Consider the following 57,671-nt stretch of genomic DNA (forward strand, 5'->3'; position numbering starts at 1 on the left):
CGTTCTCAAGACCGGCCGACTTGCCGGAAGAGCCGAGCATACCCGCGAGGGCACCCAGCTCTCCGCCACCGGACAGCTTGTCCAGCCCCGGTACGCTCTTGGCCAGTTGCGAATAGTCGGTCGTGCTCAACTGATTTTTCGCCAGCCCCAACATCGCAGCGGTACCACCGACGGCTTGCTCCGGTTTGACGTTCAATTGCGAAGTCAGCGCGCCCAACAGGTTCGCCGTTTCCTGCGTCGGCGCGGCGGCGGTGGCCGCGTTGCCGCCCTGCATGCTCGACGCCGCTTTGGTCACGTCATCCAGGCTGAAGCCTGCGAAGACCGGGCTGGCGGCCAGTGACATCAGCGAAGCCAGTACAAAACCGCGTGAAATCTTCATCCAGACATCCTCTTATGCCATGAAAACCGCCCATCAATGGGCGGCGAAAAACTGTCCGTTGGACTGGAATCCCTGGGGATTGTTCCCAGCCCCTGTGGGAGCGAGCTTGCTCGCGATAGCGGCATGTCAGTCAACATCGATTTTGAATGTAACGCCCTCATCGCGAGCAAACTCGCTCCCACACAGGTCACGTGTGCCACACATATTTATTGGGTGCTGCATCCAGTCTACTCCGTGCCGCGTATATCAAGTACGGACAGACATTCCTGGCCGATTCTCCCCACAAGGACATCACCATGAAACGCACTTCGATCAAAACACCGTTGATTGCCAGCCTGCTGACCCTGGCCCTTGGCGGCGTATTTGCCTTGAACACCGTACAAGCAGCCGACATGAGCCACGACACCGTCATGGTCGGCGGGCAAAGCATGTTGCCCAGCAAAAACATCGTCGAGAACGCGGTGAACTCCGCCGACCACACCACGCTTGTCGCAGCAGTAAAAGCCGCCGGCCTGGTCGATACCCTGAAAGGTAAAGGGCCGTTTACCGTATTCGCCCCGGTCAACTCGGCCTTCACCGCCCTGCCTGCCGGTACGGTCGATACGCTGCTCAAACCTGAAAACAAAGCAGCATTGAGCAAACTCCTGACCTACCACGTGGTTGCCGGCACGCTCGACATGAAGACCCTGGCCGAGAAGATCAAGGCCGGTGGTGGCAAGACCGAGCTCACCACCGTTGCCGGCGGCAAGCTTTGGGCGACGATGAATGGCCCGCACAACATCACCATCAAGGATGAAAAAGGTGATGTCGCGGACATCACCACCTACGACGTGTACCAGTCCAACGGCGTGATTCAGGTCATCGACAAAGTGCTGATGCCGAAAAGCTGAGCCGTACCGCCGGCCCCGCGCATCGGGGTCGGCGGGCTTTTTCGAGGTGTCCGGCCGTGAATGGAACAACCGCGCGCAGTGAACTAACCTCTGGCTGCAACCGGTACCGCACACCGCCCACCGCTGCTCCCTCGATTGTCTGGAGAACCGCTATTTCCACCGCCGACATCGATCAGCTCAGGCAGCTGTTGGCCCAATGTTCACTGGGCGACCGCCGCGCTTTCGAGACGCTTTACCGCAGCGTCAGCCCACGCTTGCACGGTGTGGCCCTGCGCTTCATGGGTCGTCCTGATCTGGCGGAAGAAGTGCTGCAGGAAAGTTTTGTGCGCATCTGGAACAACGCCTCGCGGTATGAGGCGCACCTGTCGGCACCGCTGACGTGGATGATCAACATCACGCGAAACCAGGCCATCGACCAGTTGCGCAAACACCGCGACCGGCCACTGACCGATCTCGAAGAACAGTCGCTGGTGGATGAAAGCCCCTCGGCCCACGAACAATTGACCAGCGCCCGCGAGGCCAACGCCCTGAACCGTTGCCTGGAAACGCTCGAAGGCATGCAACGCCGGTCGATCACCGTGGCTTACTTTCAAGGCCTGTCCTGCTCGGAACTGGCCGAGCATCTGGCCGCGCCACTGGGCTCGGTGAAATCCTGGATCCGCAGGGGCATGGAACGCCTGCGCAGGTGCCTTGAATCATGAACTATCAAACCCCGTCCCTGCGTCGTGCGCTGGCGGCCGATTACACCATCGGCCTGATGTCCGCTGGCGCGCGTCGGCGTTTTGAGCAATTGCTGCTGGAGGACGCGGCGTTGCGTGCAGAACTGGCGCAGTGGCAGGAAAGCCTGGCCAGCCTGACTGAAGCAGTGCCCGAGCAACCGGTGCCTGAACGGGTGTGGCACGGGATTACCGCGAGAATAGAGCCGCAAGTGCTGCATGTGCCTGAGAAGCGTCCGTTCTGGAATTGGCTGCGGATTACGGCGGCGGCGTGTTCGCTGGTGATCGCCGTGACCTTGGGCGTGATCTACACCCGCGACACGGCGCGATACAGCGCTACGTTGCTGACGGCCAACGCACAACCGGCGCTGAAGGTTGAAGCGCATGAGGATTACCTGAACGTTGAACCGCTGACATTGGCGGCGGTGGATCCGGGTCGTAGCCTCGAACTGTGGGCGATTCCAGCGGATGGCAAACCGATTTCACTCGGTGTGATACCGGCGGGCGGCAAAGGCAAGGTTGAGTTGAGCGCCGCGCAAAAAACCTTGATCGGCAAGCCGATTGCACTGGCGGTGAGTCTTGAGCCAAAAGGTGGCTCGCCGACCGGGCAGCCGACCGGGCCGGTCCTGTATCAAGGCGCGTTGGCAGCCCTGTGATTCGCTTTTGTGGCGAGGGGGCTTGCCCCCGTCCGATGGCGCAGCCGTCGTAATCCAACCAATGCGTATCACCTGATACTCCACGCAGAATGGCTTAGGGGCTGCTTCGCAACCCAACGGGGGTAAGCCCCCTCGCCACAGCAAGCCCCCTCGCCACAGGGTTGTGTGTGAGGCCCAAAAAAAACGGCGACCCGAAGGTCGCCGTTTTGCGTTGCTTTAAGGCTTACGCCGCGCTGAACAGTTTGTGCGGATCGATCACAAACTTCTTCGGCACGCCCGCATCGAACTCGCCGTAACCACGTGGCGCGTCATCCAGGCTGATGACTTCCACGCCTACGATGTCGGCAATGTGAATGCGGTCCCACATGATCGCCTGCATCAGCTGGCGGTTGTACTTCATCACTGGCGTCTGGCCGGTGTGGAAGCTGTGGGATTTGGCCCAGCCCAGACCAAAGCGAATGCTCAGGCTGCCCATTTTCGCGGCGGCGTCCACAGCACCCGGGTCTTCAGTCACGTAGAGGCCCGGGATACCGATTTTACCGGCCACACGAACCACGCCCATCAGCGAGTTGAGCACGGTGGCCGGAGCCTCGTGTTTCACTCCGTCATGACCGTGGCCGCGTGCTTCGAAGCCTACGGCGTCGACGGCGCAATCCACTTCCGGTTCGCCCAGCAGTGCGGCGATTTGTTCGTGCAGCGGGGTGTCCAGGGACAGGTCGGCGATTTCGAAACCCTGGGCCTTGGCGTGCGCCAGGCGAACAGTGTTGACGTCACCGATGATCACCACCGCTGCGCCCAACAGGCGAGCAGACGCGGCAGCCGCCAGGCCAACCGGGCCAGCGCCGGCGATGTACACGGTGCTGCCTGGGCCAACGCCGGCCGTCACTGCGCCGTGGTAACCGGTTGGCAGGATGTCGGAGAGGCAGGTCAAGTCGCGGATTTTTTCCATCGCGCGATCGCGGTCCGGCAGTTTCAGCAGGTTGAAGTCAGCGTACGGCACCATCGCGTATTCAGCCTGGCCGCCAGTCCAGTCGCCCATGTCGACGTAACCGTAGGCACCGCCGGGACGGGCCGGGTTAACACTGAGGCAGACACCGGTGTGCATCTCTTTGCAGGAACGGCAGCGCCCGCAAGCGACGTTGAACGGTACGGACACCAGATCGCCGATTTGCAGGTTTTCGACGTCGCTGCCCTTTTCGATGACTTCGCCGGTGATCTCGTGGCCGAGCACCAGACCAGTCTGAGCGGTGGTACGGCCGCGCACCATGTGCTGGTCGGAACCACAGATGTTGGTGGAAACCACACGCAGGATGACAGCGTGGTTAATCTTCCTGCCGCGCGGGTCCTGCATTTTCGGATAGTCGATTTTCTGTATTTCGACTTTGCCATTGCCGAGATACACCACACCACGATTGCCAGACATGCTTTCACCTCGCTGTTGTTTTTATGTAGCGGTCGCGTCGCCATGGAACGGCGGTGCGTTGATTGCTCGGGTTATTGCCTGTGTGTCTTGTGTTGTCTGATTGGGCCTCATCGCGAGCAGGCTCGCTCCCACATTGGATCCGGGGCGTACACAAGGTCTGTGACCAACACAAAACCTGTGGGAGCGAGCCTGCTCGCGAAAGCGATCTAAAGAACGACGGTCCTGTTCGCGTTGAGGAAAACCCTGCGTTCAATGTGATACCCAACCGCCCGCGCCAACGTCAGCCCTTCGATATCCCGCCCCTTGGCGATCAGATCTTCCGGGTAATGACTGTGGTCCACCGCCTCGACGCCCTGGGCAATGATCGGCCCCTCGTCCAGGTCGTTGTTGATGTAATGCGCCGTCGCGCCGACCAGTTTCACGCCCTTGTTATAGGCCTGGTGATACGGTTTGGCGCCCTTGAAACCGGGCAGCAGGGAGTGATGGATGTTGATCGCCTTGCCGTCGAGTTTGCGGCACAGCTCTGGCGACAGGACTTGCATGTAGCGGGCAAGGATCACCAGTTCGGCGCCGGACTCTTCGATCACCTGCCAGACCTGACGCTCCTGGGACGGTTTGTCGTTCGGGTCCAGCGGGAAGTGGTAGTACGGAATCTGGTGCCAGTCGGCCAGCGGCTTGAGGTCCGGGTGGTTGGAGACCACGGCGGCCACGTCCATCGACAATTGGCCGATACGCTGGCGGTAGAGCAAGTCGTTGAGGCAGTGATCGGCCTTGGAGACCATGATCACCACTTTTGGCCGGTAGTTCGGCGCAGTCAGTTCGAAGACCATGCCGAAGTTGGCACCGCGCTCTTCGAGACCGGCGCGGAAGACCTGCTCGTCGAAGCCGTCGGGTTGACGGAACTCCACACGAATGAAGAAGCGGCCGGAGAGCCGGTCATCGAAAGAATGGTGCTCGGTGACGTAGCAGCCCTGCTCGAACAGAAAGCGGGTCACCGCGTCCACGGTGCCGAGGACGCTGGGGCAGTCGGCGGTCAGAATCCATGTGTCTGGGGCGCGGCTCATAGTGCGGTGACTCCTGTTGTTATGGGCAACCGCTGCGCGGTTGATCGCCAGCAAGCCGGCTCCTACAGTTTTCTGTCGTTCACAAATGCTGTGTAAGACACGGACCTGTAGGAGCCGGCTTGCTGGCGATAAAATCTCAGGCCTGGACGCTAAGGCCGTATTCAGCCGCCGCATCCTGCAACCACAACCACCAGTAATCCGAGAAGCTGCGGCGAATCAGCAGTTCCCAGGTGTCTTCAGCGGTATGGCGGATCACCAGTTGCGACTTGGCGAACACCGTGCCCACGGCCTTGCCCACCGGGAAGCTGTTGGGGTGCACGTCGTAGCTGGTGGATTTCATCAGCACCTGGCGCACGTTCGGGCCGCTCAGTTCGAGGATCTGCTGGCCACCGCTGACGTTGGTGATCGCGATGTGCAAGTCGCCCAGCGCTTCACGCAGTTTTTGCTCGGCGGCCAATTCTTCACCGGTCGGCACAATCAGCAGCCACTCATCCGGCCCCATCCATTGCAGGCTGGTTTCACCTTTGATGACGACGGTCAGCGCACCCGGCAATTCGATCCCGAGGGCCTTGTGTACGCCGGCGGCAAACGCAGCATCGTGGCCATCGCCACGAATGGTCAGGTGGCCGAGGAGTTTTTTCTCACGCACGATCACGCCGGCGTTTTTGCGGCCCTTGCCCGCCAGGCTGGCGAGGTCGGCATGGTGCAGCGACGACTCGGCCTTGGCCCCGGTGGTTGGGCGTTGTTGGTAAACATTGGCTGCGGTCATAAAGCACCTTTCCTGAATTCTGTTTGTTCTGGCCCTTGTGGTGGCTGTGCTGCCGCCTTCGCGAGCAAGCCCGCTCCCACATTCGACCGCGTTCCCCTGTGGGAGCGGGCTTGCTCGCGAATAGCCGCCCGCCCACAGGACCCGAGGTCATTAAATGTTCTGGCGATCACCCTTAGGATCGAAGAACACCGAAGAAACAATTTCCGCCTCGATCACGCTGCCATCCGCCAGCGGTGCGAACACACGCTCGCCGATGCGCTTCAACCCGCCTTTCACCACGCCCATCGCAAACGAATAACCCAGGGAGTTGTGCAGGTAGCTGGAGGTCACGTGGCCGACCATGGTCATCGGGATCGCTTGCTTGGTGTTGAACACCAGTTGCGCACCTTCCGGCAGCCATTTGGTCGGATCGATCGGCTTGAGGCCCACCAGTTGCTTGCGTTGATCACGCACGCAGTCTTCGCGGTTCATGCCACGCTGGCCGATCCACGAGAACGGTTTGGTGCGACCGACACACCAGCCCATGTTCAAGTCATCCGGAGTCATCGACCCGTCAGTGTCCTGCCCAACGATGATGAAACCCTTCTCGGCCCGCAGGATGTGCATCGTTTCTGTGCCATATGGAGTCAGGTTGTACTTCTTGCCGGCCTCGGCGATTTTCTCGAGCACGCCCATGGCGTAGTCGGCCTGCACGTTGACTTCGTACGACAGCTCACCGGTAAACGAAATCCGGAAAATCCGCGCTGGCACACCGCCGACCAGAGCTTCTTTCCAGGTCATGAACGGGAAGGCTTCGTTGCTCAGATCGGTGTCGGTCACTTCGCTGAGCAGCTTGCGGCTGTTCGGCCCGGACAGGGTCATGGTGGCCCAGTGATCCGTCACGGAGGTGAAGTACACCTTCAGCTCCGGCCATTCGGTCTGGTGGTAGATTTCCAGCCATTGCAGCACGCGTGCAGCGCCGCCGGTGGTGGTGGTCATCACGAAATGGTTGTCGGCGAGGCAAGCGGTGACACCGTCGTCGAAGACCATGCCGTCTTCTTTGCACATCAGGCCGTAGCGCGCCTTGCCCACGTCGAGCTTGGTCCAGGCGTTGGTGTAGATGCGGTTGAGGAACTCGCGGCAATCCGGGCCCTGGATATCAATCTTGCCCAGGGTCGACGCGTCCAGCAGGCCGACGCTGTCGCGCACGGCTTTGCATTCGCGTTTCACCGCGGCATGAATGTCTTCACCGCTTTTCGGGAAGTACCACGGACGTTTCCACTGACCGACATCCTCAAACTCGGCGCCGTTTTTCACGTGCCAGTGATGCAGTGCGGTGTGACGGACCGGCTCGAAAATGTGCCCACAGTGACGACCGGCCACGGCGCCGAACGTCACCGGCGTGTAGTTCGGGCGGAACATGGTGGTGCCCATCTGCGGGATGGTCACGTTCAGCGAACGGGCGGCAATGGCCAAGCCGTTGACGTTGCCGAGCTTGCCCTGGTCGGTACCGAAACCCAGTGCGGTGTAGCGTTTGACGTGCTCGACCGACTCGAAGCCTTCGCGGGTCGCCAGTTCGATGGCGGCGGCGGTGACGTCGTTTTGCAGGTCGACGAATTGCTTCGGTGCCCGTGCGGTAGCTTTTTCGTGGGGTACCTGGAACAGCGCGAGGGTTGGCTCCTCCAGACGGCTCAGGGCTTTTGGCAGTACGCCTTCGACCGTTTGGAACCCGGCTTCGGCAGCGGCGCGAGCGCCCCCTTCAAAACCATCGGCCAGGGAATCGCCGAGGCCATAGACGCCGTTGATGCCACCGACGCACACGCGTTTTTGCGGTGCTTCGCCCGGTACAAAACCGAGGATGTCTTCACGCCAGATCGGCTTGCCACCCAAGTGCGAAGCCAAGTGAACCACCGGGCTGTAACCGCCGGAACTGGCCACCAGATCGCAGTCGAGCCACTCGCCAGGGCTGGTCACGGCGTGTGCTTTGACATCAATCGCCGCCACACGAGCAGCAGTCACGTGCTTGCTGCCACGGGCCTCGATCACGGCGCTGCCGGTGAGGATGCGGATGCCTTTGGCGCGAGCTTCTTCAACCAAAGCGCCACGCGGATTGCTGCGGGCGTCGGCGATAGCCACCACTTGCAGGCTGGCGTCGAGCCAATCCAGAGCAACGCGGTAGGCGTGATCGTTGTTGGTCGACAGCACCAGTTTTTTGCCCGGTGCCACGCCGTAACGACGAACGTAAGTCGAGACTGCACCAGCCAGCATGTTGCCCGGCACGTCGTTGTTGCCGTAGACCAGCGGACGCTCGTGAGCACCGGTCGCCAGCACGACACGCTTGGCGCGAACCCGGTGGATGCGCTGACGCACCTGGCCAATCGGAGCACGGTCGCCGAGGTGATCGGTCAGGCGCTCGTGAATGGTCAGGAAGTTGTGGTCGTGGTAACCGTTGACCGTGGCGCGCGGCAACAGCAGCACGTCCGGGGTGTCTTTCAGTTCGGCGATGACGCTGGCGATCCATTCGGCAGCAGGCTTGCCGTCGAGGCTTTCGCGGGAGTCGAGCAGGCTGCCGCCGAACTCTTCCTGTTCATCGGCGAGGATCACACGGGCACCGCTGCGTGCAGCAGCCAGTGCAGCGGCCAGGCCAGCAGGGCCACCGCCGACGATCAGCACGTCGCAGTGCTGGTTCATGTAGTCGTAGGTGTCCGGATCATTCTCGGTCGGCGAACGGCCAAGACCGGCGGCCTTGCGAATGTACTTCTCGTAGGTCATCCAGAACGATTGCGGGTACATGAAGGTTTTGTAGTAGAAGCCCGGCGGCATCAGCTTGCCGCCGACCTTGCCGAGAATTCCCATCATGTCGTTGTTCACGCTTGGCCAGCCGTTGGTGCTGGTGGCGACCAGGCCTTGGTACAGCGCTTGTTGCGTGGCGCGTACGTTCGGAATCTGCGTGGCTTCGGTCGCACCGATCTGCAGCACGGCGTTCGGCTCTTCAGCGCCCGCAGCGAAGATGCCGCGCGGACGGGAATACTTGAAGCTGCGACCGATGATGTCGACGCCGTTGGCCAGCAGTGCAGCGGCCAGCGAGTCGCCTTCAAAGCCTTTGTAGCTCTGGCCGTTGAAAGTGAAGTTCAGCACTTTGTTGCGGTCGATCCGTCCACCGTTGGACAGGCGATTGATCTGGCTCATACCTTAGCTCCCAGAGCCTGCGCGGCCGCTTTCGGACTTTCAGTCTTGTCGGTGAACTGCGGCTTGGTGCCGATCTTGTAGGTCTCGAGAATCTCGTAGGTCACGGTGTCGCGGGTGACGTTGAAGTACTGACGGCAACCGGCAACGTGGTCCCACAACTCGTGGTGCAGGCCGCGAGGGTTATCGCGGAAGAACATGTAGTCGCCCCACTCCTCGTCGGTGCAGGTGGTCGGGTCCAGTGGGCGCGGGATATGCGCCTGGCCGGATGCGTGGAATTCCTCTTCGGAGCGCAGTTCGCCGCAGTGAGGACAGAAGATATGCAACATGGGGATTTCTCCTGTTAGTGGGCAACTGCAGCAGCGCCGTGTTCATCGATCAACGCACCGTTGTGGAAACGGTCGATGGAGAAAGGTGCAGCCAATGGGTGCATTTCACCCTTGGCCAGACTCGCGGCAAACACGTTGCCCGAGCCAGGTGTCGCCTTGAAGCCGCCGGTGCCCCAACCGCAGTTGAAGAACATGTTCGGCACGGGAGTCTTGGAGATGATCGGGCACGCATCCGGGGTGGTGTCGACGATGCCGCCCCACTGCCGGTTCATGCGTACGCGGGACAGTACCGGGAACATCTCGACGATGGCCTGGATGGTGTGCTCGATCACCGGGTACGAACCACGCTGGCCGTAGCCGTTGTAGCCGTCGATACCGGCGCCGATCACCAGGTCGCCCTTGTCGGACTGGCTGATGTAACCGTGTACGGCGTTGGACATGATCACGCTGTCGATAATCGGCTTGATCGGCTCGGACACCAGCGCTTGCAGCGGGTGCGATTCGATCGGCAGCCGGAAACCGGCGAGCTTGGCCATGTGCCCGGAGTTACCGGCAGTGACTACGCCGACGCGCTTGGCGCCGATGAAGCCCTTGTTGGTTTCAACACCGATGCACACACCGTTTTCCTTGCGGAAACCGATCACTTCGGTCTGTTGAATCAGGTCCACGCCCAGTGCGTCGGCGGCACGGGCAAAACCCCAGGCCACGGCATCGTGACGGGCCACGCCGCCACGGCGCTGGACGGTTGCGCCCATTACCGGGTAGCGAGTGTTTTTCGAGCAGTCGAGGTACGGAATCTCGTCAGCCACTTGTTTGGCATCGAGCAGTTCGCCATCGACGCCGTTGAGGCGGTTGGCGCTGACCCGACGCTCGGAATCACGAATGTCCTGCAGGGTGTGGCACAGGTTGTAAACGCCACGCTGGGAGAACATCACGTTGTAGTTCAGGTCCTGGGACAGGCCTTCCCACAGTTTCATCGCGTGTTCGTACAGGTGCGCCGACTCGTCCCACAGGTAGTTGGAGCGAACGATGGTGGTGTTGCGCGCGGTGTTACCGCCGCCCAGCCAGCCCTTTTCGACCACGGCCACGTTGGTGATGCCGTGTTCTTTGGCGAGGTAGTAGGCGGTCGCCAGACCATGCCCGCCGCCGCCGACGATGACCACGTCATAGACCTTTTTAGGGGTCGGCGTGCGCCACATTTTCTGCCAGTTTTCGTGATGGCTGAGGGAGTGTTTGAAGAGGCCGAAGCCCGAGTAGCGTTGCATAGTCATTTACTCCAAAACCGCGCTCAGCGATAAACCGGGAAGTCCGCGCACAGGGCCGAAACCTGCTCGGCGACATTGGCCTCGACATCGGCATCGCCGAGGTTGTCGAGGATGTCGCAGATCCAGCCGGCCAGCGTGACGCACTGGGTCACCTTGAAGCCGCGCGTGGTCACCGCCGGGGTGCCGATGCGCAGGCCGGAGGTTACGAACGGCGACTGTGGATCGTTCGGGACAGCGTTCTTGTTCACAGTGATGTGGGCGCGACCGAGTGCTGCGTCCGCGTCTTTGCCGGTGAGGCCCTGACGGATCAGGCTGACCAGGAACAGGTGGTTATCGGTGCCGCCGGACACTACATCGTAGCCGCGTTTGATAAACACGCCGGCCATGGCCTGGGCGTTGTCGATCACTTGTTGTTGGTAAACCTTGAAGCCAGGCTCCAGCGCTTCCTTGAAGCACACCGCTTTACCAGCGATCACGTGCATCAGCGGGCCGCCCTGGGCACCCGGGAAAACGGCGGCGTTGAGCTTCTTCTCGATTTCTTCGTTGGACTTGGCCAGGATCAGGCCGCCACGTGGACCGCGCAGGGTCTTGTGCGTGGTGGTGGTCACCACATCAGCGTACGGCAGCGGGTTCGGGTACAGGCCGGCAGCGACCAGACCGGCGACGTGCGCCATGTCGACGAACAGCAGGGCACCGACCTTGTCGGCGATCTGGCGGAAGCGTGGGAAGTCGAGGGTCTTGGAGTAAGCGGAGAAGCCGGCAACGATCATCTTCGGCTTGCACTCGACGGCCAGGCGCTCGACTTCGTCGTAGTCGATCAGCCCGGTCTTGGTGTCGATGCCGTACTGCACGGCGTTGTACAGCTTGCCCGAGGACGACACTTTGGCGCCGTGGGTCAGGTGACCACCGTGGGCCAGGCTCATGCCGAGGATGGTGTCGCCCGGCTGGATCAGGGCCAGGTAAACGGCGCTGTTGGCCGAAGAGCCGGAGTGTGGCTGGACGTTGGCGTAATCGGCACCGAACAATTGCTTGGCGCGTTCGATGGCCAGGGCTTCGACCTTGTCGACGTGCTCGCAGCCACCGTAGTAGCGCTTGCCCGGATAGCCTTCGGCGTATTTGTTGGTCAGGCCACTGCCTTGCGCTTCCATGACGCGTTTGCTGGTGTAGTTCTCTGACGCGATCAGCTCGATGTGATCTTCCTGGCGTTGCTCTTCGGCATTCATCGCCGCCAGCAGTGCATCGTCGTAACCCTGGATCTGGTCTTGCTTGCTGAACATCGCGTCTCTCCCAGCGGCATCTATGCGCCATTCGTCTCGGTAAGGCACTGGTGTTTCGACAGTGCCCTTTGATGCCGATGGTATGACCGGCGCAGACAGGCCAAATGCCTACGGACGCCACGCAAAGGTGCGTTTACGACATGAGCCGAAATGCCTGACCGGACACGGTCCCCGAACCACCAAGGATCCCTGTGGGAGCGAGCCTGCTCGCGAAGGCGGTGTGTCGGTAAACATCCATGCTGCTGACACACCGCCTTCGCGAGCAGGCTCGCTCCCACAAGGGTCAGGTGGCGATTTGGCGGACGAGTAACAGCAGGAAAAAATGCAGGGGATACAGGGCATACGCCCAACGCCGCATCGGCGGTGGATGAATGCCTTTGGCATGTCGCAAAAGCGCCATTCCCAACAATGGCGCAATCAGACAAGCGGCAATACCCGGAATCGCAGCACTGTTGCCCAGCTTCGCAGCATCAATCAGCACCCGCCACTCATTGGCCGCCAGACACACCAGCCCCGGTAGCAGCGCGAAATACCAGGGACGCCGGATCACCAGCAACATCGCCAGCGGCAACAACACCCCGAAGAAACCAAACATCAGTCGCTCCGGGAACACTGCTGCCAGCGTCAAAGCGGCAACCGCCAGCAGTCGCGATTGCAACGTCGGGTGCTGCCAGCCCCGCGCGACCAACAGCCCAAGCGCCAGCGTAGGCAACACGTTCAACGTCTCGGGATCAGGAATGTACAGCCTGTAAGGGATCTCGCTGATGGCACTGAACAGCAGTAACCAGCCCAGATACCGCCACTGATGTGTAACTTCCCGTGCACGGGAAACATTCACCGCCATCGCCAGACAGAACCACGGAAATGCCAGCCGCCCCGGCACATACAGCAGATCGACGGAATAACCGACATATCGCAGGTGATCGAGCACCATGCTCAACAGCGCCAGCCACTTGAGCAGATCCAGTGCCCCATCCCGTTGAGTCATGTGCATAATTGCCCGTCGTCTTTGTATTTTTCTGTCAGACGCATCGCGTGTGCTCCCCGGATGATCTTCGGTAAAGTGCGCACCATCATTGACCACGAGTCGCTTCACCATAAGCGTCTCGACCACGGAAAGCAGGGCCATGACCGATAAGAGCCAACAATTCGCCAGCGACAACTATTCCGGTATCTGCCCTGAAGCCTGGGCCGCCATGGAACAGGCCAACCACGGCCACCAGCGCGCATACGGCGACGATGAATGGACCGCTCGCGCGTCCGACGACTTCCGCAAACTGTTTGAAACCGACTGCGAAGTGTTCTTCGCCTTCAACGGCACCGCCGCCAACTCGCTGGCCCTGTCGTCGCTGTGCCAGAGTTACCACAGCGTGATCTGCTCGGAAACTGCCCACGTCGAAACCGACGAATGCGGCGCACCGGAATTCTTCTCCAACGGTTCAAAACTGCTGATCGCCCGCACTGAAAACGGCAAGCTGACCCCGGAATCGATCCGCGAAGTCGCTCTCAAGCGCCAGGATATTCACTACCCGAAACCGCGCGTCGTGACCCTGACCCAGGCCACCGAAGTCGGCAGCGTCTACACCCCGGAAGAAATCCGCGCCATCAGCGCCACCTGCAAAGAGCTGGGCCTGAACCTGCACATGGACGGCGCGCGGTTCTCCAATGCGTGTGCGTTCCTCGGTTGCTCCCCGGCAGACCTGACCTGGAAGGCCGGCGTAGACGTGTTGTGCTTCGGCGGCACGAAAAACGGCATGGCGGTGGGTGAGGCGATTCTGTTCTTCAACCACAAGCTGGCGGAAGACTTCGACTACCGCTGCAAACAGGCCGGGCAACTGGCCTCGAAAATGCGCTTCCTCTCGGCGCCCTGGGTCGGGATTCTGGAAAACGACGCCTGGCTCAAATATGCCCGCCACGCCAACCGCTGCGCGCAGTTGCTGGCCGAACTGGTGAGCGACATCCCGGGCGTGGAACTGATGTTCCCGGTACAGGCCAACGGCGTGTTCCTGCAACTCTCGGAACCGGCCATCGCCGCATTGACCGCCAAGGGCTGGCGCTTCTACACCTTCATCGGCAACGGCGGCGCACGCTTCATGTGCTCGTGGGACACCGAAGAAGAACGCGTACGCGAGCTGGCCGCCGACATCCGCGAAGTCATGGCCCGCTAAGCAGCAATCCAATCCCCTGTGGTGAGGGGGCTTGCCCCCGTTCGGCGGCGGAGCCGTCGTAAACCAGCCAATGCGGTCTGCCTGATAGACCGCATTCTCAGTATTTAGGGCCGCTACGCAGCCCAACGGGGGCAAGCCCCCTCGCCACAGTAAGCGCGCCTGACTGAAGACATCGTCTACATTGTCTGCGAGCGGTTTCAATCCGCTCTCATAACAATAATCAGGAGCGCACGCATGTCCTTGAAAGGCAAAACCCTGTTCATCACTGGCGCCAGCCGCGGGATCGGTCGGGAGATCGCGCTGCGCGCGGCGCGTGACGGGGCCAACATTGTGATTGCGGCCAAAAGCGCCGAGCCGCACCCGAAGTTGCCGGGCACGATTTTCAGCGTGGCGCAGGAAGTTGAGGCGGCGGGCGGCAAGGCACTGGCCTTGCAGGTGGATGTGCGTGACGAAGACGCGGTACGAAACGCGCTCGCCCAGGCTAACGAACATTTCGGCGGCATCGATGCGCTGATCAACAACGCCGGCGCAATCAAGCTGACCGGAGTTCAACACATCGAACTCAAGCGCTTCGACCTGATGCACCAGATCAACACCCGCGCCGTTTTGCTATGCAGCCAGGCTGCCCTGCCCTATCTGAAAAAAACCGGCGGGCACATTCTCAACCTGTCGCCGCCGCTCAATCTGGCCACCCAATGGTTCGCCCAGTACAGCCCCTACACCGTGACCAAATACGGCATGAGCATGCTGACGATTGGCATGAGCGAAGAATTCAAGAATTACGGCATCAGCGCCAATTCGCTATGGCCACAGACCATGATCGCCACCGCCGCCATTGAGTTTCAGCTTGGATCTCGGGAATCGTTCAAGCATGCGCGAACGCCCGAGATCATGGCCGATGCCGCCCACGTCATTCTGGACAGCAGCGGTCGCACCATCACCGGGCGATTGCTGATTGATGAGGAGATTCTGCGGGAGCATGGCGTGACCGAATTCGATCACTACCGCTTTGAGCCCGGCACCCATGACAAGCTGATGCCGGATCTGTTTGTGGACTGAAACACCAGCCCTTGTGGGAGCGAGCCTGCTCGCGAATACGGTGTGTCAGCAACATGGATGTTGACTGGCACGCCCTCTTCGCGAGCAGGCTCGCTCCCACAGGGGGTCGATGTCAAAACTCGATACGTACGTCGCCCTTCGGCACGCTGCAGCACGACAGGATGAACCCTTCGGCTTCGTCTTCCTCGGTGATCCCACCGTTGTGGTCCATCTCGACCTCGCCACCCAGCTTCATCACCTTGCACGTACCGCAAATCCCCATCCCGCACGCTTTCGGAATCAACAACCCAAGCTTGGCCGCAGCCGCGTGCACCGTTTCACCCGGCGCCACACGAATGCTTTTGCCGGACGCGGTGAATTCCACCTGATGCAGGTCCGCCACATCGACTTCCGGTGCATCCGCCGCTTGCTCGGCTTGCTCCACGGCGTCGGCGCGCGCTTCCGGTGGCGTCGCACCGAACGATTCCTCGTGGTAACGCGACATGTCGAAACCGGCGGTCTCGAGCATGCGTTTCACCGCGTTCATGTACGGCGTCGGGCCGCAGCAGAAGACTTCGCGTTCAAGGAAGTCGGGCGCCATCAATTCGAGCATCTTGTGGTTCAGGTAGCCGCGATAACCGGCCCACGGCTCACCCAGACCGTGCTTCTCGCAGATCAGGTGCAGGCTGAAGTTATCGATCCGCGACGCCATGTGTTCCAGTTCGCGGTGGTAAATGATGTCTTTGGGCGAGCGGGCGCTGTGGATAAACACCATGTCGACGTTGCCGTTGGTGTCGTAGAACCAGCGCGTCATGGACATGACCGGCGTGATGCCGACGCCGCCGCTGAGGTACAGCACCTTCGGCGCGGTGAAGTCCATGGCGTTGAACAGCCCGACCGGGCCGTGCACCGCCAGTTCCTGACCTTCATGCAGGGTGTCGTGCAGCCAGTTCGAGACCTTGCCGCCGGGCACGCGCTTGATCGTCACCGAGAAGCTGTAAGGCACCGAGGGCGAGCTGGAAATGGTGTAGGAGCGCATGATCGGCACGCCGTCGATTTCCAGCTCCAGGGTGACGAACTGCCCCGGCTTGAAAAAGAACAGGATCGGCTGGTCAGCCATAAAGCAGAAGGTGCGCACATCCCAGGTTTCCTGGATGACTTTGACGCAACGGACGATGTGTCGACCATTGGCCCAGGTCTGGGTCGTTACCGGATTCAGGAAGCTGTTGGACATGCTGTTCTCCACCGCCGATGCTCGGCCTTATGTTGGCGATTCTGCGTAACGTGCGAACCACCCATTTACCTATCTGCGACATTCACATACTTATCGCGACCAAGCCCCAACTACCGGGGGTTGCGCGTCGGGAACAGAGTGGGCCATGTCGCTCGTAGATAAGGTTCTGGCCAGCGCCGGCCCCACACTCGCTCCACACAACGACAGTTTCTTTACACCTTGCGTAGCAAACCTGATTAGCCACTTTCGCCGGCCACACAGAATGGCCTTGAGGATTAAATGATGGACGTCACCACTACCCTGAGCCTGGGCGATCCACTGGAACCCGCACGCAAGGCCACCGCACAGATGCTGCAAGAGCGCGAGCGTACGTTCTCGCTGCCGCAGCCGTTTTACTCTGACGAGCGGCTGTTTGATATCGACATGCAGGAAATCTTCCAGAAAGAGTGGTTGATCGCCGGCATGACCTGCGAGATCCCGACCAAGGGCAACTACCTGACCCTGCAAGTCGGCAAGAACCCGATCATCGTGATTCGCGGCGCTGACGGCGTGGTGCATGCTTTCCACAACGTCTGCCGCCACCGCGGTTCGCGTCTGTGCACCAGTGAAAAAGGCAAAGTCGCCAAGCTGGTCTGCCACTACCACCAGTGGACGTATGAGCTGGACGGCCGCCTACTGTTCGCCGGCACCGAAATGGGCGCCGACTTCGACATGAAGCAGTACGGCCTCAAACCGGTGAACGTGAAGACCGCCGGTGGTTACATCTTCATCAGCCTGTCGGAGAATCCGCCGGCCATTGATGACTTCCTGTCGACGTTGAGCCATTACATGGAACCGTACGACATGGAAAACACCAAGGTGGCGATCCAGACCAACCTGTACGAAAAAGCCAACTGGAAACTGGTGCTGGAAAACAACCGCGAGTGCTACCACTGCAACGCGTCGCACCCGGAGCTGTTGAAGTCCCTGCTGGAATGGGACGACGTCACCGACCCGCGCGCCGACCAGGCCTTCAAGGACCACGTCGCCGCCTCCGCCGCTGCCTGGGAAGCCGAGAAGATCCCTTACGCCCACGCCAGCTTCGGCCTGCGTAACCGCATCGTGCGCATGCCGCTGCTCAAAGGCACCGTGTCGATGACCATGGACGGCAAACAGGGCTGCGCCAAGCTCATGGGCCGCATCAAGAACCCGGACCTGGGCTCGATGCGCATCCTGCACTTGCCGCACTCGTGGAACCACTGCATGGGCGACCACATCATCGTCTTCACCGTGTGGCCGATCAGCGCTCAGGAAACCATGGTCACCACTAAGTGGATCGTGCACAAGGATGCGGTCGAAGGCGTGGATTACGACGTAGAACGCATGCGCAAAGTGTGGGATGAAACCAACAACCAGGACCGTCGACTGGCGGAAGAAAACCAGCGCGGCATCAACTCCACGGCGTACCAGCCTGGCCCGTACTCCAAGACGTATGAGTTTGGTGTGGTGAACTTTGTGGACTGGTACAGCGAGCGTCTGCTGAACAACCTCGGAGCCGAGCCTGCGCCTTACCTTAAAGGTGTTCCTGTTCAAGGCTAAGTCAGAAGCTTCGCGAGCAGGCTCGCTCCCACAGGGGATTTGTGAACGACACAAATCAAATGTGGGAGCCTGCTCGCGAAAGCGCCCTCTCTATCAGCACATCCATCCGTGATTCCCCTCTCCCGCTCATAACTGTACGAAATATGATCTATTCCGTTCAGAGCTATGCCCCGCGCACCTCCCAGCCTTCCACAAACAAGTTATCCACACCTCCACCCACAGCTATTGGGGACAAGTGTGGTTTTACGCAAAACTTTCTCCACAGAAACCGAAGAAAATCCGTGACTTATCCAGAAGCCCGGTTTTGAGCAGCCGCTGATTGTTTTTTGATCGAAAGCTTACAGGGCACGTTCGGCGTGGCTTGCAGAGGATGGCAAACACCTTATCCACAGAAGCGCCAACAGACTTTGGGGGCAACTTCTGCGGTTCTGTGGAAAACCGCCGGAAGCCTCGATAAATCGGGCATTGCGCGACGTTCAAGGGGCCAAACTTGTGATTTGATCGTTTTTCAACCAAAAGCCTGAACGACCCGGTTTACATGGCCTGTAGAGGTTAGCAAACATCTTATCCACAGAAGCGCCAACAGAGATTGGGGGCAAGTATTGAATAGCGGCAAACCTTATCCACCGCAAAAAGCGTGAAAAAACCGCAGGTTAGGCTGGTTGTTTTTTGTACGCAGGCTCGTAGCCCTTGATTTGTATGGGGTGCAGCGAGGGGCGAACACGTTATCCACAGAAGCACTAACAGGCTTTGTGGGTAAATCAGATTTTATTCAGGCACGAGCGACCCGATAGCGTGTCCAGGTTCAATTCATAATCATTGAATACCCGCCATCCGAGCAAAATCGAAGGCACGTACTGCCCGGCCACCAACGACGGAGGGATGGTGAAGCCTGGATAGTATTTGTAGGTGATTGCCCGGATGTCGCCAGACAAATCCAGCTCGCCCTTGAAGGTCTGGTGGCGCGAGTTTTCGGCGACGTGTACAGGCAAGTCACCGGGCGACGCCGACGTCAGGTAATCCACATTACCGGTGTCCAGAATCGCCAACGTCGCCCGACGATCCAGCCGCGCGGCGACGGTCAGTCGTTGATTGATGTCCGCACGCGAATAGCTAACCGGCGAATCGCACCGCGCGGGAGGTTCCGCGTTGAGTTCCAGAGTCTTTTTCGTGAGCTTCAAACGCCCCAACTTGCCGACCAGATCCAGGCCCAACAAGTTATCCCGGTCGCTGACAAACACCAGGACGTTCCTGAACTCGTTCCCGCCGACCTTCAACAATTGAAGGACCCCGAGTTTGGCCGACAGGTCATGCTCCCCATAAAACGTGCTGTAGCCGTAATGGGAGTCGGTTAACAGCGTGATGCCCATGCGTTTCGCGGTTTCGGCGTTGACCCGGGTTTGCGGTGCGCCGGTATCGACAATAAAGCGCGAGGAGACGCCGTTGGCCGCTTTGACGTCGATGTACGGCAGCACTTCGTCCGTGACATAGCCTTCACTGGGGCGTGGATAAACCGTTAGCACTTCATGGCGTTTGGTGCTGGACACCGAAAAATCGCCGGTCGCGCGCAGAGTCGCAATCGATTGACGGCCAAACATGGAAAACAGCACGTTGAGTTCGGGGTCAATCGCGATGGCCCGGGCATGGCGGCGCTTGATTGCCAGATAGTAATCTGGCAATTGATTGGCGGCTTTGGCCTCGAACATTCGGGCGAACACGGACACTGAACAGTTGAGGTTGTTCGTGGCGTCCACCACCTTGTCGCACTGCTGGCGCAGTTGGGCCAAGGAGGCTGTTTGCCCTTGGTCCGACTCTAACCACTGATAAAAATCCTGATCGGATTCAGTACTGGCAGCCGCCATCAACCCGGCAGGCACGCACATTACCCCGCAGAGCAACCAGGCCGCACGCCAACGCAACGCCTTCATGTTCAACCCACGCCTATAAACGGGTTTTATGACTCAGCGCTGAACGTCTGAAAGCTCCGTGAACCGTGCTGCACCCTTAACCAGCGCACAGCAAAACTGTAGTTCACCGAGTGGTATGGCGGGAGGCAGCCCTACGGCCGGTACATCAGATAGGCTTCACCCGTGACCCCAATCATCGGGTGGGGGGTGATCTGGCAGGTGTCGACGATACGGAAGCCGTGCCGCTCATAAAACCGCCGGGCACCAGTGTTGGCGGCGTAGTCGATCAGGCTCAGGCCATTGAGCCCCAACTGATTGGCTCGATCGTAGGCGAAAGCGAGGAACTGCTTGCCCAGGCCCTGATTTCGCCACCCCTCATGCAGCGCCAGGCTGGAAATGTAGAGGGTGTCGGGGATTTCCATTGTGGCGTACGGCGCCAGCACCGGGTCGGTGACGGGCGCCGCCATCGGGTCATGACGCATCACGTAGCTGTGCATCATGCCGATGACTTCCCCGTTTGCCTCGGCGATCAGGCAATTCTGCCAGGAGAAGTCCACACCGTCGCGGGCATAGCGCAGGGCGCCAACGTCCAACAGGTCCTGGCCGGGCTCGGCTATCTGGCTCCAGATGTAATCCGCAGCGCCCTCTGATGAAATCTGGAACAAGCGAGCAATCTCCCGCGCATCCGCGCGCAGGGCCGAACGAAATTCAACGGTCATTATTTCCCCATAAATGTCGGTAACACGAACATCCTGTGGGAGCGAGCCTGCTCGCGAAAGCGCTGTATCAGTCGCCGGAGATGTTGACTGACCCACCGCTTTCGCGAGCAGGCTCGCTCCCACATTAGATTTGTGTTGATACCTGTTAGCGGACCACGCCTTCTTCGATCAGTAACTTGAGAATGGCCTCGGCACCCGCTTGCGCCGTGACGCCTTTGAGCACCTGCCCGCCGCCGCCACTGGCCTTGGCTGTGGCCGCTTTCATCCGGTCTGCGCCGCTCTTGGCCTTGATCACCTTGAGGCGTTTAGGCCGAGGTTTGGCCGGTTGCAACGCGGCGACCGCCAGCAGTTCATCGTCGATCACTTCGACTTCATCGGCTTGCAGTACACCGCGTCGAGCCGGGCCGTAGGCGCTTTGCCGAGGCTTCGGCGCAGCGTTATCCACCGTCGCGAGAAACGGCAGGCGTACTTTCAAGCGACGTCGCTGGCCACGCGGCAAGGCTTGAAGCACCAGCGCCGAATGGCCGTCGATGGATTCCACCTGCGCCAACCCGACGACCAGCGGCCAGCCGAGGCTTTCCGCCAGCAGGAACGGCAACATGCCCGAGCCTTCGCCGGTTTCTGCCTGACTGCCGGTCAATACGACTTGCGCCCCCGCATCGCGCAAATAAGCGGTCAACGCCGGCAAGGCATCCGCGCCTGATGGCTGTTCCAGCACATGCAACTGTTCCAGCCCCATCCCCAGATAAGCGCGCAGCGCCGGTTCCGCGACGTCGCCGGCATGCAGCACTTGCAGGTTATCCCCAGCCAGTTGCAGGCCCAGTTCCACTGCTCGCGCATCCTGCTCCGCGCGACGTGGCCGGCCGGAGGTCGGGTGGGCGCCGATGGACACCAGGCTGATGATTTTCGTGCTCATAACCCTTTCCTTCCCTTAAGCCGCATCGCGCTTGGCGTCGTTGCGGTAAGCCGCTACCGCGTCGATCAAGGCTTGAAGAATCTCGGCACTCTCGCCGATCACCGACAGGTCGGCCCGTTTGATCATGTCGCAGCCAGGGTCGAGGTTGATCGCCACCACCTTGTCGCAGGCACCGATGCCTTGCAGGTGCTGGATCGCCCCGGAAATCCCCACCGCCACATAAACCCGTGCTGTGACCCAGGTGCCGGACGCGCCGACCTGACGGTCGCGCGCCATGAACCCATCGTCCACCGCCACTCGGGACGCGCCTTCGGTGGCGCCCAGTGCTTCGGCGGTCCTGTGGAAAAGCCCCCAGTCCTTGACCCCGTTGCCGCCGGAGAAGATGAACTCCGCTTCGGCCATCGGAATCGCCGCCGGGTCCACCGCCACCGCGCCCAAATCTTCGATGCGCGACAGGCTGCGAACCACGGCTGTGGATAACTCCACCGGCAGTGCTTCGTGACGGGTTTCGCTGACCGGTTCGGCGCATTCGGCAGCGGCCAGAATCAAGCGTGCAACCGGGCGCGCAAGGTCTTGCAAACCCGCTCCGGCGCGGCCGATGCATTCCTGGTCCTTGACCTGCCAGACCCGCGTGGCCGGGCGTTCGCCCAGTGCAGCGGCAAAGCGCCGACCGAGTTCACCGCCACCGCTGCGACTGTCCGGCAGCAACCAATGACGCGGGCTGAACTGGTTATCCACAGCCCGCAGGCCCTGGACCCGTTGCTCCGGTGCATAACCGTTGAATTCTTCGCCTTCCAGCACCAGCAAGCGATCAACACCCGCCGTCGCGAAGGCGTTTTCCTTGTGTTCGCCAAAGACCACGGCCAACACCGCGCCATCCTGGCCGGCCAACTGATGGGCCAGCCCGAGCAAGTCGCGGTCGTGGCTGCTCAAGCGGCCGCCGACCATGTCCGGCACCACGCTGATGTAGAACGCAGGTGCCGACACTTGATGCAGCGGCAATTGCACTTCAACGGCTGCCGTACGTTTGGTCGCCCCGCCCTGCTGAGCGCCGCTGCGGTCAATGCGCTTGATGCCGTTGGGGCCGATAAAACCGATGCCGTGCAGATTCTTGCGGATGACGCCGTTGGGGCCCATCCAGCTGTGTTGCGCCGGTTGCATGGCCGCGTGCAGCGGGTGCAAGCGGTTACGGGCAATCCATTCGGCGCGGGGGTCGCGGCGGATAATGTCGCTCATCAGTGGGCCTCCGCAGGTTCACGCTGGGCTGGCGTGGTGGGTTTGCTCGGCGCTGCGTCTTCGAGCAACGCGTCGGCCACCAGTTCGGCGATGTCCTTGATCATCGGACGCGGTTCGACCACGCCCTCCAGCATCGCGGTGCATTGTGGACAACCCACGGCCACCAGTTCGGCGCCGGTTTCGCGGATGTCTTCCATGCGCATGTCAGGAATCCGTTGTTTGCCCGGAATGTCGGTGATCGGCGCGCCGCCACCGCCGCCGCAGCAGCGCGAACGGAAACCGGAGCGTTGCATTTCTTTCACTTCAATCCCGAGGGCGCGCAGCACTTCACGCGGCGCCTCGTATTCGCCGTTGTAACGGCCGAGGTAGCACGGATCGTGATAAGTCACGCTGCTGCCTTTGTGCTGGCCGAGGTTCAGGGCGCCAGCGCCGATGATTTCCGCCATGTAGGTGCTGTGGTGCTGCACGAGGTAGTTGCCGTCGAAGGCGCCGTACTCGTTTTTCAGCACGTGGAAGCTGTGCGGGTCGCAGGTAACGATGCGGTTGAAGCTGTACTTGGCCAGGGTCTGGATGTTGCGTTTGGCCAACAGCTGGAACGTCGCTTCATCGCCCAGGCGTCGGGCCACGTCACCGCTGTCGCGTTCTTCGAGGCCGAGCACCGCGAAGTCGACCTTGGCCGCTTTCAGCACTTTGACGAAGGCGCGCAAGGTGCGCTGGTTGCGCATGTCGAACGCACCGTCGCCGACCCAGAACAGCACGTCGACCGATTTCTTCTCACTCATCAGCGTGAGGTTCAAGTCCGCCGCCCAGTTCATCCGCCCGCCCGGCGCGAAACCGCCGGGGTTGTCGGTGGCGATCAGGTTTTCCAGGACTTCGGCGCCCTTGTTCGGGGTCGCGCCTTTTTCCAGGGTCAGATGGCGCCGCATGTCGACGATGGCATCGACGTGCTCGATCATCATCGGGCACTCCTCGACGCAGGCGCGGCAAGTGGTGCAGGACCACAGGGTTTCGGCGTCCACCAGACCGTTGACGATCGGTTGATGCGGATTGCCGGCGTGTTCGCCGATGGCTTTGCCTGGATACGGGCTGCCGGCGAATTTCGCATCGGTGCCACCGGCCAGGCCGACGACCATGTCTTGAATCAGCTTTTTCGGGTTCAGCGGCTGGCCGGCGGCGTAGGCCGGGCACGCGGCTTCACACTTACCGCACTGCACGCAGGCGTCGAAACCGAGCAGTTGGTTCCAGGTGAAATCCTTGGGTTTTTCCACGCCCAGCGGCGCTGTCGGGTCGTGCAGGTCCAACGGTTTCAAACCGGTGGAACGACCGCCATTAAAACGTTCGGCGCGACGGTGCCAGGCCAGGTGCAGCGCACCGGCGAAGGCGTGCTTCATCGGCCCGCCCCAGGTCATGCCGAAGAACAGTTCACTGACGCCCCACAGCACACCGACGCCGAGGATCGCCGCCACCAGCCAACCACCGAAGTTTTCCGGAAGGATGCCGGCGACCGGCAGGGTCAACAGGAAGAACGATGCCGAGAACGCCAACAGGCTTTTCGGCAGGCGCATCCACGGGCCTTTGGACAGGCGCGCCGGCGGGTTGCGTCGACGCAGGTAAACGAAGATCGCACCGACGAACATCACGGCCGTCATTAACAGCAGTGCATAACCGAGGATGCGGTTATGCAGGCCGAAACCGTGCACCAGAATCGCCAGCACGATGGACGCCACTGCACCACCGGCCGTGGCGACGTGGGTGTTGGCGATGTATTTGTCCCGTGCGACGACATGGTGCAAGTCGACCATGTAACGCTTGGGCATGGCGAACAGGCCGCCGATCAGGTCGACTTTCGAAGCCCGGCCCCGGCGCCACATGGCCACCCGCCGCAACGCGCCCAGGACGGCAAGGCCCAAGGCAGCGAACAACAGGATTGGAAGAAGGGTGTTCAACATGGTGGAGCTCCCAAAGACCGCAGGGTCTTGCAGGCCAAACTACCTGGATGCCTTGCCCGACTCCTGTGGGAGCGAGCCTGCTCGCGAAAGCGGTGGGCCAGTCGACATCAATGGCGGCTGACAGATTGCATTCGCGAGCAGGCTCGCTCCCACAGGTTTATCCACAAGCTCTTAGAAATCCTTGCACAACCGCAGGGCGTCGTAGATCGCCGCGTGGGTGTTGCGCTGCGCCACGCAGTCGCCGATGCGGAACAGCAAGTAGCCGTCGCCCGCCTGGCTCAGCGAAGGTTGCGGCTTGATCGCGAACAAGGCTTCGATGTCCATCTGGCCTTTGTTGCGCGAGCCTTCCTTCAGCGCGTAGTAGATTTCTTCGTCTGGACGCACGCCGTTTTCGACGACGACCTGGTCCACCACCCGCTCCTCTTTGGCGCCGGTGTATTCGTTTTCCAGCACCGCCACCAGCTTGTCGCCTTCGCGGTAGACCTTCTCCAGCATCATGTCCCCGGTCATGATCACTTCTTTCGGGTACATGCTGCGGTAGTACGTCGGGAACGAGGTGCCGCCAATCGCCACGCCCGGTTTGATGTCGTCAGTGACGATCTCGACCTGGCTGCCCTTGTCGGCGAGGAAGTCGGCGGTCGACATGCCGGTGAATTCACAAATGGTGTCGTAGACCAGCACGTTCTTGCCCGGCGCTACTTTGCCGTCAAGAATGTCCCAGCTGCTGACCACCAGGCCTTCAGCCGCACCCCAGTGTTCGTTCTGCTCCAGGAACGGATGACCGCCGACGGCGAGTACCACCACGTCCGGACGCAGGTCGAGAATGGTTGCCGCATCGGCCGCCACGCCCAGGCGCAGGTCAACTTTCAAACGCGCCAATTCCAGTTGGAACCAGCGAGTGATACCGGCGATCTGGTCCCGTTGCGGGGCTTTCGAAGCGGTGGTGATCTGGCCGCCGATGAATTCTTTCTTCTCGAACAGGGTCACGTCGTGGCCACGTTCGGCCGACACGCGAGCGGCTTCCATTCCGGCAGGACCGGCACCGACCACCACGACTTTGCGCTTCACACCGGTCGACTTCTCGATGATGTGCGGCACGCCCATGTATTCACGGGAGGTCGCGGCGTTCTGGATGCACAGCACGTCCAGGCCCTGGTACTGGCGGTCGATGCAGTAGTTGGCGCCGACGCATTGCTTGATCTGGTCGACCTGGCCCATCTTGATCTTGGCGATCAGGTGCGGGTCCGCAATGTGGGCGCGGGTCATGCCGACCATGTCGACGTAGCCGCCTTCCAGAATACGGGTCGCCTGGTTCGGGTCCTTGATGTTCTGCGCGTGCAGGACCGGGGCCTTGACCACTTCCTTGATCCCGGCCGCCAGGTGCAGGAATGGCTCCGGCGGATAACTCATGTTGGGGATAACGTTGGCCAGGGTGTTGTGGGTGTCGCAACCCGAGCCGACCACGCCGATGAAGTCGATCATGCCGGTGTCGTCGTAGTACTTGGCGATCTGCTTCATGTCCTCGTGGGACAAACCGTCCGGGTGGAACTCGTCACCGCACAGACGGATGCCGACGCAGAAGTCCGGGCCGACTTCAGCGCGCACAGCCTTGAGGACTTCGAGGCCGAAACGCATGCGGTTTTCGAAGCTGCCGCCCCATTCGTCGGTCCGTTTGTTGACGCGCGGGCTCCAGAACTGGTCGATCATGTGCTGGTGCACCGCCGACAGTTCGACACCGTCGAGACCACCGGCCTTGGCACGCGCAGCGGCGCTGGCGTAGTTGCCGATCACCCGCCAGATTTCTTCCGGCTCGATGGTTTTGCAGGTTGCACGGTGCACCGGTTCACGGATACCCGACGGCGACAGCAGGGTCGGCCAATGCTCGCCGTCCCAGCGAGAACGACGACCCATGTGAGTAATCTGGATCATGATCTTGGCGCCATGCTTGTGCATGGCATCGGCCAGGTTCTGGAAGTGCGGGATGATCCGGTCGTCGGCCAGGTTGACCGACTTCCACCAGCCTTGCGGGCTGTCGATGGCCACGCTGGAGGAACCGCCGCAAATCGCCAGGCCGATCCCGCCCTTGGCTTTCTCTTCGTAATACTTGACGTACCGGTCGGTGGTCATGCCGCCGTCGGTGGCATAGACCTCGGCGTGCGCGGTGCTGAGCACGCGGTTACGGATGGTCAGTTTGCCGATCTGGATCGGCTGGAACATTGCTTCGAAAGCCATGGCGGGGTCCTCGACTTACAACGGCTTGACGGTGAACAAACCGTCGTCGTGGCCTTCTTCGGAGCCACCGTAGACTTGCTCGGCAACCGTACGGATCTTGCTGCCGCGGGCCTGCAGAATCTGGTCCATGGCACCGGCAAACCAACCGGTGAACATGTAGTCGACCTTGCGCCCGACCTTGCCGTAGACGTAGACGAACGCCGAGTGTTCGAGCTTGACGCTGGCGGTGCCTTTGTCGAGGTCAATGTCCTGGATCTTGAACAGGCCCCAGCCGCGTTGCGACAGGCGTTTCATGTAGTGCTCGAACACCGCAACGCCTTCCAGGCCGTGGCATTCAGCTTCTTTTTCGCACCAGTGCCAAGCGGATTTGTAGCCGGCCTTGTAAAGGATTTCCGCGTAGGCTTCGGCGCCCAGCACTTCCTCGATGCCCATGTGGTTATTCACGAAGAAGTGACGTGGCACGTACAGCATCGGCAGGGCGTCGGAGGTCCAGACACCGGTTTCGCTGTCGACTTCGATTGGCAATTGCGGGGCGATCTTGGCCATGGAAACTTAACTCCAGAAAAATTTTGGTGTTGCCCCCGGCGCGGATGGCCGGGGGAAAGGATTCAGAGGTGCGGTGGCTTACTCGCCCCAAACGTCCTTGAGGACGTTCACCCAGTTCTCGCCCATGATCTTGCGCACCACGCGCTCGGAATGGCCGCGCTTGAGCAAGGTTTCGGTCAGGTTCGGGAACTCGCCGACGGTGCGGATACCCAGCGGGTTAATGATCTTGCCGAAGCTGGTCAGGCGGCGGGCGTAGCCCTTGTCATGGGTCAGGTATTCGAAGAAGTCCTGGCCATGGCCCTGGGTGAAGTCGGTGCCGATGCCGATGGCGTCTTCGCCGACGATGTTCATGGTGTATTCGATAGCTTCGGCGTAGTCGTCGATGGTCGAATCAATGCCCTTGGCCAGGAACGGCGCGAACATGGTCACGCCGACGAAACCGCCGTGATCGGCGATGAACTTCAGTTCTTCATCGGACTTGTTGCGCGGGTGGATTTTCAGGCCCGACGGCAGGCAGTGCGAGTAGCACACTGGCTTCTTCGATTCGAGGATGACTTCTTCGGAGGTTTTCGACCCAACGTGGGACAGGTCGCACATGACGCCCACGCGGTTCATCTCGGCGACGATTTCACGACCGAAACCCGACAGGCCGCCATCGCGCTCGTAGCAGCCGGTACCCACCAGGTTCTGGGTGTTGTAGCACATCTGCACAATGCCGACGCCGAGCTGCTTGAACACCTCGACATAGCCGATCTGGTCTTCAAACGCGTGAGCATTCTGGAAGCCGAACAGGATGCCGGTCTTGCCCTGCTCCTTGGCTTTACGGATGTCGGCGGTGGTGCGCACCGGAATCACCAGGTCGCTGTTCTCGCGAATCAGCTTCTGACTGGCGGCGATGTTATTGACGGTGGCCTGGAAGCCCTCCCACACCGACACGGTGCAGTTGGCTGCGGTCAGACCGCCCTTGCGCATGTCTTCGAACAGTTCACGGTTCCACTTGGCAATAATCAGCCCGTCGATAACGATACTGTCGGCGTGCAATTCGGCTGGGCTCATCAGGCTGTCCCCTATTGGCAATTCATGCGCCGAATCGTGTGCCGGCGCTTTGGGGCCAGCATATGCCTGAGGGACGGGGCAGCCGGGTGCAAAAACGACAGGGGGTTTGCCGAAAGCGTCAATCCGCGACAAAGGGTCGCCGCGGGGCACGATTGCCCACCTGTTCAAGGGTCTGCGCATGGGCCAGAATTCGCTGCTTTACTGAATGCACTTTTGGATTGGGGCGGCGACGCAATGAAATCGATCTTCCTGGCTTTGGCACTGATAGCGACCGGCGTACACGCCGCTGAAGAATCCGACGACAACCCCTGCGACAAAGTCGAAAACGACGTCCAGACCCTCGAATGTTCGGCCTTCAGCCGAACCACCGCCGAAGACCTCCTCAAAGAGAACTACCAGGGCCTGGCCGAACGCATGCAAACGGCCTACGGCAAGAACCCGGCGCAACTGGCCGACATCACCGCCAAACTCAAGGCAGCCCAACAGCAATGGCTGAAGACTCGGGACGCGGATTGCGCAGTCGAAGCGTTTCCGGCGACGAGTGGTAGCAAGGCGTTTACGATTGCGCAAAATGATTGCGTGGCGCGGATGAGTGATGAGCGGTCGGAGTTTTTAGAGTCGATTGGGCAGGAGTGACGCGTTAGAGCGCCTGCCATACAGACTCAAGCGTCGCCAGCAATTTTTGGTTCGTCGTTTTATCGATGCCCAGATCGGCGCAACAGGCATTCCACCCGGAAAAAGCATCCAGTGTTTGTTCCATGTAGCGCTCCGGCGCTAGGAAACTGAAGGGTTTGCACACTTCAATGAGTGCCTTGCGTGAGGGTTTGCCTCTTCCCGCGAATGCTGTGGTGTGTTCGTTACCGCGCCCGGCGGTGCTGGAAAAGGTCAGGTCGTAGGCCGGCGCCATTTTCCAGCCATCCTTCTCGCCAAAAAACGAGAAGTTCTTTGCGTGATCATCGTGGTTGTGAGCGAGAGCGTTGAACACCATCAATCGGGCCATTTTCTCGACCTCTGCCGCGTCCTTGGTCATTGCCCAGGTCGCTCGCAGTAAATCACTGTAATCGAGGCTTGGCGTCCGGAAGTCCGCGTATAGAATCGCCGCAGCGGTAAGCATGTGGCGCTTGGCGCCTTCCTTTCGATCGAAGCGTTTCGTGGCGAAGAATTGCTCTTTGCCCTTTGTGGTTTCTACTTGAAACAGTTTCGATTCGGAAATTTCGATGCCTGCTCGATGGGCCATCAGTGCATAAACCTGCTCAACAGCGCCGCTGTCTCGATGCTCCTCTTCACAACGAAACTTGATTAACCAGTGCTCAAAACCGACGGGCATTTTGCCAAATGACGAAACGGCGCGATGTTTGTCTGGCGAAAGACCGATCACCGCTTTAGGTCGTGCACCACCGGGGGAACCACCTGCCAGTCGCAGAGAATTGATGACGTCGTCAGTACTGCCTGAAAGTATCGTTTGTGAAGCCTCGTAGAGGGCAGCCAGGTCGAGGTCTTCGTCTGCTTCAACGGTTTCCATCATCGGTACGTATTCAAGCGCGCCCATACTGCGATTTCCCATGTAGGCCAGACGATCCAGCGGACCGATTGCGTGGCGCTCGACGCCCAATTGACTGCGGAAGAATCGATCCATGAGCAGTAGTCCCCAACCATCGGGCAACGAATCGCTGAACGCGCCGTGCAGACCGTCGAACAGTAACGGATCAGCCGCACTCTGGGGTTTGATCGAGAAATCCATATGAAACGGCGCAAGGTTGAAGCCTTTCGCCAACCACCCCGGATCATAAGAAAAGAACACGCCCCGACGAGGAATCGCGACCAACTCGCCGACTCTTGAACCTTGAAGCATGACGCTGAGTGCGTTGACGATTTTCATTGTCGGCCACGAGCCCTTTCGTAATTTTTCAGTTCCTGAAGTGTCAGCGACGGCGTAGAGGCGAACAAACTCGTCAACGGTTCTTCCGCCCCGAGGCAAATTGCAATGAGCAACAAGCCATCCAGAGAGATCTTTCCGGTCGTTTCAAAGCGCTTGATATTCGACTCGGGGACACCTGATTTTTGCGCGAGCGTGCGTCGCGAAAGGTTCTTGCCGAGTCTCAGGCGCTTGGCATTCCCGGCAATCTGTAGTGCGATCTCTCCGGGGGAGTAGAGAATATGGGTAAGGGCCATAGGTTGACCTCAAGAGGAATGTGAGCAAGTGTAGCAGCGCGATAGAAAACTAATATTTAAAAGACAATATATTAACTCAAAAATAGATTATGAGCATTTAACGGATAGCATTTGATCTTTTATTTATAGGCAAAAAAGACCTTTCCGACCTCTTGTGCGCCCATTACGTTTATTCTTTGAGCTATAAGCTGCACGTCATCTACCGAGAAAGGGACTCAAATGAAAATCTGCGGCATTGAAATCAAAGGCAGCGAAGCGATCATCGCCGTGGCCTCCCTCGACGACCAGGTGCTGAGCCACGTTGCGTTGGCCACCAAGAAGATCGCCCTCGACGATGACGAGGACGCGGCGAACGTCAAAGTCTTTGCTGCTCAGGTGGCGTCGTTTGTGCGTGAGAATTCAATTGATCGGATTGCGATCAAGAAGCGCAGCAAGAAAGGCGAGTTCGCCGGTGGGCCGACCACATTCAAGATCGAGGGTGTGTTTCAGCTGCTGGAGAATTGCGAGGTGACGCTGCTGTCGCCGCAAACGATCAATGCGCAGAGCAAGAAGCATGATTTCGAACCGCCGGCGACGCTGAACAAGTATCAGCATGAAGCCTACAAAGCAGCCTGCTCGGCCTTGATGAAGAAGTAAGACCAAAGCAGATTAAAACTGTGGGAGCGAGCCTGCTCGCGAAAGCGGTGGGTCAGTCGACATCAATGGCGGCTGACAGATTGCATTCGCGAGCAGGCTCGCTCCCACAGGGGTTGTAAGGTGTTGTTTGAATCTGTGTTCAAACCAGTTCCCGCCCATCACCTAACCGTCGGCGATCCTCGCGCGGGCACCGCGCAAACTTCGCCCGATAGCTACGGGTGAAATACGACGGCGATTCAAACCCGCACGCAATACTCACTTCCAGCACGCTCATGTCCGTCTGCCGCAACAACTGCCGGGCCTTTTCCAATCGCAAGCGCAGATAAAAATTGCTCGGCGTGTCGTTCAGGTGCAAGCGAAACAATCGCTCCAGTTGCCGCCGCGTCACCTTGATCGATTCGGCCAGTTCCAGCGTGGTCAGCGGCGGTTCGCTGTGCTGTTCCATCTCCCCAATCACGTGAACCAGCTTCTTGTTGCTGATGCCATACCGCGTGGCGACTTCCATGCGTTGGTGGTCTTTGCGTGGGCGGATGCGGCCGAGTACGAATTGTTCGCTGACCTGGATTGCCAGTTCCGGGCTGTGGGCCTGGGCGATGAGGTCGAGCATCAGGTCGATGGAGGCGGTGCCGCCGGCCGAAGTGATACGGCGGCGGTCGATCTCGAACAGCTCCTGGGTGACGCTGAGCTGTGGATACGACTCCTTGAAGGCGTCGATGGCTTCCCAGTGCAGGGTCAGGCGATGGCCGTCGAGCAGGCCGGCCTCGGCGAGGATGAAGCTGCCGGTGTCGATGGCGCCGAGGGTCACGCCTTCATTGTCGAGACGGCGCAACCAGTGCTCCAGTGCCGGGGTGGCGAATTTCAGCGGTTCGAAACCGGCGACCACCAATAGCGTCGCGCCTTTCTTCAGGGGCTCCAGCGCCGCGTCGGCGTTGACCGACATGCCGTTGCTGGCCAGCACTGCCCCGCCATCGGCGCTCAATACATGCCAGCGATACAGCTCGCCGCGAAACCGATTGGCGACCCGCAGCGGCTCGATGGCCGAGATAAATCCAATCGCCGAGAAACCCGGCATCAACAAGAAGTAGAAATCCTGGGACATGGAGCGCACTCGATTGGCGGGTAATGTCAGGGCGGGGAGCGTGTTGACGTTGATACGCCACTTGTCGATGGCATTCAAGAGGACAGGTCGCTGCAGTGCAAGAGCTGGTCGCCGTAGTGCGCTTTCATGGGGGCTTAGCTGCGTAACTTGGCATCACCGGCGCACAAAGACGACCGGACCCACAATAAACGAACTGCCGAGGAACCTGAGATGAAACGACTGATCAGCAGCTGTGTTCTTGCACTCAGTGGTACCGCTTTGCTGAGCGCCAGCGTCATGGCCGCCGAACCCGCCTCGTGCCAGAACGTGCGCATGGGCGTAGTGAACTGGACCGACGTGATCGCCACCAGTGCCATGACCCAGGTCCTGCTCGACGGCCTCGGCTACAACACCAAACAAACCAGCGCGTCCCAGCAGATTATCTTCGCCGGGATCCGCGACCAGCGCCTGGACTTGTTCCTCGGTTACTGGAACCCGCTGATGACCCAGACCATCACCCCGTTCGTCGATGGCAACCAGGTCAAAGTGCTGCAAGCCCCGAGCCTGAAAGACGCCCGCGCGACCCTCGCCGTACCGACTTACCTCGCCGACAAGGGCCTGAAAACCTTCGCCGACATCGCCAAGTTTGAAAAAGAACTGGGCGGCAAAATCTACGGCATCGAGCCTGGTTCAGGCGCCAACACCCAGATCAAGGCGATGATCGCCAAGAATCAATTTGGCCTCGGCAAGTTCCAGCTGGTCGAGTCCAGCGAAGCCGGCATGCTTGCCGCCGTGGATCGCGCCGTGCGCCGCAACGAGGCCGTGGTGTTCTTCGGCTGGGCGCCGCACCCGATGAACGTCAACGTGAAAATGACCTACCTCACCGGCAGTGACGACGCCCTCGGCCCGAACGAAGGCATGGCCACGGTCTGGACCGTCACCGCGCCGAAGTACGCCGAACAGTGCCCGAACATCGGTCGCTTGCTGAGCAACCTGACCTACACCGCCGAAGACGAGAGCCGGATGATGCAGCCGCTGCTGGATCACAAGGACGCCTTCGAATCGGCCAAGCAATGGCTGAAAGATCACCCGCAAGACAAGCAGCGCTGGCTCGAAGGTGTGACCACCTTCGATGGCAAACCGGCGGCTGAAAACCTGCAACTGACCATTAAATAAATTTTAAAACCGAACCACCGATTCGCAGCCCGACCGGGCTGCGAACAGGGCCATTTCGCCCGGCCTTTCTCCTGAAAAACACTCGCCTGTAAGGAACCGCCCAATGAACCACGACGTCATCATCACCTGCGCACTCACCGGTGCTGGCGACACGACCAGCAAGAGCCCACACGTGCCGGTCACCCCGAAACAAATCGCCGCGGCCGCCGTGGAAGCCGCCAAGGCTGGCGCCACCGTGGTCCACTGCCACGTGCGCAACCCCGAAACCGGCAAGTTCAGCCGCGACGTGGCGTTGTACCGTGAAGTGATGGAGCGCATTCGCGAGGCCGATGTCGACATCATCGTCAACCTCACCGCCGGCATGGGCGGTGACCTGGAAATCGGCGCCGGCGAGAACCCCATGGAGTTCGGCCCGAACACTGACCTGGTCGGCCCGCTGACCCGTCTGGCGCATGTCGAAGAACTGCTGCCGGAAATCTGCACCCTCGATTGCGGCACCCTGAACTTCGGCGATGGCGACACGATTTACGTTTCCACTCCTGCGCAACTTCGCGCCGGCGCCAAACGCATTCAAGAGCTGGGCGTGAAAGCCGAGCTGGAAATCTTCGACACCGGTCACCTGTGGTTCGCCAAACAGCTGATAAAGGAAGGCCTGCTCGACGACCCGCTGTTCCAGCTGTGCCTGGGCATCCCGTGGGGTGCACCCGCCGACACCACCACCATGAAAGCCATGGTCGACAATCTGCCGGCCAATGCCGTGTGGGCGGGTTTCGGCATCGGGCGCATGCAGATGCCGATGGCGGCGCAAGCAGTGCTGCTCGGCGGTAACGTGCGGGTCGGTCTGGAAGACAACATCTGGCTGGACAAGGGTGTACTGGCGACCAACGGCCAACTGGTCGAACGCGCCGGCGAAATCCTCAGCCGCCTCGGCGCCCGGGTTCTGACGCCGGCGGAAGGCCGGGCAAAAATGGGCCTGACCAAGCGCGGTTAACGGCCAACAACATTTTCCAACTGTGAGAGCGAGCCTGCTCGCGAAAGGGCCGTCATATCCGGCATCTCTGCCGACTGACACTGCGCATTCGCGAGCAGGCTCGCTCCCACAGGGGACCACCGAATTCTTTCAGGACGTCGCCATGACTTTTATCACCGAAATCAAAACCTTCGCAGCCTTGGGCAGCGGTGTCATCGGCAGCGGCTGGGTGTCTCGCGCCCTCGCCCATGGCCTTGACGTTATCGCCTGGGACCCGGCGCCCGGTGCCGAAGCCGCCCTGCGCAAACGCGTCGCCAATGCCTGGGGCGCACTGGAGAAACAAGGCCTGGCGCCTGGCGCTTCCCAAGACCGCCTGCGCTTTGTCGCGACGATTGAAGAATGCGTTCGCGATGCCGATTTCATCCAGGAAAGCGCCCCCGAGCGCCTCGATCTGAAACTGGAACTGCACAGTAAAATCAGCGCCGCCGCCAAGCCCAATGCCCTGATCGGCTCGAGTACTTCGGGCCTGTTGCCGAGCGAGTTCTACGAGAGCGCAACACACCCGGAACGCTGTGTGGTCGGCCACCCGTTCAACCCGGTTTACCTGCTGCCGCTGGTGGAAGTGGTCGGTGGCAAAAACACCGCGCCGGAAGCCGTTCAAGCCGCGATGAAAGTGTATGAATCCCTGGGGATGCGTCCGCTGCACGTGCGCAAGGAAGTCCCTGGATTTATCGCCGACCGCTTGCTCGAAGCGCTCTGGCGTGAAGCGCTGCACCTGGTTAACGACGGCGTGGCGACCACCGGTGAAATCGACGACGCAATTCGGTTTGGCGCAGGTCTGCGCTGGTCGTTCATGGGCACGTTCCTGACCTACACGCTGGCCGGCGGTGATGCCGGGATGCGTCACTTCATGGCGCAGTTCGGTCCGGCCTTGCAGTTGCCGTGGACCTATTTGCCAGCGCCGGAACTGACCGACAAATTGATCGATGATGTGGTGGATGGCACCACTGATCAGTTGGGGACGCACAGCATTTCGGCGCTGGAGCGCTATCGTGATGATTGCCTGCTGGCAGTGCTGGAAGCGGTGAAGACCACCAAAGAGAAGCATGGGATGGCCTTCAGCGAGTAACGCATCAGCAGGTCTGACCCCTTCGCGAGCAGGCTCGCTCCCACAGTGGTTTGCGTCGTTCACAAATCTAATGTGGGAGCGAGCCTGCTCGCGAAGACGGCAACCCAGTCACCCCACATTCTGGATCCTCATCATGCCCACCCTCACCACCTACCAAACCCGCATCATCCCCGACTGGGTCGACTATAACGGCCACCTGCGCGACGCCTTCTACCTGCTGATTTTCAGCTACGCCACCGACGCGCTGATGGATCGTCTGGGCATGGACAGCAACAACCGCGAAGCCAGCGGCAATTCGCTGTTCACCCTCGAATTGCACCTCAATTACCTGCACGAGGTGAAGCTCGATGCCGACGTCGAAGTGCACACGCAAATCATCGGCCACGACAGTAAACGCCTGCACCTCTACCACAGCCTGCATCGGGTTGGTGACGACAAGGAGCTGGCCGGCAACGAGCAAATGTTGCTGCACGTCGACCTCGCCGGACCTCGATCCGCGCCATTCAGCGAACTGTCGCTGAGCAAGCTGCAAGCCATCGTCGCCGAGCAGATCGACCTGCCCACCCCCGAGTACATTGGCCGAGTGATCGCTTTACCCCCAAAAAAATAACAAGGAGATCGCCATTGAACACTGCCGCCGCTTTTGCCGACTTCCGTACCTACCCGTTGATCAGCGCGTTGACCGCCGTGCACACCCTGGCGGATCGAATTCAAGTGAACTGGGCGGACGGTCGTGTCAGCCCCTTTCATCATCAGTGGCTGCGCGACAACTGCCCGTGCCCGCAATGCGTCTATTCCGTGACCCGCGAGCAAGTGCTGGAAATCGTCGATGTCGCCGAAATCCTGTTGCCCACGGACTCCCGCGTCGATGCTGAAGGTTGTCTCTGCGTCGATTGGCAGGACGGCCATCTCAGCCGCTTTGATCCGGGCTGGCTGCGCGCCCACGCCTACGACGATGAATCCCGCGCCGAACGCGAGGCCCGCAAACCCAAGGCCAGGCTTTGGCAGCGGGATTTGCAGTTGCCGGTGTTCGATTACCAGGCGCTGATGAATGACAACGACGCCCTGTTGCAATGGCTGCTGGCAGTGCGCGATATCGGCCTGACTCAAGTGCGCGGCGTCCCCACTGAACCGGGCTCGCTGAAATTGATCGCCCAGCGGATTTCCTTCATCCGCGAGAGCAATTTCGGCGTGCTGTTCAACGTGCAATCCAAGGCCGATGCCGACAGCAATGCCTACACCGCTTTCAACCTGCCGTTGCACAGCGATCTGCCGACGCGGGAGCTGCAACCGGGCCTGCAATTCCTGCACTGCCTGGTCAATGATGCCGACGGTGGCGAGAGTATTTTTGTCGACGGTTTTGCCATCGCCGATGCCTTGCGCAATGAGGATCCCGAGGCGTTTAAAAGTCTCTGTGAAATACCTGTGGAGTTCCGCAACAAGGACCGTCACAGCGACTACCGCTGCCTGGCGCCGATCATCGCGCTGGATGCACGGGGGCAGGTGTCGGAGATCCGCATGGCGAACTTCCTGCGCGGACCGTTTGATGCGTCGGTGGAGCAGATGCCCAAGCTGTATCGCGCTTACCGGCGGTTCATTGCGATGACTCGGGAAGCGCGGTTTCGGCTGATGACGCGGCTGAATCCGGGCGAGCTGTGGTGTTTTGATAATCGCCGTACCCTGCATGCGCGCAATGCGTTTGATCCCGCCAGTGGCGCCCGGCATTTTCAGGGGTGCTATGTCGACCGTGATGAGTTGTTGTCGCGGATATTGGTGTTGCAACGCTAAAACCGCGTCATCGTTCTTCGCGAGCAGGCTCGCTCCCACAGGGTTATACGGTCAACTGTGGGAGCGAGCCTGCTCGCGAAGGCGTCAGCCCAGACAACACAACTTTCCTTGATTACAGGCAAAAAAAACCCCGATCAAGCCGTGACAGGATCGGAGCTGAGGAGGGTACTGTTGAGGAGCCGTTGCGCGAGGGTGACCAAACCTTCGTGTTGCCAGCTGAGTCCAGTGTGCCCACTCCCTTGATTGACAAGTTAGCCGAAAACGACCTGTTCATAGGTATTGCGGCCATTGCGACAAATCGCCCTTGCCGCCACTTCATCCCCCTACCAGAATCGAGCCAAGACACCGTTCCCTGAAGAAGGATTGCGTCATGATGTACGCCGATTTGATCGACCAGGAAGACCTGTTGGGCCAGCTCAAGGCGTTGGGCTTTGCAGTGCCCCCTGGCGCCACCGCGGAGCAGGCCTGCGAATGCGCGGTACGCGGTTTGAACAACGAACGGGCAATGGAACTGCGGACCATGGTCAAGCAGATGTACACCAGCAGCGCGACCATCCTGCCGGCGGTACGTCAGGCGATCGATAGGCAATTACTGCCAGCATTGGCGCAATACCAGCAGAGCCCTCGAACCTGACAAACCGCCTTCGCGAGCAGGCTCGCTCCCACATTGGATCGCATATCCCTGTGGGAGCGAGCCTGCTCGCGAATGAAGCGACTCGGTCTAGAGCCGTACGCTAGCGAATGTCGACTCGTTCCGCGCCTGACTCAGCGCCGACAACGGCCCGGACAACGGCGACAGCACCAGCGCTTGCGGCAGCGGCATCATCGCCACTTGTTGCGTGGTGTTGGAACCTACGCGTTCGTCACGCGGCGGAATGCCGAAGTATTCGCGGTAGCACTTGGAGAAGTGCGGCGTGGACACGAAACCGCACACCGACGCCACTTCGATGATCGACATCGGCGTTTGCTTGAGCAACTGCCGGGCGCGGATCAGGCGCAGCTTCAGGTAGTAGCGCGATGGCGAACAGTGCAGGTATTTCTGGAACAGGCGCTCAAGCTGTCGACGCGAAACGGCGACGTACACCGCCAGTTCGTCGAGGTCGATCGGCTCTTCCAGGTTGGCTTCCATCAGCGCAACGATTTCCTGCAACTTCGGCTGGTTGGTCCCGAGCATGTGCTTGAGCGGCACGCGCTGGTGATCCTGCTCGTTGCGGATGCGTTCGTAGACAAACATTTCCGAGATCGCGGCGGACAGTTCACGGCCGTGATCGCGGCTGATCAGGTGCAGCATCATGTCCAGTGGCGCAGTGCCGCCGGAGCTGGTGAACCGGTTACGGTCCAGGGTGAACAAGCGGGTGCTCATGGCCACACGCGGGAAAGCTTCCTGCATCGAGGCCAGGCATTCCCAGTGCACGCTGCAATCGAAACCGTCCAGCAGGCCGGCGCAGGCCAGGGCCCAGCTGCCGGTGCAGACCGCGCCGAGGCGACGGGATTGACGCGCCTGGCTTTGCAGCCATGACACGTGTTCACGGGTAACGGTGCGCTGGATGCCGATACCGCCGCAGACGATGATGGTGTCCAGTGGCGGGGCTTTGTGCATGGAGCAGTCGGGGGTGATCTGCAGACCATCGCTGGCCCAGACCTGGCCGCCATCGACGGTGAGAGTGGACCAGCGATACAGCTCGCGGCCGGACAATTGGTTGGCCATGCGCAGGGGTTCAACTGCGGAGGCCAGAGAAATAAGCGTGAAATTGTCCAACAGCAGAAAGCCGATGGATTGAGGCGCACGGTTCTGGGGTTGGGCCCCGGAGTTGGACGTCGTCATCGCGGTATCTCCTCACACAAAGCGGGTGATGGCCTCAGGCGGAGGCTCTTGTTATTGCCATCGTTCTCGCGTGGGAGACGGGCTTTGTAATGACAGAGCAATTGCCATGCCTAAAATTGAATGCGCGTTCAATAACTCCTGAAAACGACGTCGCGACATGTCTATATAAGCCGCGCGGAGAAGGGGGGATATAAGTGCCATTATCGGCGATAGACGCCCTGCCCCGTTGGGCGTGAGCAAATCGGTAGCACTTGTGGGAACAGGGCTGCGAGGTGCCGGGACAGAGTGTCACCGCAAGCACGGGTGACGAGTGGTCAGGGCCGGTTTGGATCCCTGTGTTTGAGAACGGCGCTTATCTGTAAGCGACGCGCCAAAACGTGGCGTGTTTGGGATCGAGTGTTCATTTAGCGCGCAGTTTTGACTGGTCTGGCCCCTTCGCGAGCAGGCTCGCTCCCACAGTGAAGGCATGCATTCCAATGTGAGAGCGAGCCTGCTCGCGAAGAAGGCGACTCGATATTACTGACTCAGCACTCCACCGCACTAACCGCCAACCCACCCCGCGATGTCTCTTTATATTTGTCATGCATATCGGCGCCGGTATCGCGCATGGTGCGGATCACCCGGTCCAGCGAGATAAAGTGCTGACCATCCCCACGCAGCGCCATCTGCGCCGCGTTGATCGCTTTCACCGCGGCAATCGCATTGCGCTCGATGCACGGCACTTGAACCAGTCCGCCCACCGGGTCGCACGTCAAGCCAAGGTTGTGTTCCAGGCCAATCTCGGCAGCGTTGCACAGCTGCTCCGGCGTAGCACCGAGAATCTCCGCCAGCCCCGCTGCCGCCATTGCGCAGGCCGAACCCACTTCGCCCTGGCAACCGACTTCGGCGCCGGAGATCGAGGCGTTCTTCTTGCACAGAATCCCCACCGCCGCAGCGCTGAGAAAATAGTCGACCACGTTGGCCTCCGTCACCACCTCGCTGAACTTCATAAAGTAGTGCAACACCGCTGGAATGATTCCCGCCGCGCCGTTGGTCGGCGCCGTGACCATGCGCCCACCCGCGGCGTTCTCTTCGTTGACCGCCAGCGCAAACAGGTTGACCCACTCCATGGCGCTCAAGGTCGAGCCGATCACATTGGGCTTGCCCAGCTCCTGCAGGCTGCGGTGCAACTTCGCCGCGCGACGGCGCACATTCAGGCCGCCGGGCAGGATGCCTTCGTGCTTGAGGCCTTGGTCGACGCAATCCTGCATGGCGCGCCACAACTTCATCAGGCCGGCGCGGATCTCCTCTTCGCTGCGCCAGACCTTCTCGTTGGCCATCATCAATTCAGCCACGCGCAGGTTGTGCGTCTGGCACAGGCTCAACAGTTCGACGGCACTGGAGAAATCGTAAGGCAACACGGTGCGGTCCAGATCGACCACGCCGCTGGACGCCTGCGCCTCATCCACGACAAAACCACCGCCGACGGAATAGTAGGTGTCGCGATGCAGCTCACCGTGATCGCCTTCGACGATCAGGGTCATGGCATTGGGGTGGAACGGCAGGTTCTCGTCGATCAGGCGCATGTCCCGCGCCCAAATGAACGGCACCGACAAGCGACCGTCGAGCAGCAACGTATGGGTTTCGCGCAGGGTTTCGATGCGGATGCCGATTTGCGACGGATCGATCGCATCCGGCCACTCGCCCATCAGGCCCATGATCACCGCATTGTCGCTGCCGTGACCGATGCCGGTGGCCGACAGCGAACCATAAAGTTGAACTTCGACCCGTCGCACCTGCTCCAGTAGATGCTTGTCCCGTAGCGACTCGACAAACAGCGCAGCGGCCCGCATAGGCCCCACGGTGTGCGAACTGGAAGGGCCGATGCCGATTTTGAACAGGTCGAAAACGCTGATAGCCATTACTGCCGAACTCCTGGATGTGCCGACTCCAGACGCAAAGGCGCCCAGTGGCGGAGCTGCTACGCTCAAGCTGCAATCCGCCGAGATGGCCGCATCATCAGGCTTTTGTCATGTCGTTCGACGTCTCACACCGACGCACTCATGCCCACCAACGCCGCAGGGCGGTGACGCAATGTTTTCGCCGTTTTTTAGCGGATCAGAGGGGGAAAGAGGGCTGAAAAAAGCTGTAAACGACGTCACCGACACTGGATGCGACCATCCCTGTACTGGATACGACGCCCCCTGTAGGCGTCAGATTTTCACTGGTACATGATCGTATCGACTCGATTGCAAGGCGCCGTGGTAGAGCTGTCTCCAAAACGCCATCCAACCGCAACCTATAAGTGCGGTGGTCCAGTCGGAACACTGCCAAAAAAAACACCAAGGAGTCCATCCATGAAAGGTTCCCCGTCGTTGTTGTTGGCCGCCATGCTGAGTCTGCCGTTACTGGCTCAAGCTGCAGAACCCGCTCAGTGCAGTACCGTAAACTTCTCCGATGTCGGCTGGACCGACATTACCGCGACAACCGCTACCACCAGCGTCGTGCTCGACGCCCTCGGCTACAAGACCAAAACCACGATGATTTCCGTGCCGGTGACCTACAAGTCCCTGGCCGACGGCAAGAACATGGACGTCTTCCTGGGTAACTGGATGCCGACCATGGAAAACGACATCAAGGCCTACCGCGATGCCGGTACCGTCGACGTGGTGCGCACCAACCTGACCGGCGCCAAATACACCCTCGCCGTGCCACAAGCGCTGTACGACAAAGGGCTGCATGACTTCGCCGACATCGCCAAATTCAAGAAAGAGCTCGACGGCAAGATCTACGGCATCGAACCTGGTAACGACGGTAACCGTCTGATCCAGAGTATGATCGACAAGAACGCCTTCGGCCTTAAAGACGCTGGTTTCAAAGTGGTCGAGTCCAGCGAAGCCGGCATGTTGTCGCAGGTCGATCGCGCGCAGAAGCGCGACACCGCCGTGGTCTTCCTCGGCTGGGCGCCGCACCCGATGAACAAGCGCTTCAAGATCCAGTACCTCACCGGTGGTGACGACTTCTTCGGCCCCGACTTCGGCGCCGCCACCGTGGCAACCAACACCCGCAAGGGTTACACCCAGGAATGCAGCAACGTCGGCCAACTGCTGAAGAACCTGGAATTCAACGTCGACATGGAAAGCTCTCTGATGGGCAACATCCTGGACGACAAGATGAAGCCTGACGCGGCCGCCAAGGCCTGGCTCAAAAAGAATCCACAGGTCCTCGATACCTGGCTCGCTGGCGTGACCACCATTGACGGTAAACCAGGCCTGGAGGCCGTGAAAGCCAAGCTCGCGCAGTAATCGCTTACGCCGGACGGCTTAGGCCGTCCGGGCTGTTTATTTCCTTGCATGCGGACGTTCACTACCATGCTGATTGATCAGAAAATCCCTTTAGGCCAGTACATCGCGGGCTTCGTTGAATGGTTGACGCAACACGGCGCCAACACTTTCGACGCAATCGCCGTGACACTGGAAACGATGATCCACGGCGTGACTTTTGCGCTGACCTGGTTCAACCCGCTGGCATTGATCGGCCTCATCGCGCTACTGGCACACTTCATTCAACGCAAGTGGGGACTGACGGTCTTCGTCATCGCCTCCTTCCTGCTGATCCTCAACCTGGGGTACTGGCAGGAAACCATGGAAACCCTCGCCCAGGTGCTGTTCGCCACCCTGGTCTGCGTGGTCATCGGCGTGCCGTTGGGCATCGTCGCCGCGCACAAACCGATGTTCTACACACTGATGCGTCCGGTGCTCGATCTGATGCAGACCGTACCGACGTTCGTGTACCTCATTCCTACCCTGACCCTCTTCGGTCTGGGTGTGGTCCCGGGCTTGATCTCGACGGTAGTGTTCGCGATTGCCGCGCCTATCCGCCTGACTTACCTGGGCATTCGCGATGTTCCGGAAGAATTGATGGACGCTGGCAAGGCCTTTGGCTGCTCGCGACGTCAACTGCTCTCACGGATTGAATTGCCCCACGCCATGCCAAGCATCGCGGCCGGCATTACCCAGTGCATCATGCTGTCGCTGTCGATGGTGGTGATCGCGGCACTGGTAGGCGCCGACGGCCTGGGCAAACCCGTGGTCAACGCACTGAACACTGCTGATATCGCCCTGGGCTTCGAAGCAGGCCTGGCGATCGTATTGCTGGCGATCATGCTCGACCGTATCTGCAAACAACCCGACGCCAAAGTAGGGGGTGACGCATGAGCATTATTCGCTTCGATAACGTCGACGTAATCTTCTCCAAAGATCCACGCGAGGCACTCAAGCTGCTGGATCAAGGCATGACCCGTAACGAGATCCTGAAAAAGACCGGGCAGATCGTTGGTGTGGAAAAGGCCAGCCTGGACGTCGAAAAAGGTGAAATCTGCGTACTGATGGGCCTGTCCGGCTCCGGCAAGTCCAGCCTGCTGCGTTGCATCAACGGCCTCAACACCGTCAGCCGCGGCAAGCTGTTCGTCGAGCACGAAGGCAAGCAGATCGACATCGCCTCCTGCACCCCGGCAGAACTGAAAATGATGCGCACCAAGCGCATTGCGATGGTGTTCCAGAAGTTCGCCCTGATGCCTTGGTTGACGGTGCGCGAGAACATCAGTTTCGGCCTCGAAATGCAGGGTCGCCCCGAGAAAGAACGCCGCACACTGGTGGATGACAAGCTGGAGCTGGTGGGCCTGACCCAATGGCGCAACAAGAAACCCAACGAGCTCTCCGGCGGTATGCAGCAACGTGTGGGCCTGGCCCGCGCACTGGCGATGGACGCCGACATTCTGCTGATGGACGAACCGTTCTCGGCACTCGACCCGCTGATCCGCCAGGGCCTGCAAGACGAACTGCTGGAACTGCAACGCAAGCTGAGCAAGACCATCGTGTTTGTGAGTCACGACCTCGATGAAGCCCTGAAGCTCGGCAGCCGTATCGCAATCATGAAAGACGGCCGGATCATTCAGTACAGCAAGCCGGAAGAGATCGTTCTGAACCCGGCGGACGACTACGTGCGGACCTTCGTCGCGCACACTAACCCGCTGAACGTGTTGTGCGGCCGCAGCCTGATGCGCACGCTGGACAACTGCAAGCGCATCAACGGTTCGGTGTGCCTCGATCCGGGCGGCGATTCGTGGCTGGACCTGGCGGAAGGCAACACCATCAAGGGCGCACGCCAGAACGGCGCGAGCCTGGACCTGCAGAACTGGATTCCAGGGCAAGCGGTGGAAGGTCTGGGGCGTCGGCCGACGCTGGTGGACTCGAACATCGGCATGCGCGATGCGCTGCAGATTCGCTATCAGACCGGCAACAAACTGGTGCTGCACGACAACAACAAGGTGGTCGGGATTCTCGGGGACAGCGAGCTGTACCACGCGCTGCTCGGCAAGAATCTGGGGTAAGGCAGCAGACACAAAAACGCCGCGAGAGGATCGCGGCGTTTTTGTTTATCGGGACATCGGGTAAAGCAGTTTTGAAGCTGATGACCCCTTCGCGAGCAGGCTCGCTCCCACAGGGGTATGCATTCCAATGTGGGAGCGAGCCTGCTCGCGAAGAAGATAACGCGGTGCTTCAGACCGAAACACCGCGTCCTATCAAGGTTTAGCTATAGACACGGCCAAGGAGTTGCCGATGGCTTTCAAACTGATCGAGCACGTCACGGGTGATCTGATCCTGGGTGAAGCCCATCAAGTCGTAATCCTGGCTGCCGTTGTGCAGGTACACCTCGGCGCGGTAGTAGCGTGCGCGCGGTTCATCAGCACTTTCAGCCGAAGCCGCATCACTCGCCGCCGCCAGATAGCCGTCCAGGCTCACTTCGTAGACAAAAGGGTTGCCCTCTTCCATCTCGATCCGCACGCCCATGCAGCGTTTCGACTTGCCCAGCAACGTCTGCACATCCAGACCCTGACCACGCAATTGCACCGCCGCATCTTCCAGCGCCGGGCTGACTTGCTTGTCCATGAAACGCTGGACAATCGACTGGTTCGGTTGCAGGTCCAGCTGAGTCAAACGCTCGCTGAAACCACGGCGACCGCGCGCAGCCAGCTCCGCTTGCTCCTGTTCGATCTGCACGTCCTGGCGCATGGCCTTGTGCAAGCCGAACATGAAGAACACCAGCACCACCGAGAACGGCAGACCAGCCAGCACCACCATGGTTTGCATGGCTTCGAAGTTACCGGCGAACAGCAGGCCGATGGTTACCAGGGTGATCACCGCCGACCAGAAAATCCGCAGCCAGTGCGGCGCATCTTCGTCGACATTGCCGCCCTTGCACGAAAGGTTGGCCATCATCACCGCGCCGGAATCTGCCGGGGTCAGGAACAGCACGAAACCGACAAAGATCGACACGCCGATCACAACCTTCGACGCCGGGTAATGCTCAAGCAACTGGTAGATCGCCATGGACGGCTGTTCGAGCGCCGTCTTCCCGAGCTCCACCGCCCCATGGTTCATCACCAGGTCCAGGGCCGAGTTACCGAAGATCGACAGCCACGCCAGAGTAAAGCCCAGCGGAATCAGCAGCACGCCGGCCACCAGTTCACGCACGGTGCGACCACGGGAAATACGCGCGATGAACATGCCCACGAATGGCGCCCAGGAAATCCACCAGGCCCAGTAGAACAGGGTCCACAGGCCCAACCAGCGGTCGGACTTCTCACTGTCGCCTTCGTACACGTAGAGATCGAAGGTCTTCAGCACCACGCCGTTCAGGTAGTCACCGACGTTCTGCACGAAGCCGTTGAGCAGGTGCAATGTCGGGCCGAACAGCAGGACGAAAATCAGCAGGCCGCTGAACAGCACGATGTTCAGGTTGGACAGACGGCGGATACCGTTTTCCACACCGGACACGGCGGCGATGGTCGCCACGGTGCTCATCACGATGATCACGATCAGCAGGTTGGTGTTGCTGTGTTCCATGCCGAACAGGTTTTCCAACCCGGACGACACCTGCAACGAACCAATCCCCAGGTTCGTCACCAGACCCAGCAGGGTCACGAACATGCCAAAGCCGTCCACCGCATGACCGGCCGCGCCTTTGACCCAACGCTCGCCCACCAGCGGATACAACGCCGAACGCAACGCCAGCGGCTGGTTGTGGCGGTAGGCAAAGTACGCCACGGCCAGACCGACCAATGCGTAGATCGCCCAGCCATGCAGGCCCCAGTGCAGGAACGTCAGCTGAACGGCCTGACGAGCGGCCATGTTGCTCGCGGCCACGCCCTCCGGCGGGTTGAAGTAGTGGTCCAGCGGCTCGGAAGCACCGAAGTACAGCAGCGAAATGCCGATACCCGACGAGAACAACATCCCCGCCCAGGCGCCGTAGCTGAAGTCCGGAGTGTCGTCCTTGCTGCCCAGCTTGAGCTTGCCGTAAGACGAAAACGCCAGGCCGACCACGAACACCAGGTAAGCGGCGATCACCACCATGTAGTACCAGCCGAAGCTGCGGGACAACCAGGCCTGGGCAATACCGAGCAATCTGCCGGCCTCTTGCGGGGCGATGATCAGAATGGCGGTCAACAACAGGATCAGCGCGGTAGAGGTGTAGAACACCCAACCGTTGACCGTCACCTTATCGGGTGGGGTCTTTATAAGAGAGGCAGAACTCATGGCACAGATGCTCCAGGCAGTGCGAGAGAAGAACACAAGGCAACGCGCTACCCGACCAATCGGTTAGTTGGCAGCCGACCGGCGGGTGATATAAAGACACCCCGAAAAATGCCCGAAACCCCGGAAGCGCCAGTGCGCGTAGGTTTCGAGCATTTTCGGAAGTCGTTTTTTACGCCACTGCGCGTAGGAAAAACCTGTAGGCAGCGACGATTTGTCGCAGATCTTATTCTTTGTTGATTGAACGTTCAATCAAAACAAAATAGACTGGCCCTCAATCCGGTAGCCGTTTGACGTCCACCGGAAGGCCTAAGGAGATGTGCAAGATGCCCAAGGTCGGTATGCAACCCATCCGCCGCCAGCAATTGATCGAAGCCACATTGCTGGCCGTCGATCAGGTCGGCATGGGGGACGCCAGCATTGCGCTGATCGCCCGTTTGGCCGGCGTCTCGAATGGCATCATCAGTCATTACTTTCAGGACAAGAACGGCCTGATCGCTGCCACGGCGCAGTACCTGATGAGTGTCCTCAGCGAGAACGTCACCGCACGCCGTCAGGCGCTGACAGATGAGAGCCCGCGGGCGCATCTGCAGGTGATCATCGAAGGCAACTTCGACGCCAGCCAGGTCAATGGCCCGGCAATGAAAACCTGGCTGGCCTTCTGGGCCACCAGCATGCACCACCCGTCTTTGCACAGGTTGCAGCGGATCAACGATCACCGTCTGTATTCCAACCTGTGCTGCCAGTTCCGCCGCGTATTGCCGCTCGATGATGCGCGCAGTGCAGCCCGTGGCCTGGCAGCGTTGATTGACGGTTTGTGGTTGCGCGGCGCGCTGTCGGGAGATGCTTTCGACACCGAGCAGGCGCACCGGATCGCTTACGAATACATGGATTTCCAACTGGCCAAGCGGGTGAGTTAGAGCACACACAAAACGCTCAACCCCCGAACCGCCACTGACCAGCGTGCCAGCGCAACACGGCACGCCCAGTGGTCAACGCCAACCACTTATGCACTTGCGAGGACTTTATGGCCCGTTTCGAACTGCAAAAACTCTACATCGATGGCGGCTACAGTGACGCCAGCAGCGACGCCACTTTCGAAGCCATCAACCCGGCTAACGGTGAAGTCCTCGCAAAAGTACAACGCGCGACAAAGGAAGACGTTGAACGCGCTGTCGTCAGCGCCGAAAAGGGCCAGAAAATCTGGGCCGCGATGACCGCCATGGAGCGTTCGCGCATCCTGCGTCGCGCCGTCGACATCCTGCGCGAGCGCAACGATGAACTGGCCGCCCTGGAAACCCTGGACACCGGCAAATCGTTCTCCGAAACCAAATACGTCGACATCGTCACCGGCGCTGACGTGCTGGAGTACTACGCAGGTCTGGTCCCGGCTATCGAAGGCGAGCAGATTCCGCTGCGCACCACCTCGTTCGTCTACACCCGTCGCGAGCCGCTGGGCGTCGTTGCCGGTATCGGCGCGTGGAACTACCCGATCCAGATCGCCCTGTGGAAATCCGCACCAGCCCTGGCGGCCGGTAACGCGATGATCTTCAAGCCTAGCGAAGTCACTTCCCTGACGACCCTGAAACTGGCCGAGATCTACACCGAAGCAGGCTTGCCAGCTGGCGTGTTCAACGTACTGACCGGCAGCGGCCGTGAAGTCGGCACCTGGTTGACCGAACACCCACGTATCGAAAAAATCTCCTTCACCGGCGGCACCGACACCGGCAAGAAGGTCATGGCCAGCGCTTCTGCCTCGTCGCTGAAAGACGTGACCATGGAACTGGGCGGCAAATCCCCGCTGATCATTTTCGACGACGCCGACCTCGATCGCGCCGCCGACACCGCGATGATGGCCAACTTCTACAGCTCCGGTCAGGTCTGCACCAACGGCACTCGCGTGTTCGTACCTAGCCACCTGAAGGCTGCGTTCGAAGCCAAGATCGTTGAACGCGTTGCACGCATCCGCGTCGGCAACCCGGAAGACGAGAACACCAACTTCGGTCCTCTGGTCAGCTTCGCCCACATGGAAAGCGTGCTGGGCTACATCGCCAAAGGTAAGGAAGAAGGCGCTCGCGTGCTGTGCGGCGGCGGTCGTCTGACCGACGGCGAATTCGCCAAAGGCGCATTCGTCGCTCCGACCGTGTTCACCGACTGCACCGACGAGATGACCATCGTGCGCGAAGAAATCTTCGGCCCGGTGATGAGCATCCTGACCTACGAAACCGAAGAAGAAGTGATCCGTCGTGCCAACGACACCGACTTCGGCCTGGCCGCTGGGGTTGTCACCAAGGACCTGAACCGCGCTCACCGCGTGATTCATCAACTGGAAGCCGGTATCTGCTGGATCAACGCCTGGGGCGAGTCCGACGCGAAGATGCCGGTCGGCGGTTACAAGCAGTCGGGTGTGGGCCGTGAGAACGGCATCAGCTCGCTGAACAACTTCACACGCATCAAATCGGTACAGGTCGAACTGGGCGATTACGCCTCGGTGTTCTAAGGCGGAATCTGCTTCGCCTGCGAGGCCGTCTTCGCGAGCAGGCTCGCTCCCACAGGTCATGCGCTGTCCTTGTGGGAGCGAGCCTGCTCGCGAATCGAGTGCGCAGCACTCGCCATGGCCTGACCTGACCAACTTCAAAGAGGGTGCATTCAATGTCCCAAGAATTCGATTACATCATCATCGGTGCCGGCTCGGCCGGTAACACCCTGGCGACCCGTCTGACTGAAGACGAAGGCGTCACCGTCCTGCTGCTCGAAGCCGGCGGCCCGGACTACCGTTTCGACTTCCGCACGCAAATGCCGGCCGCCCTCGCGTTCCCGCTGCAAGGCCGTCGCTACAATTGGGCGTACGAAACCGATCCAGAGCCACACATGGACGGTCGCCGGATGGAATGCGGTCGCGGCAAGGGCCTCGGTGGTTCCTCGCTGATCAACGGCATGTGCTACATCCGCGGCAACGCGATGGACTACGACAACTGGGCCAAGTTGCCAGGTCTGGAAGACTGGGATTACCTGAACTGCCTGCCGTATTTCCGCAAAGCCGAAACCCGCGACATCGGCCCGAACGATTACCACGGCGGCGAAGGTCCGGTCAGCGTGACCACGCCGAAAGCCGGCAACAACCCGCTGTTCCACGCCATGGTTGAAGCCGGCGTGCAAGCCGGTTACCCGCGCACCGAAGACCTCAACGGTTACCAGCAAGAAGGCTTCGGCCCAATGGACCGTACCGTGACGCCGAACGGCCGTCGCGCCAGCACCGCTCGCGGTTACCTGGACGTCGCCAAGAAGCGTTCGACCCTGACCATCGTCACCCACGCCCTGACCGACAAGATCCTGTTCGAAGGCAAGCGTGCGGTCGGCGTGCGTTACCTGATCGGTGCCGCTGAAGAGCGCGTTGAAGCCCGCGCCCGCAAAGAAGTGCTGCTGTGCTCCGGCGCCATCGCGTCGCCGCAGATCCTGCAACGCTCCGGTGTCGGCCCGGCCGAACTGCTGAACAAGCTCGACATCCCAGTGGTCCATGACCTGCCAGGCGTCGGCGAAAACCTGCAGGATCACCTTGAGCTGTACCTGCAATACGCCTGCACCCAACCGGTTTCGCTGTACCCATCGCTGCTCTGGTACAACCAGCCGGCCATCGGTGCCGAATGGCTGTTCAACGGCACCGGCATCGGCGCCAGCAACCAGTTCGAAGCCGGCGGTTTCATCCGTACTCGTCCGGAATTCGATTGGCCGAACATCCAGTACCACTTCCTGCCGGTCGCGATTAACTACAACGGCAGCAACGGTGTGAAAGAGCACGGATTCCAGGCGCACATGGGTTCCATGCGTTCGCCAAGCCGTGGCCGTATTCAAGCGAAGTCGAAAGACCCGCGCGAATACCCGAGCATCCTCTTCAACTACATGGCCACCGAGCAGGACTGGCAGGAATTCCGCGACGGCATCCGCCTGACCCGTGAAATCATGCAACAGCCAGCGCTGGACGCTTTCCGTGGCCGTGAAATCAGCCCGGGCATCGACGTGCAAACCGATGAGCAGCTCGACAAGTTCATCCGCGAACACGCCGAAACCGCGTTCCACCCGTCCTGCTCGTGCAAGATGGGCACCGACGAAATGGCCGTGGTTGATGGCGAAGGCCGTGTGCACGGCATGCAAGGGCTGCGCGTGGTCGATGCCTCGATCATGCCGATCATCACCACTGGCAACCTGAACGCGCCAACAATCATGATCGCCGAGAAAATCGCCGACAAGATCCGTGGCCGCCAGCCGCTGCCGCGCAGCAAGGCCGCTTACTTCGTAGCCGGTGATGCTCCGGTGAAAGGCAAGCCGTTGCGGGATGTGAGCGCTACTGCTCAGTAAGACCGTTACACCGAGGCGCCGCCTTCGCGAGCAGGCTCGCTCCCACATTAGATTTGTGAACGACACAGATCCAATGTGGGAGCGAGCCTGCTCGCGAAGGGGCCCTACAAAACACCACACAACTCTCGGCATTCCTTTTCCTACACCGATCCAAGCTTGATCCTACCCCCCGCGCAGGCCTAATCTAGCGCCACGCAAACGTTTCACCTCCCCCTTCGCAACACCGCTACACCGCCACTCCATTCCAAGGAGGTTCCCGAATGTTCGATTTCCACCCCCAGCTCAAGCAGCGCTTCGCTGCCTTGCGCACGGGCGCTGAATTCTTTTCGCTGCGTTATGTACGCGAGTCCGGCCAATACCTGTCGGTGCGCAAGAATGTCGCCGAACCTCCAAGCCTGAGCCGTGATGAAGGTGCGATGCTGACCGTGCGCGTCAACGGCGTCGAAGCCTACGCCGCGACCAACGACCTGTCACAACAAGGCCTGCAATCAGCGCTGGACCGCGCCGAACAGCAAGCCCGCCGACTCAAGCCCCACGCGCTGCTCGACCTGCGCGACCAAGCCGTCTCCAACGACCGCGCCGACTATTTTTCGCCCAACCTCGACCAGCCCTTCCCGTCCCTGAGCGATTGCTACCAATTGCTCGGTGCCGAATCCGCGTCCGTGCCCAAGGACGAGCGGCTGGTGAACTGGCAAGTGAGCATCGGCATCACCAACGTCGAGCAGATCTACCTCAACAGCGCCGGTGCCGAACTGCGCCAGGCCCAGCGTTTCGTCTACCCGAGCCTCGACGTCACGGCCTATGACGGCAGCGACAGCCAGACCCGCAGCCTCGGCCGCGAGAACTTCGGCCAGCAGGGCGGCGCAGATGTGATCAGCCGCTGTGGCCTGATCGGTGCCGGCCCGCAAGTCGCCGACCAGGCGCTGCAATTGCTGCTGGCGCCGAACACCCCGCAAGGCCCGCGCGAGCTGCTGCTCATGCCCGACCAGATGATGCTGCAGATCCACGAATCCATCGGTCACCCGCTGGAACTGGACCGCATCCTCGGCGATGAACGCAATTACGCCGGCACCAGTTTCGTCAAGGCAGAAGACTTCGGCCACCTGCAATACGGCTCGAAACTGCTTAACGTGACGTTCGACCCGGACATCCCCGAGCAGCTCGCCAGCTACGGCCATGACGACGACGGCACCGCCGCGAGCAAGCAATTCCTGATCAAGGAAGGTGTGTTGCTGCGCCCGTTGGGCGGCGCGCTGTCGCAATTTCGCGCCGGCATGAATGGCGTCGCCAACAGCCGCGCCTGTGGTTGGAACCGCCCGCCGATCGACCGCATGGCCAACCTCAACATCGAGCCCGGCGATCAACCGCTGGCGCAACTGATCGGCAACATCGAGCACGGCATCATGATGTCGACCAACCGCTCGTGGTCCATCGACGATGCACGCAACAAGTTCCAGTTCGGTTGCGAATGGGCGCAGTTGATCGAAAACGGCGAACTCAAGGGCGTGGTCAAAAACCCGAACTACCGGGCGATTTCCGCACAGTTCTGGAAAAGCCTCAGCGCCGTCGGCGACGCCAACACCGTCAAGGTGCTGGGTACGCCGAACTGCGGCAAGGGTGAGCCGAACCAGGTGATTCGCGTCGGCCATGCGTCGCCAGCCTGCGTGTTCAGCAATGTGGATGTGTTTGGGGGAGACGCCTGATGAGTACTTCAAAAAATCAGGCCGATGGGTTCAAGGCCTTGGTTAATTGGCTGCGCGACGCCATTCGCGAGCCGGAACAATTCACCCTCAGCTACGCCGCCGAGTCGTCGGCCTTCGTGCGTTTCAATCACGCCAAGGTGCGCCAGGCCGGTCAGGTGCAGCAAGCGAGCATCGGCCTCAAGCTGATCAACGATGGCCGGCATGCCGACCTCGACATCACGCTGGCCGGCGACCCGGAAGTGGACGTGCAACGTCTGGCCGAAGGTCTGCAACAGTTGCGCGACACCCTGCCGTTGCTGCCGCCGGACCCGTACCTGCTGCTCAACCACAACGGCTGGCAGAGCAAGAACGTGCAGGATCATCCGCTGCCGGACACCGAGCAAGTGGTCGCCGAAATCACTCAGGCCGCCGAAGGGCTGGACCTGGTGGGTTTCTACGCGGCGGGCCCGATCAGTCGCGGTTTCGCCAGCTCCTCGGGCGCGTTCGGCTGGCATCAGGCCAACAGTTTCAACTTCGACTTCAGCCTGTTTCATGAAAATGGCCAAGCGGTGAAAGCCAGCTACGCCGGGCATGACTGGAGCAGCGAAGGATTTGCCAAACGCTTCGCCCTGGCGCGCGAGCAATTGGCGTATCTCGGTCGGCCATTGCGCACGCTGGCACCGGGTCAGTACCGCGCCTACCTTGCACCCGCAGCCCTTGAAGAAATCATGGGAATGCTCGGCTGGGGTGGATTTTCAGCACAGTCGATTGCCAGCAAGACCAGCCCGCTGCAAAAGCTGTATGCGGGGGACAGTGCGTTCAGCCCGCTGGTGTCCATTGATGAAAAAGTCAGTGGCTCGTTGAGCCCGGCATTCTCCGGCGAAGGTTATCCCCGCAGTGACCTGGGGCTGATCGTCGAAGGCAAGGCCGGCGCGCAAATGGTCAGTTCCCGCAGCGCGGCCGAGTACGGCTTGACCGCCAATGGAGCGGGCGGTGGTGAAATGCCGAGTGCATTGAACATGGCGGCCGGGAGGTTGCCTGAAGCCGAAATCCTCAAGCAATTGGGCACGGGGTTGTACATCAGTAACCTCTGGTACTTGAATTACTCCGACCAACCGGGGGCACGCATGACCGGCATGACGCGGTTTGCGACGTTCTGGGTCGAGAACGGCGAGATTCAGGCACCGGTGAGCACCATGCGCTTTGATGACAGCGCCTACAGCTTGTTGGGTTCGCAGTTGGAGGCGTTGACCGAGGAGCGCGAGTTGTTGCTGTCGGCGAGCACCTACAGTCAACGGGCGACGGCTTCGGCGTTGTTGCCTGGGGCATTAATCAACCGACTAACCCTTACGTTGTAAACACAAAACCCTGTGGCGAGGGAGCTTGCTCCCGCTGGGTCGCGAAGCGGCCCCAAACCGGTACATGCGGTTTACCAGTTAAACCGCATTCTCAGGATTTACGACTGCTTCGCAGCCGAGCGGGAGCGAGCTCCCTCGCCACAGAGTCAGTGCCAGCCATGACCTTGTATTAACTCCAACCCACAAGAGGTCCCATGCCCAACCGCCTGCCTCTCGACGCTGTCACCGCCCGCTGGGTGCCGTGGGTCGTCGCCATCGCGTTTTTCATGCAGTCCCTCGACGGCACCATCCTCAATACCGCCCTGCCGGCCATGGCCCGGGACCTGGCGGAAGATCCGTTGCGCATGCAGGGCGTGATCATCGCCTACATGCTCACCGTCGCCTTGCTGATCCCCGCCTCGGGCTGGATCGCCGACCGTTTCGGCACCAAGAAAATCTTCTTCGGCGCGATTCTTCTGTTCAGCCTCGGCTCGTTGCTCTGTGCCTTGTCGACCAGCCTGAGCCTGCTGATCGGCGCCCGGATCATTCAGGGCCTGGGCGGCGCGTTGATGTTGCCGGTCGGGCGTCTCGTGGTGCTGCGCGCCTACCCGCGTTCGGAACTGGTGCGGATCATGGGCTTCATCACCATCCCCGGCCTGCTCGGCCCCTTGATCGGCCCGACCATGGGCGGCTGGATGGTCGAGTACCTGACCTGGCACTGGATCTTCCTGATCAACCTGCCCGTCGGGCTCGTCGGCTGCTACGCCGTGTGGAAATTCATCCCCGACCTGCGCGGCACCGAGCGCACCCGTTTCGATAGCCTGGGGTTTGTGCTGTTCGGCGCGGCGATGATTCTGATCACCGTCGCCATGGAAGGCCTGGGCGAGCTGCACCTGCCCCACCTGCGCGTGATGCTGCTGCTGTTCGCCGGCTTGGCCTGCCTCGCGGCGTACTGGTTGCGCGCCGGGCATACTGAAAACCCGCTGTTCGCGCCGTCGCTGTTCAAGACCCGGACTTTCGCCGTGGGCATCCTCGGCAACCTGTTCGCCCGCCTCGGCAGCGGCGCCCTGCCCTTCCTCGTGCCGTTGCTGCTGCAAGTGGCGCTGGGTTATTCGCCGTCACAGGCGGGGATGAGCATGCTGCCGCTCGCCGCGGCGGCGATGATTGCCAAGTGGGTGGCGCGCCCCCTGATCGAGCGCCTGGGCTATCGCATCGTACTGACCGGCAACACCCTCGCCCTGGGCATCATGCTCGCGAGCATGGGCCTGGTCAGCGAGCAGACGCCGTACTGGCTGCTGTTGTGCCTGCTGGCGATTCTCGGGGCGATCAACTCGCTGCAATTTACCGCGATGAACACCGTCACCCTGATCGACCTCGACGACGCCAGCGCCAGCAGCGGCAACAGTCTGCTGTCGGTGGTCGCGCAATTGTCCCTGAGCCTGGGCGTTGCCTGCGCCGGTGCATTGCTCGGAGGCTTTACCGCCGAGATCGGCAACGATGGCGTGGAAACCGTGTTGGGCGCGTTCCAGCTGACGTTTGTCACCGTCGGAATCATGGCCATGCTGGCCGCCACGATCTTTTCGCAGCTCTCGAAGGAAGACGGACGGCGCGTCAGGAGCCCGGAAGAACACATCGAGCCTTAGTTTCCAGACGATAACTGCCTGCGCTCGGCGACTTCTCGTCTGGAAACTCCGGGCGAATGGCCCCGGGACTGATACACTGCGCGACATTTTGTTTTGCAGGCCAGTCCCGTGACCACCATCGCCACCGCTTTTAATACTTTGCCGCTGTCCGCCGCCATGCTGGCTAACCTCGACTCCCTCGGTTATGCCCAGATGACGCCGATCCAGGCGCAAAGCTTGCCGGTGATCCTCAAGGGGATGGACCTGATCGCCCAGGCCAAGACCGGCAGCGGCAAGACCGCCGCCTTCGGGATCGGCCTGCTGAACCCGATCAATCCGCGCTTCTTCGGTTGCCAGGCACTGGTCATCTGCCCCACTCGCGAGCTCGCGGACCAGGTTGCCAAGGAACTCCGTCGTCTGGCCCGTGCCGAAGACAACATCAAGATCCTGACCTTGTGCGGTGGCGTGTCCTTCGGCCCGCAGATCGGCTCGCTGGAACACGGCGCGCACATCATCGTCGGCACCCCGGGCCGCATTCAGCAGCACCTGCGCAAGGGTTCGCTGATCCTCCATGGCCTGAACACGCTGATCCTCGACGAAGCCGACCGCATGCTCGACATGGGTTTCTACGACTCCATCGAAGAAATCATTGCCCAGACCCCGGAGCGTCGCCAGACCCTGTTGTTCTCGGCCACGTACCCGTCGGGCATCAAGCAACTCGCCGCGAAGTTCATGCGCAACCCTCAGATCGTGAAGGCCGAGGCGTTCCACGACGACACTCAGATTGAGCAGCGCTTCTACGAAATCTCCCCAGAAGAGCGCATGAGCGTCGTGACCAAGGTCCTGGGCCACTTCCGCCCGGCGTCCTGCGTTGCCTTCTGCTACACCAAGCAACAGGTTCAGGAAACCGTCGATCACCTGACCGCCAAAGGCATCTCCGCCGTCGGCCTGCATGGCGATCTGGAACAGCGTGACCGTGACCAGGTGCTGGCGATGTTCGCCAACCGCAGCACTTCGGTCCTGGTGGCCACCGATGTCGCCGCTCGCGGTCTGGACATCGACTCGCTGGACATGGTGATCAACGTCGAACTGGCCCGTGATTCGGAAATTCACATCCACCGTGTCGGCCGTACCGGCCGCGCTGGCGAGAAAGGCATTGCGATCAGCCTTGTTGCACCGCCCGAAGCGCAGCGCGCCCAAGCCATCGAACACCTCCAGCAGACGCCGTTGACTTGGGATCTGGTAGACAACCTGACGTCCCAGGGCGGTGGCCCGCTGCTGCCGGTCATGAGCACGTTGTGCATCGGCGCTGGCCGTAAAGACAAGGTTCGTCCGGGCGATATCCTCGGCGCACTGACCGGCGATGCCGGTATTCCGGGCGCCCAGGTCGGCAAGATCGCGATTTTCGATTTCCAGGCGTATGTGGCCGTGGAACGCGGGATCGCCAAGCAAGCCTTGCAGCGCCTGAACGACGGCAAGATCAAAGGCCGTTCGCTGCGCGTTCGTATCCTGTAAGAACAACGCATTTCCCCTGTGGGAGCGAGCCTGCTCGCGAATGCAATCTGTCAGTTGGCTTATAGGCTGACTGACACACCGCTTTCGCGAGCAGGCTCGCTCCCACAGTTAGTTTTGTGGTGACACACCAAGAGGACACCGTTTTGCGCTCTACCGAAGTCGTGATCATTGGCGCTGGCGCCGCAGGGTTGATGTGTGCGCTGACCGCCGCCGGGCGTGGGCGCAAGGTGATGTTGCTCGACCATGCGAACAAGGCCGGCAAGAAAATCCTGATGTCGGGCGGTGGCCGCTGCAATTTC

At 60.5% G+C, this 57,671-nt stretch carries 49 protein-coding genes (2 of these 49 cut by a window edge); 25 read left to right on the forward strand and 24 right to left on the reverse strand.

The window, feature by feature from the left end; all coding sequences use genetic code 11:
* Nucleotides 1-379: the 5' portion of a DUF2780 domain-containing protein gene (locus tag AC07N8_RS21540; protein ID WP_493145811.1), read on the reverse strand. It extends 179 nt beyond the left edge of the window; the window shows 379 of its 558 coding nt (coding positions 1-379); it begins with the start codon at nucleotides 377-379; its stop codon lies off the left edge, out of view.
* Nucleotides 380-675: 296 nt separating this feature from the next.
* On the opposite strand from AC07N8_RS21540, the gene AC07N8_RS21545 reads away from it, so the two are divergent.
* Genes AC07N8_RS21545 through AC07N8_RS21555 form a run of 3 tightly spaced genes read left to right on the forward strand, consistent with a single transcriptional unit; the run spans nucleotide 676 to nucleotide 2,641 of the window.
* Entirely contained in the window at nucleotides 676-1,269 is a 594-nt protein-coding gene (locus AC07N8_RS21545; RefSeq protein ID WP_483843142.1) for a fasciclin domain-containing protein, read from the forward strand.
* Between the two features lie 56 nt (nucleotides 1,270-1,325).
* Nucleotides 1,326-1,970 (forward strand): sigma-70 family RNA polymerase sigma factor, encoded by a 645-nt coding sequence (locus AC07N8_RS21550; RefSeq protein WP_483843143.1) that lies wholly within the window; start codon nucleotides 1,326-1,328, stop codon nucleotides 1,968-1,970.
* Entirely contained in the window at nucleotides 1,967-2,641 is a 675-nt protein-coding gene (locus AC07N8_RS21555) for an anti-sigma factor (protein WP_483843144.1), read from the forward strand. The genes AC07N8_RS21550 and AC07N8_RS21555 overlap by 4 nt, the downstream gene beginning before the upstream one ends.
* 223 nt (nucleotides 2,642-2,864) lie before the next feature.
* Here AC07N8_RS21555 and fdhA read toward each other — a convergent pair whose 3' ends face one another.
* From fdhA to AC07N8_RS21595, 8 genes are all read right to left on the reverse strand, one after another.
* The gene (gene fdhA, locus AC07N8_RS21560) at nucleotides 2,865-4,064 is read right to left on the reverse strand and encodes a formaldehyde dehydrogenase, glutathione-independent (RefSeq protein ID WP_007947729.1); all 1,200 of its coding nucleotides are present in this window, start codon (nucleotides 4,062-4,064) and stop codon (nucleotides 2,865-2,867) included.
* 206 nt (nucleotides 4,065-4,270) lie between these two features.
* Nucleotides 4,271-5,128: a formyltetrahydrofolate deformylase gene (purU, locus tag AC07N8_RS21565; RefSeq protein WP_483843145.1), complete on the reverse strand. Its 858-nt coding sequence runs from the start codon at nucleotides 5,126-5,128 to the stop codon at nucleotides 4,271-4,273.
* 136 nt (nucleotides 5,129-5,264) lie between these two features.
* Nucleotides 5,265-5,897: a sarcosine oxidase subunit gamma gene (locus AC07N8_RS21570; protein WP_493145810.1), complete on the reverse strand. Its 633-nt coding sequence runs from the start codon at nucleotides 5,895-5,897 to the stop codon at nucleotides 5,265-5,267.
* A gap of 150 nt (nucleotides 5,898-6,047) precedes the next feature.
* Nucleotides 6,048-9,065: a sarcosine oxidase subunit alpha gene (locus AC07N8_RS21575; RefSeq protein ID WP_493145809.1), complete on the reverse strand. Its 3,018-nt coding sequence runs from the start codon at nucleotides 9,063-9,065 to the stop codon at nucleotides 6,048-6,050.
* Complete coding sequence (locus AC07N8_RS21580) at nucleotides 9,062-9,391, reverse strand: sarcosine oxidase subunit delta (RefSeq protein WP_007947734.1); 330 nt, start codon at nucleotides 9,389-9,391, stop codon at nucleotides 9,062-9,064. The genes AC07N8_RS21575 and AC07N8_RS21580 overlap by 4 nt, the downstream gene beginning before the upstream one ends.
* Nucleotides 9,392-9,405: 14 nt before the next feature.
* Nucleotides 9,406-10,656, reverse strand: coding sequence for a sarcosine oxidase subunit beta (locus tag AC07N8_RS21585; RefSeq protein ID WP_007947735.1), 1,251 nt, complete (start codon nucleotides 10,654-10,656; stop codon nucleotides 9,406-9,408).
* Between the two features lie 23 nt (nucleotides 10,657-10,679).
* Complete coding sequence (gene glyA / locus AC07N8_RS21590; protein WP_483843148.1) at nucleotides 10,680-11,933, reverse strand: serine hydroxymethyltransferase; 1,254 nt, start codon at nucleotides 11,931-11,933, stop codon at nucleotides 10,680-10,682.
* 283 nt (nucleotides 11,934-12,216) lie between these two features.
* Nucleotides 12,217-12,927, reverse strand: a complete 711-nt coding sequence (locus AC07N8_RS21595) for a TraX family protein (RefSeq protein WP_483843149.1) — start codon at nucleotides 12,925-12,927, stop codon at nucleotides 12,217-12,219.
* Nucleotides 12,928-13,060: 133 nt separating this feature from the next.
* On the opposite strand from AC07N8_RS21595, the gene AC07N8_RS21600 reads away from it, so the two are divergent.
* Both AC07N8_RS21600 and AC07N8_RS21605 read left to right on the forward strand, forming a co-directional pair.
* Entirely contained in the window at nucleotides 13,061-14,101 is a 1,041-nt protein-coding gene (locus tag AC07N8_RS21600) for a threonine aldolase family protein (RefSeq protein WP_483843150.1), read from the forward strand.
* 234 nt (nucleotides 14,102-14,335) lie between these two features.
* Nucleotides 14,336-15,160, forward strand: coding sequence for an SDR family oxidoreductase (locus tag AC07N8_RS21605; protein ID WP_483843151.1), 825 nt, complete (start codon nucleotides 14,336-14,338; stop codon nucleotides 15,158-15,160).
* 112 nt (nucleotides 15,161-15,272) lie between these two features.
* Here the strand turns inward: AC07N8_RS21605 and gbcB are convergent, their stop codons facing one another.
* Nucleotides 15,273-16,373, reverse strand: a complete 1,101-nt coding sequence (gbcB, locus tag AC07N8_RS21610; protein WP_123434641.1) for a glycine betaine monooxygenase reductase subunit — start codon at nucleotides 16,371-16,373, stop codon at nucleotides 15,273-15,275.
* Between the two features lie 282 nt (nucleotides 16,374-16,655).
* Here gbcB and gbca point away from each other — a divergent pair, with 282 nt between their 5' ends.
* Complete coding sequence (gene gbca, locus AC07N8_RS21615; RefSeq protein ID WP_493145808.1) at nucleotides 16,656-17,951, forward strand: glycine betaine monooxygenase oxygenase subunit; 1,296 nt, start codon at nucleotides 16,656-16,658, stop codon at nucleotides 17,949-17,951.
* 761 nt (nucleotides 17,952-18,712) lie between these two features.
* Here the strand turns inward: gbca and AC07N8_RS21620 are convergent.
* The 8 genes from AC07N8_RS21620 to AC07N8_RS21655 form a co-directional block, all read right to left on the reverse strand.
* The gene (locus tag AC07N8_RS21620) at nucleotides 18,713-19,879 is read right to left on the reverse strand and encodes a retropepsin-like aspartic protease (protein WP_493145807.1); all 1,167 of its coding nucleotides are present in this window, start codon (nucleotides 19,877-19,879) and stop codon (nucleotides 18,713-18,715) included.
* A 131-nt stretch (nucleotides 19,880-20,010) separates the two neighbouring features.
* Entirely contained in the window at nucleotides 20,011-20,577 is a 567-nt protein-coding gene (locus tag AC07N8_RS21625; protein ID WP_483843154.1) for a GNAT family N-acetyltransferase, read from the reverse strand.
* 145 nt (nucleotides 20,578-20,722) lie between these two features.
* On the reverse strand, nucleotides 20,723-21,493 hold the full coding sequence (gene etfB, locus AC07N8_RS21630) for an electron transfer flavoprotein subunit beta (RefSeq protein ID WP_483843155.1): 771 nt from the start codon (nucleotides 21,491-21,493) through the stop codon (nucleotides 20,723-20,725).
* Nucleotides 21,494-21,508: 15 nt separating this feature from the next.
* Complete coding sequence (gene etfA / locus AC07N8_RS21635) at nucleotides 21,509-22,729, reverse strand: electron transfer flavoprotein subunit alpha (RefSeq protein ID WP_493145806.1); 1,221 nt, start codon at nucleotides 22,727-22,729, stop codon at nucleotides 21,509-21,511.
* A complete protein-coding gene (gene dgcB, locus AC07N8_RS21640) occupies nucleotides 22,729-24,678 on the reverse strand; it encodes a dimethylglycine demethylation protein DgcB (protein WP_493145805.1) in 1,950 nt (649 codons plus the stop codon). The genes etfA and dgcB overlap by 1 nt, the downstream gene beginning before the upstream one ends.
* Nucleotides 24,679-24,849: 171 nt before the next feature.
* Nucleotides 24,850-26,910 (reverse strand): dimethylglycine demethylation protein DgcA, encoded by a 2,061-nt coding sequence (gene dgcA, locus AC07N8_RS21645; RefSeq protein WP_462020814.1) that lies wholly within the window; start codon nucleotides 26,908-26,910, stop codon nucleotides 24,850-24,852.
* 15 nt (nucleotides 26,911-26,925) lie between these two features.
* Entirely contained in the window at nucleotides 26,926-27,456 is a 531-nt protein-coding gene (locus tag AC07N8_RS21650) for a DUF5943 domain-containing protein (protein ID WP_007947752.1), read from the reverse strand.
* A 78-nt stretch (nucleotides 27,457-27,534) separates the two neighbouring features.
* Nucleotides 27,535-28,512 (reverse strand): dipeptidase, encoded by a 978-nt coding sequence (locus AC07N8_RS21655; protein ID WP_008033250.1) that lies wholly within the window; start codon nucleotides 28,510-28,512, stop codon nucleotides 27,535-27,537.
* Nucleotides 28,513-28,746: 234 nt separating this feature from the next.
* On the opposite strand from AC07N8_RS21655, the gene AC07N8_RS21660 reads away from it, so the two are divergent.
* On the forward strand, nucleotides 28,747-29,148 hold the full coding sequence (locus tag AC07N8_RS21660; protein WP_027926653.1) for a lysozyme inhibitor LprI family protein: 402 nt from the start codon (nucleotides 28,747-28,749) through the stop codon (nucleotides 29,146-29,148).
* A 4-nt stretch (nucleotides 29,149-29,152) separates the two neighbouring features.
* On the opposite strand, the gene AC07N8_RS21665 is transcribed toward AC07N8_RS21660, so the two are convergent.
* Both AC07N8_RS21665 and AC07N8_RS21670 read right to left on the reverse strand, forming a co-directional pair.
* Complete coding sequence (locus AC07N8_RS21665; RefSeq protein ID WP_483843158.1) at nucleotides 29,153-30,391, reverse strand: type II toxin-antitoxin system HipA family toxin; 1,239 nt, start codon at nucleotides 30,389-30,391, stop codon at nucleotides 29,153-29,155.
* Nucleotides 30,388-30,684: a helix-turn-helix domain-containing protein gene (locus AC07N8_RS21670; protein ID WP_483843159.1), complete on the reverse strand. Its 297-nt coding sequence runs from the start codon at nucleotides 30,682-30,684 to the stop codon at nucleotides 30,388-30,390. The genes AC07N8_RS21665 and AC07N8_RS21670 overlap by 4 nt, the downstream gene beginning before the upstream one ends.
* Before the next feature lie 219 nt (nucleotides 30,685-30,903).
* On the opposite strand from AC07N8_RS21670, the gene AC07N8_RS21675 reads away from it, so the two are divergent.
* Nucleotides 30,904-31,320, forward strand: a complete 417-nt coding sequence (locus tag AC07N8_RS21675) for a DUF3010 family protein (protein WP_483843160.1) — start codon at nucleotides 30,904-30,906, stop codon at nucleotides 31,318-31,320.
* A 139-nt stretch (nucleotides 31,321-31,459) separates the two neighbouring features.
* On the opposite strand, the gene AC07N8_RS21680 is transcribed toward AC07N8_RS21675, so the two are convergent.
* The gene (locus AC07N8_RS21680; protein ID WP_483843182.1) at nucleotides 31,460-32,419 is read right to left on the reverse strand and encodes a GlxA family transcriptional regulator; all 960 of its coding nucleotides are present in this window, start codon (nucleotides 32,417-32,419) and stop codon (nucleotides 31,460-31,462) included.
* A 210-nt stretch (nucleotides 32,420-32,629) separates the two neighbouring features.
* Here AC07N8_RS21680 and choX point away from each other — a divergent pair, with 210 nt between their 5' ends.
* The 6 genes from choX (at nucleotide 32,630) to AC07N8_RS21710 (ending at nucleotide 38,095) form a co-directional block, all read left to right on the forward strand.
* The gene (choX, locus tag AC07N8_RS21685; protein WP_483843161.1) at nucleotides 32,630-33,574 is read left to right on the forward strand and encodes a choline ABC transporter substrate-binding protein; all 945 of its coding nucleotides are present in this window, start codon (nucleotides 32,630-32,632) and stop codon (nucleotides 33,572-33,574) included.
* A 103-nt stretch (nucleotides 33,575-33,677) separates the two neighbouring features.
* A complete protein-coding gene (cdhC, locus tag AC07N8_RS21690; protein ID WP_123434654.1) occupies nucleotides 33,678-34,565 on the forward strand; it encodes a 3-dehydrocarnitine:acetyl-CoA trimethylamine transferase CdhC in 888 nt (295 codons plus the stop codon).
* Between the two features lie 142 nt (nucleotides 34,566-34,707).
* Nucleotides 34,708-35,673, forward strand: a complete 966-nt coding sequence (locus AC07N8_RS21695) for an L-carnitine dehydrogenase (RefSeq protein WP_027926646.1) — start codon at nucleotides 34,708-34,710, stop codon at nucleotides 35,671-35,673.
* A gap of 133 nt (nucleotides 35,674-35,806) precedes the next feature.
* Nucleotides 35,807-36,283 carry a thioesterase family protein gene (locus AC07N8_RS21700; protein WP_483843162.1) on the forward strand — a complete coding sequence of 159 codons (477 nt, stop codon included), beginning with the start codon at nucleotides 35,807-35,809 and terminating at the stop codon, nucleotides 36,281-36,283.
* Nucleotides 36,284-36,297: 14 nt separating this feature from the next.
* A complete protein-coding gene (locus AC07N8_RS21705) occupies nucleotides 36,298-37,461 on the forward strand; it encodes a gamma-butyrobetaine dioxygenase (RefSeq protein WP_483843163.1) in 1,164 nt (387 codons plus the stop codon).
* 370 nt (nucleotides 37,462-37,831) lie between these two features.
* A complete protein-coding gene (locus tag AC07N8_RS21710; protein WP_483843164.1) occupies nucleotides 37,832-38,095 on the forward strand; it encodes a hypothetical protein in 264 nt (87 codons plus the stop codon).
* 87 nt (nucleotides 38,096-38,182) lie between these two features.
* Here AC07N8_RS21710 and gbdR read toward each other — a convergent pair whose 3' ends face one another.
* Nucleotides 38,183-39,286: a choline metabolism transcriptional regulator GbdR gene (gbdR, locus tag AC07N8_RS21715; RefSeq protein ID WP_027926642.1), complete on the reverse strand. Its 1,104-nt coding sequence runs from the start codon at nucleotides 39,284-39,286 to the stop codon at nucleotides 38,183-38,185.
* A gap of 524 nt (nucleotides 39,287-39,810) precedes the next feature.
* The gene (locus AC07N8_RS21720; RefSeq protein WP_483843165.1) at nucleotides 39,811-41,187 is read right to left on the reverse strand and encodes an L-serine ammonia-lyase; all 1,377 of its coding nucleotides are present in this window, start codon (nucleotides 41,185-41,187) and stop codon (nucleotides 39,811-39,813) included.
* Nucleotides 41,188-41,622: 435 nt separating this feature from the next.
* Between AC07N8_RS21720 and AC07N8_RS21725 the strand changes: the two genes are divergently transcribed.
* The 3 genes from AC07N8_RS21725 to choV all read left to right on the forward strand — a co-directional run bounded on the left by AC07N8_RS21725 (nucleotide 41,623) and on the right by choV (nucleotide 44,657).
* On the forward strand, nucleotides 41,623-42,570 hold the full coding sequence (locus tag AC07N8_RS21725; RefSeq protein WP_123434660.1) for a choline ABC transporter substrate-binding protein: 948 nt from the start codon (nucleotides 41,623-41,625) through the stop codon (nucleotides 42,568-42,570).
* A 66-nt stretch (nucleotides 42,571-42,636) separates the two neighbouring features.
* The gene (gene choW, locus AC07N8_RS21730; protein ID WP_027926639.1) at nucleotides 42,637-43,482 is read left to right on the forward strand and encodes a choline ABC transporter permease subunit; all 846 of its coding nucleotides are present in this window, start codon (nucleotides 42,637-42,639) and stop codon (nucleotides 43,480-43,482) included.
* Nucleotides 43,479-44,657, forward strand: coding sequence for a choline ABC transporter ATP-binding protein (gene choV / locus AC07N8_RS21735; RefSeq protein ID WP_027926638.1), 1,179 nt, complete (start codon nucleotides 43,479-43,481; stop codon nucleotides 44,655-44,657). Before choW ends, choV begins: the two co-directional genes overlap by 4 nt.
* 199 nt (nucleotides 44,658-44,856) lie before the next feature.
* Here the strand turns inward: choV and AC07N8_RS21740 are convergent, their stop codons facing one another.
* Complete coding sequence (locus AC07N8_RS21740; RefSeq protein ID WP_483843183.1) at nucleotides 44,857-46,806, reverse strand: BCCT family transporter; 1,950 nt, start codon at nucleotides 46,804-46,806, stop codon at nucleotides 44,857-44,859.
* A gap of 380 nt (nucleotides 46,807-47,186) precedes the next feature.
* Between AC07N8_RS21740 and betI the strand changes: the two genes are divergently transcribed.
* From betI to AC07N8_RS21780, 8 genes are all read left to right on the forward strand, one after another.
* Entirely contained in the window at nucleotides 47,187-47,780 is a 594-nt protein-coding gene (betI, locus tag AC07N8_RS21745) for a transcriptional regulator BetI (protein WP_483843166.1), read from the forward strand.
* A gap of 107 nt (nucleotides 47,781-47,887) precedes the next feature.
* On the forward strand, nucleotides 47,888-49,360 hold the full coding sequence (gene betB, locus AC07N8_RS21750; protein ID WP_493145804.1) for a betaine-aldehyde dehydrogenase: 1,473 nt from the start codon (nucleotides 47,888-47,890) through the stop codon (nucleotides 49,358-49,360).
* A gap of 152 nt (nucleotides 49,361-49,512) precedes the next feature.
* Nucleotides 49,513-51,216: a choline dehydrogenase gene (gene betA / locus AC07N8_RS21755; protein ID WP_483843168.1), complete on the forward strand. Its 1,704-nt coding sequence runs from the start codon at nucleotides 49,513-49,515 to the stop codon at nucleotides 51,214-51,216.
* 260 nt (nucleotides 51,217-51,476) lie between these two features.
* The gene (locus AC07N8_RS21760) at nucleotides 51,477-52,919 is read left to right on the forward strand and encodes a TldD/PmbA family protein (protein ID WP_493145803.1); all 1,443 of its coding nucleotides are present in this window, start codon (nucleotides 51,477-51,479) and stop codon (nucleotides 52,917-52,919) included.
* Nucleotides 52,919-54,256 (forward strand): TldD/PmbA family protein, encoded by a 1,338-nt coding sequence (locus AC07N8_RS21765; protein WP_493145802.1) that lies wholly within the window; start codon nucleotides 52,919-52,921, stop codon nucleotides 54,254-54,256. The genes AC07N8_RS21760 and AC07N8_RS21765 overlap by 1 nt, the downstream gene beginning before the upstream one ends.
* A 194-nt stretch (nucleotides 54,257-54,450) precedes the next feature.
* Nucleotides 54,451-55,878: a multidrug transporter subunit MdtD gene (gene mdtD, locus AC07N8_RS21770; RefSeq protein ID WP_493145801.1), complete on the forward strand. Its 1,428-nt coding sequence runs from the start codon at nucleotides 54,451-54,453 to the stop codon at nucleotides 55,876-55,878.
* Nucleotides 55,879-55,986: 108 nt separating this feature from the next.
* On the forward strand, nucleotides 55,987-57,372 hold the full coding sequence (dbpA, locus tag AC07N8_RS21775) for an ATP-dependent RNA helicase DbpA (protein ID WP_483843172.1): 1,386 nt from the start codon (nucleotides 55,987-55,989) through the stop codon (nucleotides 57,370-57,372).
* Between the two features lie 143 nt (nucleotides 57,373-57,515).
* Nucleotides 57,516-57,671 carry the 5' portion of a BaiN/RdsA family NAD(P)/FAD-dependent oxidoreductase gene (locus AC07N8_RS21780; protein ID WP_493145800.1) on the forward strand. Its footprint extends 1,023 nt past the window's final position, so 156 of the gene's 1,179 nt are visible here — the first part of the coding sequence; its start codon is at nucleotides 57,516-57,518; the stop codon falls past the right edge of the window.

Source organism: Pseudomonas sp. GW821-FHT10C09, assembly GCF_059415465.1.

Excerpts from the sequence above, each read along its gene's own strand:
- AC07N8_RS21545 (WP_483843142.1), top strand. The coding sequence starts at position 676 with ATGAAACGCACTTCGATCAAAACACCGTTGATTGCCAGCCTGCTGACC.
- AC07N8_RS21555 (WP_483843144.1), top strand. The coding sequence starts at position 1,967 with ATGAACTATCAAACCCCGTCCCTGCGTCGTGCGCTGGCGGCCGATTAC.
- fdhA (WP_007947729.1), bottom strand. The coding sequence starts at position 4,064 with ATGTCTGGCAATCGTGGTGTGGTGTATCTCGGCAATGGCAAAGTCGAA.
- purU (WP_483843145.1), bottom strand. The coding sequence starts at position 5,128 with ATGAGCCGCGCCCCAGACACATGGATTCTGACCGCCGACTGCCCCAGC.
- AC07N8_RS21570 (WP_493145810.1), bottom strand. The coding sequence starts at position 5,897 with ATGACCGCAGCCAATGTTTACCAACAACGCCCAACCACCGGGGCCAAG.
- AC07N8_RS21575 (WP_493145809.1), bottom strand. The coding sequence starts at position 9,065 with ATGAGCCAGATCAATCGCCTGTCCAACGGTGGACGGATCGACCGCAAC.
- AC07N8_RS21580 (WP_007947734.1), bottom strand. The coding sequence starts at position 9,391 with ATGTTGCATATCTTCTGTCCTCACTGCGGCGAACTGCGCTCCGAAGAG.
- AC07N8_RS21585 (WP_007947735.1), bottom strand. The coding sequence starts at position 10,656 with ATGCAACGCTACTCGGGCTTCGGCCTCTTCAAACACTCCCTCAGCCAT.
- glyA (WP_483843148.1), bottom strand. The coding sequence starts at position 11,933 with ATGTTCAGCAAGCAAGACCAGATCCAGGGTTACGACGATGCACTGCTG.
- AC07N8_RS21595 (WP_483843149.1), bottom strand. The coding sequence starts at position 12,927 with ATGCACATGACTCAACGGGATGGGGCACTGGATCTGCTCAAGTGGCTG.
- AC07N8_RS21600 (WP_483843150.1), top strand. The coding sequence starts at position 13,061 with ATGACCGATAAGAGCCAACAATTCGCCAGCGACAACTATTCCGGTATC.
- AC07N8_RS21605 (WP_483843151.1), top strand. The coding sequence starts at position 14,336 with ATGTCCTTGAAAGGCAAAACCCTGTTCATCACTGGCGCCAGCCGCGGG.
- gbcB (WP_123434641.1), bottom strand. The coding sequence starts at position 16,373 with ATGTCCAACAGCTTCCTGAATCCGGTAACGACCCAGACCTGGGCCAAT.
- gbca (WP_493145808.1), top strand. The coding sequence starts at position 16,656 with ATGGACGTCACCACTACCCTGAGCCTGGGCGATCCACTGGAACCCGCA.
- AC07N8_RS21620 (WP_493145807.1), bottom strand. The coding sequence starts at position 19,879 with ATGAAGGCGTTGCGTTGGCGTGCGGCCTGGTTGCTCTGCGGGGTAATG.
- AC07N8_RS21625 (WP_483843154.1), bottom strand. The coding sequence starts at position 20,577 with ATGACCGTTGAATTTCGTTCGGCCCTGCGCGCGGATGCGCGGGAGATT.
- etfB (WP_483843155.1), bottom strand. The coding sequence starts at position 21,493 with ATGAGCACGAAAATCATCAGCCTGGTGTCCATCGGCGCCCACCCGACC.
- etfA (WP_493145806.1), bottom strand. The coding sequence starts at position 22,729 with ATGAGCGACATTATCCGCCGCGACCCCCGCGCCGAATGGATTGCCCGT.
- dgcB (WP_493145805.1), bottom strand. The coding sequence starts at position 24,678 with ATGTTGAACACCCTTCTTCCAATCCTGTTGTTCGCTGCCTTGGGCCTT.
- dgcA (WP_462020814.1), bottom strand. The coding sequence starts at position 26,910 with ATGGCTTTCGAAGCAATGTTCCAGCCGATCCAGATCGGCAAACTGACC.
- AC07N8_RS21650 (WP_007947752.1), bottom strand. The coding sequence starts at position 27,456 with ATGGCCAAGATCGCCCCGCAATTGCCAATCGAAGTCGACAGCGAAACC.
- AC07N8_RS21655 (WP_008033250.1), bottom strand. The coding sequence starts at position 28,512 with ATGAGCCCAGCCGAATTGCACGCCGACAGTATCGTTATCGACGGGCTG.
- AC07N8_RS21660 (WP_027926653.1), top strand. The coding sequence starts at position 28,747 with ATGAAATCGATCTTCCTGGCTTTGGCACTGATAGCGACCGGCGTACAC.
- AC07N8_RS21665 (WP_483843158.1), bottom strand. The coding sequence starts at position 30,391 with ATGAAAATCGTCAACGCACTCAGCGTCATGCTTCAAGGTTCAAGAGTC.
- AC07N8_RS21670 (WP_483843159.1), bottom strand. The coding sequence starts at position 30,684 with ATGGCCCTTACCCATATTCTCTACTCCCCCGGAGAGATCGCACTACAG.
- AC07N8_RS21675 (WP_483843160.1), top strand. The coding sequence starts at position 30,904 with ATGAAAATCTGCGGCATTGAAATCAAAGGCAGCGAAGCGATCATCGCC.
- AC07N8_RS21680 (WP_483843182.1), bottom strand. The coding sequence starts at position 32,419 with ATGTCCCAGGATTTCTACTTCTTGTTGATGCCGGGTTTCTCGGCGATT.
- choX (WP_483843161.1), top strand. The coding sequence starts at position 32,630 with ATGAAACGACTGATCAGCAGCTGTGTTCTTGCACTCAGTGGTACCGCT.
- cdhC (WP_123434654.1), top strand. The coding sequence starts at position 33,678 with ATGAACCACGACGTCATCATCACCTGCGCACTCACCGGTGCTGGCGAC.
- AC07N8_RS21695 (WP_027926646.1), top strand. The coding sequence starts at position 34,708 with ATGACTTTTATCACCGAAATCAAAACCTTCGCAGCCTTGGGCAGCGGT.
- AC07N8_RS21700 (WP_483843162.1), top strand. The coding sequence starts at position 35,807 with ATGCCCACCCTCACCACCTACCAAACCCGCATCATCCCCGACTGGGTC.
- AC07N8_RS21710 (WP_483843164.1), top strand. The coding sequence starts at position 37,832 with ATGATGTACGCCGATTTGATCGACCAGGAAGACCTGTTGGGCCAGCTC.
- gbdR (WP_027926642.1), bottom strand. The coding sequence starts at position 39,286 with ATGACGACGTCCAACTCCGGGGCCCAACCCCAGAACCGTGCGCCTCAA.
- AC07N8_RS21720 (WP_483843165.1), bottom strand. The coding sequence starts at position 41,187 with ATGGCTATCAGCGTTTTCGACCTGTTCAAAATCGGCATCGGCCCTTCC.
- AC07N8_RS21725 (WP_123434660.1), top strand. The coding sequence starts at position 41,623 with ATGAAAGGTTCCCCGTCGTTGTTGTTGGCCGCCATGCTGAGTCTGCCG.
- choW (WP_027926639.1), top strand. The coding sequence starts at position 42,637 with ATGCTGATTGATCAGAAAATCCCTTTAGGCCAGTACATCGCGGGCTTC.
- choV (WP_027926638.1), top strand. The coding sequence starts at position 43,479 with ATGAGCATTATTCGCTTCGATAACGTCGACGTAATCTTCTCCAAAGAT.
- betI (WP_483843166.1), top strand. The coding sequence starts at position 47,187 with ATGCCCAAGGTCGGTATGCAACCCATCCGCCGCCAGCAATTGATCGAA.
- betB (WP_493145804.1), top strand. The coding sequence starts at position 47,888 with ATGGCCCGTTTCGAACTGCAAAAACTCTACATCGATGGCGGCTACAGT.
- betA (WP_483843168.1), top strand. The coding sequence starts at position 49,513 with ATGTCCCAAGAATTCGATTACATCATCATCGGTGCCGGCTCGGCCGGT.
- AC07N8_RS21760 (WP_493145803.1), top strand. The coding sequence starts at position 51,477 with ATGTTCGATTTCCACCCCCAGCTCAAGCAGCGCTTCGCTGCCTTGCGC.
- AC07N8_RS21765 (WP_493145802.1), top strand. The coding sequence starts at position 52,919 with ATGAGTACTTCAAAAAATCAGGCCGATGGGTTCAAGGCCTTGGTTAAT.
- mdtD (WP_493145801.1), top strand. The coding sequence starts at position 54,451 with ATGCCCAACCGCCTGCCTCTCGACGCTGTCACCGCCCGCTGGGTGCCG.